This is a genomic window from Undibacterium sp. RuRC25W, from assembly GCF_049339825.1.
Classification (GTDB): Bacteria; Pseudomonadota; Gammaproteobacteria; order Burkholderiales; family Burkholderiaceae_D; genus Undibacterium.
Genome location: NZ_JBMPPD010000001.1, coordinates 173,015 through 230,685, shown reverse-complemented (window position 1 = coordinate 230,685; position 57,671 = coordinate 173,015). Strand labels below are relative to the sequence as shown.

Below are 57,671 nucleotides of genomic sequence, written 5' to 3'. Positions count from 1 at the left end.
CTATCCGATGTAGACGTATGGTATGGATACCTTTCATTGCCACACGCGATTGAGCATACTAGCTGGACTTTGGCATCTGCTGATGATTTGTGTGCGTTGATTGCGTCTTATCATGCCGACGTGCCGGGATCACCAATTCAATTTGCCATTATTGAAAAAGCTACGAAGGCGTTTGTTGGTACGATAGGGTTTCATACGATTTCTGATATTAATCGCACGGCGGAAATTGCCTACAATCTTCATCCCCGCTTCTGGGGCAGAGGTATTGCTACTTCTTGCTGCCAATCTTTGGTCCGTTGGGGCTTAACCGATGGTGGTTTTGTCCGCATTCAGGCAACAGCGCTTGATACGAATATAGCATCTGCACGCGTTTTGCAAAAATGTGATTTTGAACTTGAGGGTAAATTGCGTCGCTTCAGAATGGTTCGTGGACAACCCCGAGATTTTTGGGTATATGCAAAAACGAATTGAAATTAATCGCCATGCAATGTGCCCTATGGTCTCAAGACACTCAATTTTGCTTGCGATCTCTTTCAACGTGATTGGATTTGCTGAAAAATGCCATGAAATAAAAAAAGGCTTACGACATGTCGTAAGCCTTTTTTACTAAACTGGTTGCGGGGGCAGGATTTGAACCTACGACCTTCGGGTTATGAGCCCGACGAGCTGCCAGACTGCTCCACCCCGCGTCTGAAGGTCAGAACTATACATGGCATTAGTTGAATATACAAGTAAGTCAGGTAAATATTTTAAATTAAATTGTTGATCATCATTTCACGTAAATTTTATATGTAAAAAAAGGTGTGGTATCACTAAGTATTTTTCTGATTACGTGCATAATGATTCTAAAGCAACGTTATTGTTGGTGGTCGTATTGTGCATGTTAATTTTTTATCTGTGCTCACTGTTGGACGCGCGCAGATAGTTGAAGGTAAGCACTCTGCATAGCTAGGTGTGCGTTTGAAAAGGAGAAAGCAACCATGATTGAATATGAAGTCATTGATACCCAAATTTCTCCAGAAGGCCGGATGGAGGTGCTGTCTAAAGCTGAGGTTGGTAAATTACTCGACAACAGCCACGGCGGGTTGTATCAGGTTTTCCGTAACTGCGCGTTGGCGGTATTAAATTGTGGCAGTGGTCTGGATGATGGCAAGGAATTACTTGAGCGCTATAAGAGTTTTGACATCAGCATTATTCAACGTGAACGCGGTATTAAGCTTGATGTGAAAGGTGCACCGGCGACAGCATTTGTTAATGGTGTGATGATCAAAGGTATACAAGAACATCTGTTTGCGGTGTTGCGGGATATCTTGTTTATTAACGTCGAAATTGCGGATGGTAATAAATTTGATTTGAGCACGTCTGAAGGAATTACGGATACTGTATTCCATGTTTTGCGCAACGCTAATTTATTAAAGCCACAAGTGAATCCTAATCTGGTTGTTTGCTGGGGAGGTCATTCGATTTCTGGACCAGAATACGATTACACCAAGCACGTTGGTTATCAGTTGGGGTTGCGAGGTCTTGATATCTGCACGGGATGTGGTCCTGGTGCGATGAAAGGACCGATGAAGGGCGCCACTATCGGACATGCAAAGCAAAGGCTTTCGCATAGCCGCTATCTGGGATTAACGGAGCCAGGCATTATTGCTGCCGAAGCGCCGAATCCGATTGTCAATGATTTGGTGATCATGCCAGATATTGAAAAACGTCTGGAAGCCTTTGTACGGGTCGGCCATGCAGTGATCGTCTTTCCGGGTGGCGCAGGGACGGCGGAAGAGATTTTATACTTGCTGGGAATTTTATTGCACCCGGAAAATGCTGACCTTCCTTTTCCATTGATCTTTACTGGCCCGGCAAATGCAGCAGATTATTTTGCTCAGATTGATCGGTTTATTCTTGATACCCTGGGTTCCGAGGCGCAAAAGCGATATCAGATTATTGTTAATAATCCTTCCTTGGTCGCCCAAGAAGTTGAAAAAGGTATCAAGCAGGTGCGTGAATATCGTAAGCAAAAAGGGGATGCGTATTATTTCAACTGGCTCTTGAAGATTGATGCCGAATTCCAGAAACCGTTTGAGCCTACGCATGAGAATATGCGACATCTTGAGTTGCACAAAAACCAGGAGCCACATTTACTTGCCGCTAATTTGCGCCGAGCATTCTCGGGCGTTGTAGCTGGAAATGTTAAAAATCAGGGGATTCGTGCTATTGAACAACACGGAAACTTCGAAATTCATGGAGATGTTGCTATTATGGAATCGATGGATGCGTTGCTCAGTGCTTTTGTTGTGCAAAATCGCATGAAATTACCGGGTAAAGCGTACACACCCTGCTACCGCATCATAAAATAGTAAGGTAGTTTCAGTTTTGATACATTCTTGGCTACAGTGAATGTAAACTTATGTGGCTATGGTGATGACTATCGCGCGGCTTGCGTGTAGGATCGCAACATAAGCAAAAAGTTTCCTTTGGGATACAGATATTGATGTTGAAAAATGCTTGAACTTGGTAAGATGTTCACAATCAATTTAATTACTTTTTGAGGATGACAATTATGAGTACAGTACAGCAAGAAGTTGATGAGCGTACCAATCTCACTGGTTCAAACAAGTTTGAATTGCTACTTTTTCGGTTGGGCGGAGACGGTGGTGGTGATCGAACAGAGTTGTTTGGCATCAATGTATTCAAAGTACGTGAAATTGTCGCCATGCCAGTGATTACCGCAGTAGCTGGTGCGTTGCCGCACATGCTGGGTGTTGTTAACTTACGTGGTCAGATTATTCCGGTCATTGATTTGCCCTCGGTTGTTGGCTGTGTACCGAAAAGTGGTTTAAATATCATGCTAGTGACGGAATATGCGCGTACTACACAGGGTTTTGCTGTTGAATCTGTGGAAGAAATCGTGCGCCTGGACTGGAGTCAGGTGTTGTCCGCAGAAAATAGCGCTGTTGGCGGTATGGTCACCAGTATTGCGCGTCTCGATGGCGATACTGAAAATACCCGCCTTGCACAGGTGTTGGACGTGGAGCAAATTCTGCGTCAGATCGCGCCTTCCGACGCGAAAGACGTTGATCCTGAAACAATCGGCGATCGCTTGCTAATGAGAGAAGGGGCTGTGATTCTGGCGGCAGACGATTCTGGTGTCGCCCGTAGTCTTATCGAAAAGGCATTAGGCGCTATTGGTGCACCATTCATTATGACCAAAACCGGCAAAGAAGCGTGGGATAAGTTGCAAGTCCTTGCTGCTGCTGCACAGTCTGAAGGTAAGGGCTTGCGTGATAAAGTCGCGATGGTGCTGACTGATCTGGAAATGCCAGAAATGGATGGATTTACACTGACCCGCAAGATCAAGCAGGATGATCGTTATAAATCGCTCCCAGTGATCATTCATTCGTCATTATCTGGTCAGACTAATGAAGAGCACATCAAAACGGTTGGGGCTGATGCCTACGTTGCCAAGTTTGTCGCGGAAGAGTTGGCTGCAGCGATCCGTAAAGTCTTATCGACGAAATAATTTATCGCTGTTAGAGCGACGTTGAGCATAAAAAAAGGGACAATGTTTATTGTCCCTTTTTTATTTTTTGTTGCTGTAATTATTTAACGATCCTTCTCCATCCGCCCGGGCACTCTTTTACTGCAGGATAAAAGCCATCGGGTTGATTGCAGTACAGCCATTCTTTTCCATCGCTGGACGATTGGCTTGTTATCCCCGGTTGAACTTCATAGGTGTCGTAGCTCGGCGCTGGTGCCGTAGTGTAGATCGGTGTGCTGTAAGTAACAATTGGAGCACGGACGACAACCTCTTGCGGATAGGCATAGTAAGGATTGCCGTAGTAATAATTGGGGCTGTAGTAGGGCGCTCCAATCATGAGTGGCAAGGGGTTAAGGTACAAACCAAAACCAACACGTGGCCCACCATGATGTCGAGGCCAAGCATAACTACTACCCATCACGCAAAAGCCAAGGCAGAAAAGTGCAGCAAATTTTAAGGTTTTCATACAACGCTGACCTTTGTTCTAAAAAACGAAAAAATATTCGATAATATTTTAAGTTTACATCAAAAAAAAGAAACTAATTTCTCAAAATACACTCTGTTATCGGTAGCTAACTTAAATGGCATAGCAACGTCGCGCGCCTCACGTGTGGATAGAAATCCATGTGGTTATTTTGCACGGGCTTTATGGCTTCAGACCAGAATAACTATCAATACAATAAAATAAAATGGAATAAAGTGAAGCAGAGATAAGCATGCTTTAAATACTCTGACTATCGCTACTAAAACAAGTTCATTTATTTGCTTATTTGCCGCCATTTGTTTGTTAACTAAGAACTCCAATCAATTAGAAAAGGGATGACATGTCGTCTTGGCTGAAAAAAATAACAGTGATGTGTGGTTTCGTCATGTTGGCGGACTATTCTGCATACGCAGCTGATGCTACTTCTGAGAAGGCTGATTCTCCAGCCCCAACTGTCCGTGAAAATTACACGAAATATGAGTATCAAATACCTATGCGTGATGGTACACGGTTGTTTACGGTTGTTTATGTGCCAAAGGATGCTAGCCGCACTTATCCTTTTCTCATGACGCGAACGCCTTACGGAACAGGAACGCGTATCGGTGAAGAGGCGCACTATGGTGTCGATTTTTATCCAAAATCCGTAGGCCCTTCTAAAGAATTTGAAGCGAGTGGTTACATTTTTGTTGATCAGGATGTGCGCGGTCGGTTTATGTCTGAAGGTAAATGGCAAGAAATGACCCCTCATGTGAACTCACAGCGACAGCCAGGGGAGGGGAGTGAAAGTCAGGATATGCACGATACCGTCGAGTGGCTACTGAAACATATTCCGGGAAATAACGGAAAAGTAGGTATCTGGGGGATTTCGTATCCGGGTTTTTATACTTCAGCAAGTATCATTGATTCGCATCCCGCAATTAAGGCCGCGTCCCCACAAGCACCTGTCACTGATCTGTTTATGGGAGATGATTCCTACCATGGCGGTGCATTTATGCTGGCGGCAAACTTCGATTTTTAGGCTAGTTTTACGGAAGAAAAAAATCCCACGCCGTATCCGAAGAGCTGGGGTGCTTTTGATTATCGTACTAACGATGGTTACCAGTATTTTTTACAGTATCAGAGTTTAAAAAATATCGCGGCGCAGATGAGTGACAAGCAGCGCGGCTTTTTTGTGCCTAATGTTGAGCACAGCACTTACGACAGCTATTGGCAGTCGCGAAATATTGCTGCCCATCTAAAAAATATTAAAGCCGCTGTTCTCACTGTGGGGGGCTGGTTTGATGCCGAGGATGTGCACGGCCCTTTTGCTACCTATGACAGCATCAAATCAAATAACAAAGGAAATTATAATGGCTTGGTGATCGGTCCATGGCCACATGGTGGCTGGGCCCATGCCGATGGAAAAATGCTGGGTGATGTAGATTTTGGTAGCAAAACGGGTGAATATTATCGAAAGAATGTTCTGTTTCCGTTCTTTGAACATTACCTCAAAGGCACAGAAATCAAAACGTTGTCCGAAGCAACTGTCTTTGAAACGGGTACCAATGTTTGGCGTCAGTACGCGAGTTGGCCGCCGCAACAGGCAAAGCATAAGACCCTTTATTTTGGTGCCAATGGTGCGCTAGGTTGGACAGAGCCCGCTGCCAGTGCTTCATTATTTGATGAGTATGTCAGCGACCCAAAAAAACCAGTCCCCTATATCTCTTATGTCGCAACGGGTGTGCCTCGTGAATATATGATCTCGGATCAGCGTTTTGCATCAAGTCGACCTGATGTGCTGGTGTATCAGTCTGAGGTGTTACAAGAAGACCTGACGATTGTTGGTAAGGTTGAGCCTAGATTGTATGTCTCGAGTAGTGGCACAGACGCTGATTGGGTTGTGAAGCTGATTGATGTTTACCCGAGCGACTATCCGGATGAACATGTGGCAAAAGAGCGTGGCCATGATGTGCCACCACCGGTAGTGAATATGGCTGGTTATCAGCAACTGGTTCGTGGGGAGCCGATGCGGGCAAAGTTCCGTAATAGCTTCGAGCATCCGGAACCTTTGATCGCCAATCAGGTCACGCCCGTTAGCTATAAAATGCCAGATGTTAATCATACTTTCCGTCGTGGTCACAGAATTATGGTCCAGGTCCAAAGCTCATGGTTCCCGTTGGTTGATTTGAATCCGCAGCAGTTTATGGATATTCCAAAAGCCAATCCTGAAGATTTTCAAAAAGCAACGCAGCGCGTCTACCATGCGCCTGGGCAGTATTCTGGTTTGTCTGTGCAAGTACTAGAAAAATAATGCCATCACCATCAGGATTAATGTGTTGGCATACGATGTAATAACTCAAATAGCCGAATCAATTTAATTAATTTAACTCATTTAATAAAGAGGATCCATTTATGTTACCTGCTATGTTCAAGCGCAAAACAATGAGTGGCGTGGTCGGCTTGTTGTGTATGGGCGCGGCTTATGCACAAGTACCTGCGACAACAGCAAACTCAAATCAGCTAGTGTTGGAATCCGCAACCATGGATTTAAAAGCGGATCCTTGTACGGATTTCTTTGATTATGCGAATGGTACCTGGCTGAAAAACAATCCAATCCCAGCAGATCGTTCTCGTTACAGTGCCTATGATGAAGTGACAGAACGCAATTTGACGGCATTGAAGCAGATTGCCGAAGCGGCAGCGGCAGGTGAGATTAAAACGTATGGTGGTCAGTTAGTCGGTGCGTTTTATGCCAGCGGTATGAATGAAGCGAAAATTGAAAAAGAAGGCGCTACACCGTTAAATGCCGGATTAACTAAAATTAATAGTGTTAAAGATAAACAGCAATTGGTTGCCATGATTGCCGATCTGCATAAGCAAGGCGTGGGAGTAGTGTTTGGCTTCGATGTCGAACAAGACGCAAAAAATGCCACTCGCTACATTCCGCAGTTAATGCAAGGCGGTTTAGGCTTGCCTGACCGCGATTATTACCTGAAGACTGACGCGAAAACGATAGAGATTCGTCAAAAATACGTGGCTTATATTGCCCATATGTTTGAATTGATTGGTGATCAACCAGAAATCGCTAAACAGAACGCGCAGAGTGTACTCGCACTAGAAACCCGCATGGCGAAAGCCTCGCTGACGAAAGTTGAATTGCGCGACCCGCAAGCGAGCTACCATTTATCGACCATGGAGGGTTTGAAAAAGGTGGATCATTTCACGCCTTGGACGACCTACTTCAATGAGATTGGCTTGGCCCAACCAGGTCAGTTAAATATAGCCCATCCAAAATTCATTGCCGAAGCAGGGCGGATGATCGATACGTTATCGCTGGAGCAATGGAAGACGTACCTGCGCTGGCATTTTATGAATACTTATGCCAATGAGCTGAGTGCCGATTTTGTGAATGCGCATTTTGATTTTTACGGTAAAACGTTGGCGGGCACAAAAGAATTGCAGCCACGCTGGAAGCGTGTTTTAGCGAAAATTGATGCTGATGCTGGCGAAGCCTTAGGGGAGTTATATGTCGCTAAATTCTTCACGCCAGAAGCTAAGGCGGGTGTGCTTGAGATGGTCAATAACATCAAAGATGCGATGCGTGACAGCATCAGCAAGTTGGCATGGATGTCCGAGACAACCAAAAAACAAGCATACAAAAAGCTCGATACCGTGATGGTCAAGATTGGTTATCCAGATGTCTGGCGTGATTACAGTAGCCTGCATATTGATAAGGGATCTTATCTGGTCAATGTGGCGCGTGCGAATGAATTTGAATTTAAACGTGGTTTGGCAAAATTAGGAAAACCGATCGACCGCAACGAATGGGGTATGACACCGCAAACGGTGAATGCTTATTACAATCCGTCGATGAATGAAATCGTATTCCCAGCAGGGATCTTGCAACCACCTTTGTATCACGTGAATGCAGACCCCGCAGCCAATTACGGCAATACTGGGGCGACGATCGGACACGAGTTGACGCATGCCTTTGATGATCAAGGTAGTCAGTTTGATGCAGAAGGTAACTTGAAGAGCTGGTGGACGAAGCAAGATCAGAAACAGTTCCTGTCGCGGGTCAAAACGATTGAGCAACAATTTGATGAATTCAATCCTATCGATCAACTTCATATCAATGGCAAATTGACTGCGGGTGAAAACATTGCTGATCTGGCTGGGATGAAGATTGCTTTGCAAGCCTTACGCAAGTCATTAAAAACCCACCCGCAAGCGGCAGAGATCGATGGGTTGACGCCAGAACAACGCTTTTTTGTCGCTAACGGCCAAAGTTTTCGGAGCCTGATTCGTGACGAAAACTTGCGGTTGAAACTAGCAACTGATCCGCATTCTCCTGATAAATACCGTGTGATCGCACCATTGGCAAATATGCCAGAGTTCTCCGACGCATTCAGTTGTAAAGGTGAGCGCTCGCCATTACGTCATGGCGGTAAACAGGTAATTATCTGGTAACAGCGTATACTATCGCCTGAATTTACTTTTTTCATGATGGGTTGCTTTTCTTGAGCATGTCAGAATTGCTACCTTTTAATGAAGGTGAAAAGTAAAATTAGGGAGTATGTTTTAAAAACACTCTATTGTCCTTAGGGATACTAGGGTGTTTTCATATACACTCCCTGAGTATGAATATGTGATCAAATTTTCAGCCATTGTATGAAAATTAACACATCGTTTTTTACCTACTTAGCTTACGTTGATTTGTATGGAAACCACCAAAGTCGTCGAATTTGAACGTCCACAAATGGACGTCGGTCTCAGTTGCACAGCCAATGCCTGGGCGCGTGTTCCGGAATCCCCCAGTGCAGAAGAGAAAGTGGCGCTGAAGGCGCGCATTAAGCAGTTACTCATAGAGAAACAAGCCGTCTTGGTGGCTCATTATTATGTGGACGCCGAACTGCAAGATCTGGCCGAAGAAACAGGTGGTTGTGTGTCTGATTCACTGGAAATGGCCCGTTTTGGCCGCGATCATGCCGCGAAGACCTTGGTTGTGGCAGGCGTTAAGTTCATGGGGGAGACAGCTAAAATTCTCAGTCCCGAAAAAACGATTCTGATGCCCGATCTGGACGCGACATGCTCCCTCGATCTTGGTTGCCCTGCTGATGAATTTGCTGCATTTTGCGATGCCCATCCAGATCGTACCGTCGTGGTCTACGCCAATACCAGTGCTGCCGTTAAAGCACGTGCTGATTGGATGGTGACATCGAGCATCGGTCTCGACATTGTTGCGCATTTGCATGCGCAGGGTAAAAAAATCTTGTGGGCACCAGACAAACATCTTGGTAGCTATATTCAGAAGCAGACCGGCGCTGACATGCTGTTGTGGCAGGGCTCTTGCCTAGTGCATGATGAGTTCAAAGGCGTCGAACTCGATGTCCTCAAAGCAGAATATCCAAACGCTAAGGTGTTGGTGCATCCTGAATCGCCAGCGGCTGTTGTCGCTCTGGCGGACGTAGTTGGCTCGACGTCACAAATGATCCACGCAGCACAAACAATGGATGCACAAGAATTTATTGTGGCGACAGATAACGGTATTCTGCACAAAATGCAAATGGCGGCTCCGGGTAAGCGTTTCATTGTCGCTCCTACCGCAGGCAACAGTGCGACTTGTAAGAGCTGCGCGCATTGTCCATGGATGGCAATGAATGGCTTGCGTAACTTGTTGCAAGTACTGGAGCAGGGAAACAACGAAATTCATGTTGATTCCGACACCGCTGGAAAAGCGCAAGTGTGCATCAATCGCATGCTCGACTTTGCCGCCGCCAAAAAGGCGAACGTTCGTCCTTCTGGCGACTTAGCCAAAGAGGGTGCATTGTTCTCCGGTATTGGACCTGCCTGATACGCGTACCAGACTTAATTGGTGTTGCGATTGCAATTTATTTTTCCTGAAACAAGGACGGGTTTTTATGCCTAGTAATTTAAAAAATAAACATTTTCCATTCGACCACGATCTGCAACAAGCGTTTGAACGCAATGTGCGTGATGCTTTACAAGAAGATGTTGGTGCGGTTGATTTGACAGGGTTACTGGTTCCTGCGGAAGAACAAGTGCAGGCACAGGTGATCGTGCGTGAAGATGCGGTTTTATGCGGCGCACCTTGGTTTGATGCGGTGATGGCGCAATGTCACCCTGAGGCAACGATTGATTGGCAGTATGCTGAGGGTGATCAGATGACCGCCAATGCAGTCGTTTGCAAAATCACTGCTCCAGCGCGCGCCTTGCTGACTGCAGAACGTTCAGCGCTGAACTTCCTGCAATTGTTGTCTGCAGTTGCGACGGCGACTTCGCATTATGTCGCTATGATTGCTGGCACTTCTGCAGCGATTCTCGATACCCGTAAAACAATGCCTGGTCTTCGTTTGGCACAAAAATACGCGGTGCGCGTTGGTGGTGGAAAAAATCAACGTCTGGCCTTGTACGACGGTATCCTGATCAAAGAAAATCATATTGCCGCAGCGGGTGGTATTGCCGCAGCGATGCAGCAAGCCTTTGATTTGAAGTCACAAGCAACAATTCAGATTGAAGTCGAAAGTATTGATGAGCTGCAAGCTGCGTTGGCAGCGAGCGCCACTTCTATTTTGTTGGATAATTTCACGACAGACATGATGCGCGAGGCTGTCGCGATCAATCAAGGTCGCGCATTGCTGGAAGCGTCGGGCGGCGTTGATCAACGTACTGTTCGTGCGATTGCTGAAACAGGTGTGGATCGTATTTCTATTGGCAGTCTGACGAAAGACATCAAAGCAACAGATTATTCATTGCGCGTTCTCTGATAGCGCCTTCTCATTGCGGCGTCGTTGAACCGTCACGTCCAAAAATATCTGGTGTGGCGGTTTTTTGTTTTGTCGGCGATAAGTACCTCTCCACCAATATTTGCTGATTAATGGAGTTTCAATCGTGCCTTCTAGCGATTGCCAGGTGGCCGATGACGTCAGCTCGTTGAATGAGGGGGGGTAGTCTATTGAGCGCAGAAAGAAAAAACTGCAAACTTCATCGGCGACCTGAATATTGGGTGCTAAAATCGCTCCGACATAACATATTAATCTGTCATTATTTTTTGACTCTGTGTAACCATCAAATGAAAGTCTCTCCATTTATGCAATGGCAAGAATTTAAAGAAAATTATCTAGTCCGCTTCTGGTCGCCAGTTCCTTCGGTGATCGCTGCCGGCATTCTATCGGCCTATTACTTTGGTATTACCGGCACCTTTTGGGCGGTGACTGGTGAATTTACGCGCTGGGGCGGTCATCTCTTGCAGTTACTTGGTTACCATCCAGAAACTTGGGGTTACTTTAAGGTGATTCACCTTGAGGGGTCGCCACTTGATCGGATAGATGGCGTGATGATTATCGGCATGTTTGCCGGTTGTCTTTCTGCGGCGTTGTGGGCGAACAACGTCAAGTTGCGCCTGCCGCAACACCGCATTCGTGTTTTTCAGGCGATTGTTGGCGGCATTATTGCAGGGTTTGGCGCGCGGTTGGCCATGGGATGTAATTTGGCCGCTTTTTTTACTGGTATTCCTCAGTTTTCATTACATGCTTGGTTTTTTGCTTTAGCAACGGCCATGGGGTCGTGGTTTGGTGCACGTTTCAGTATGTTGCCAATCTTCCGCATTCCGGTCAAACTTGAAAAAGTCTCAGCTTCCCAGCCACTCACGCAACATGCCGACCAGGCTAAGCGACGTTTCCGCTTAGGGATGCTACTTTTTGTTGGCTTTGTTTTATGGGCGATTGCCAAGACCTTTGATGCACCAAAACTAGGCCTAGCCGGCTTGTTTGGACTGGCTTTTGGTTTGCTGATTGAGCGCGCGCAGATTTGCTTTACCTCGGCGTTCCGTGATTTATGGCTGACGGGGCGTACGCAAATGGCGAAGGCCATCATTATTGGTATGGCGGTCAGCACCATTGGTATTTATAGCTATGTTCAATTAGGCGTGGCTCCTAAAATATTCTGGGCAGGACCGAATGCCGTGATTGGTGGTTTGCTTTTTGGATTTGGTATTGTCATGGCGGGTGGTTGCGAAACGGGTTGGATGTACCGCGCAATGGAAGGGCAGGTGCATTACTGGTTAGTCGGTCTTGGTAATATCATCGGCGCGACAGCATTGGCTTTTTGGTGGGATAGTTTAGCGCCATCGTTGGCAACGAACTTCGATAAAGTTAATTTGCTGCAAGTCTTTGGCCCACAAGGCGGTCTGATCGTAACTTACTTGTTGCTAGGGGTATCACTGGCAGCTGTCCTTTGGTGGGAAAAACGTTTTTTTGCCGCCAAATCAAAAATGACAACGCCGTCTGCGAGGCGCGCATGAAAACAATGACTTATACGCCTGACTATCGCTTGGATATGAAGGGAGAGCCTTGCCCTTATCCGGCAATTGCGACGTTAGAAGCGATGCCGCAACTAAAACCAGGAGAGATTCTTGAGGTCATCTCCGATTGCCCGCAGTCCATCAACAACATCCCTGCGGATGCAAAAAATCATGGATATGAAGTCCTTGAAATCCAGCAGGATGGTCCGACGATCCGTTATTTGATTCGCCGCTAAAGTCCTATCCCCTAACGCTCTTTCTGCTCCGGTAAAGTCTGGGACAGAAGGAGCTATCATTCAACATCCTCAACATCCTCAACATCCTCAACATCGTCAGCATTGCTCTAATATTTCTTTCTCTTTGGAGCGCCATTGGCATACTATCTTTTAAAAAAATCCAGAACAGGTGCAAGTTACGTTTGATTTGAAATTACTAATGTGGCAATATTTATTTCATTTAAACTTTTCTACTCCTTACTCGGAACTTATCGATGATATCAGTCTGCCGACTTCTATATGTCATCGCAACAATTAGACGGTCATTTTTTCTCGTTATTGTGCTGTGTTGTTATCAAGAAGGGATGGCATCTCAGTTAAACTCAGCAATATAAGTTCTCGCGATTGGGCTCGTTAATGAGTCATCGATTTTTATTCTGAAGTTGAGCGTCGTCAAGCGATGGGGGAAATTTTTTCGTCATTCTCTCCTGAAATTGCAGTCCTCAGTTGATGTGAGTTTCCAGATTAAATAGCTGGACTACAAACAAATTAAATAGCATCGTTCCCTCAAAATTTGACGCTGGAGATGACTCATGCCTCATGAAACACCAATCGATCTAGTGCAACGCCAGCTTGACGCTTACAACGCAAGAGATATCCATGCCTGGCTTAACACTTATGCGAAAGATGCGACACAGTTCATACTGCATGGTCAAGTTCTAGCCAAAGGCCATCATGAAATCCGCGCCCGTATGCATTCACGGTTTTCCGAGCCCGACCTCCATGCCGCACTCCTCAGTCGTACATCTATGGCAAATATCGTTGTTGACAATGAAATCATCACGCGCAATTTTCCGGAGGGACGTGGAACCATCGAAATGCTATGCGTCTACGAAATCGTTGATGGTCTGATTCAAAAGGCCTCATTTGCTTCCGGCCCGATCATGCTGGATGCTGTTTGATTCTGGATTGACAGTGAATAAACTTGGTGAGTTTCTAGCGTTGACATCCACTACCTGACGGTGACTCGGTTGCCATGTATATTTAGTACTCGTTAAAAATGTAATTTCAACGGATATGCCATGATGACTATTGTTATAGATGATCTTACTTGTCCAGATATTCATGAATTACTCCATGAACATTTGCGGCATATGTATGAGCTATCTCCGCCAGAATGTGTGTACGCTCTCGACCTAGAAAAACTCCGAAAACCGGAGATTACGTTCTGGACTATCTGGGATGGTTCACTTTTGCTAGGCTGCGGCGCGATCAAGGAACTGAATAAACACCACGGTGAAGTCAAGTCTATGCGTACTCCAGCAGCACTGCGGGGTAAAGGTGCTGGACGAACAATCTTAAACCATCTGATTGATGTTGCGCGATCAAGGTCCTATCAACAATTAAGCCTTGAGACCGGAACACATACTGCATTCCGCCCAGCGCATAGGCTCTACGAAAGTGTCGGTTTCAATTATTGTGGACCGTTCGGAGATTACGTTGAAGATCCCCACAGTGTATTTATGACCATGCACCTTTAATGCCCTTGTAGAAAAGCGGTGTATGTTCATCCTGCGTTTAATTGCAGAAAAGTGACGATGTTGGAATTCTCAGTAACGTTAAATCCAGCCGCAGCGCAACGTGAATTGGTACGACTGATTTACGGCCAGAGAATGCATTCCAAAAACATCGCCAAATTTCAGAGTAAGACAGATATTAACTAACGAAGTCGTCTGGTTGTTTCTCTCACGACTAAATCTAATGGTGGCAGGGTGATATCTGTCGGTTTGCCGTTAATGATGTTAATGAGCGTCGTGGCGGCCGCTTGTCCCATCTCATAAAGAGGCTGGCGGACGGTTGTTAGTGGAGGGGTTGTATATAAAGAATTAGGTAGGTCATCGAAGCCAATGACTGAAATATCATCAGGCACGCGAACCCCCTTGCGATACAAGCTCAACCGGGCGCCGTAGGCGGTTTGGTCGTTGACCGCAAAGACGGCACTAAATTTCTGCTGACTTTCGAATAGCCTGTTGATGGCTAATAAGCCGCTTGCTTCGTGTAGGTCGCCTTCGATGATGAGTTTTTCTTCAAAGGGTAAATTTGCCTCCTCTAGAGCCCGACAATAGCCAGATAGGCGCTCATTGGCATCAGGATTATTTTTTGGCCCAGCAATAAAGGCAATATGCCGGTGGCCTAATTCAATCAAATGGCGCATCGCAAGGATGGCGCCAAATTCATTATCTATCTTGACGCTTTTGACGGTGTTACTCGATACATTTCGGCCAGTGGCGACAATCGGGCGTTGCTCAGAAAAACGCACTACGTCTTCATCGGCGATGTGTCCAGACAATAAAATTAACCCATCAATTTTACGGGCGATCAACAGCCTGATCCGATCAGCCTCTTCTTGCGCATTCCAGTGGCCACTGACGATCACGGACGCGTATTGTTGAGCGTTTAATACATCATCCACCCCACGCAATGCCTCCGAGAAGAAAGGGCTGGCGATATCCTGGACGACGATACCTATCGTCATCGATTTGCCACTTTTGAGACTTTGCGCAAGTTGGTTTGGCTCAAACTTTAATTCGGCTATAGCAGCCTCGACTGCCTGACGCTTGATGTCTGAGACTTTGGCCGTACTATTTAAAATTCGGGAAACGGTGCTCGGCGATACGCCAGATATACGTGCCACATCCAGTAACGTCACTGGTGAATTAATTTTTACTTTGTCGATCACTACGTACCTTTTTGAACGAATGAGAAGTGAATTTTGAAAAGCTTTTCAAATAAGGAGTGTCATACATTTTTTCTTATTTATTGCCTCATCTTATCTACAAGTTATACCTATTCGGGCCGAAAATATCAATCTAATCAATGCATATCTTTAGATAAAAGAGAAAAAATGCTGCATTTTCAGTTTTTGTATCGTTGACAGTAGCATTGCTGAGTGTTAAATTCTGGACTCTTGAAAACGTTTTCATAAACAACAATGAGACAAGAGAGAGCTAATTCTCAAGGGAGGAATTTTGATCTTGTTCATGAGGGTGCCGCTAGGTCTTACTGATGATAAATAACATGCCAACTACAAACTCTACGCTTGATTTTCCCCCATCTTTTCATTGGGGCGTTGCAACCAGCGCATTTCAGATAGAAGGCGCTGCGTCAGAAGATGGTCGAGGTCCATCGATCTGGGATACGTTCTGCCGTCAGTCCGGCACAATTAAGGATCAAAGTACGGGTGATGTTGCGTGCGACCACTATCATCGTTATGTCAGTGATGTGGACTTGATTGCATCGCTAAACGTTGATAGTTATCGTTTTTCGATTTCATGGTCACGCGTTCAACCGAAAGGGTATGGGGCGTGGAATGAAGCTGGATTTAATTTCTATTCCAATCTTATTGAACGTTTGGCAGAAAAAAATATTCTTGCTCACGTTACTTTATATCATTGGGACTTACCTCAAGGATTGCAGGATCTCGGCGGGTGGTTAAGTCGCGAAACACCACAACGATTTGCTGAATATGCAGCTGAGGTTGCGCGACGCTTTGGCTCGCGTGTGGCGTCTATTGCGACCCATAATGAACCATGGTGTACGGCGAATCTTGGTTATGGTAACGCGCAGTTTGCACCTGGGGTCGCCGATACTGCTTTATCGATACAAGTGTCACATCACTTACTGTTATCTCACGGCTTAGCAATCAAGGCCATGCGTCAAGTGACTGGTGATGCAGGCCCTCAATATGGCATCGTGCTCAATCAATGGCCTGCGGATGCTGCCACTGATACTCCACAGGATGAGGCAGAGGCGCAATGGGAGTATGCCCGTTCTGTTGAGTGGTTTATGGATCCAATTTTTAAGGGATATTATCCTCAGCGGGCCCTTGATCGAATGGACATGAGCCGTTTCCATGTGATGGATGGGGATATGGAGTTGATCCATCAACCCATCGATTTTCTTGGCGTAAATTACTATACCCGCGCCTTTGTTAGTGCTGAAAAGCCCCCTAAAGAACCTCCTGGTAAGCTTGGTTTTACTGACATGGGGTGGGAAATCTACCCTGAAGGATTAACGGCATTGTTGATCGGGCTTAAGCATGCCTACCCGAATCTGCCACCGATATACATCACAGAAAACGGCATGGCTGCTGCGGATAAAATAACGGACGGTGTTATCGAAGACCGTGCACGGATTGACTACGTGTATTTACATTTAAAAGCACTTCAGGCGGCCATGGAGCAGGGGGTCGATGTACGTGGCTATTTTTACTGGAGCTTGATGGATAATTTTGAATGGAACTCTGGTTATGATAAGCGATTCGGGTTGTTATATGTCGACTATGCTAGCCAGGAGAGGACACTCAAGGATAGTGCGCATTGGTATCGTGAAATGATTCAAACGCAGCGTCACGGGGAGTAGGTGGCTAGTAAGGCCAATGAGGTATGTAGTTCGCTATGACAGAACCACCTCGAATGACAAAGAGCCAGCTTTTGCTGGCTCTTTGCTTTGCTTGTTTAAGCTCATTGAGGTCATGGAGATGGCAGTCGACGGTTAAAGACATCTTGGCAGCTACGCTGAAAACTACATCGAATGCAGCTGCTTAAAATGCAGCGTGCTCGTGGGGAATTGATCGTATGTGCATAGCAGCGATGGAGGATAAATCGTGGCTATAAAATTTGAATACCATTGAGATCAAAAAAACACCGGAGATGCGTTTGATGGTCGCAGAGTTGTCGTTAGTTACGTCGTTAGTTACGTCGCTAATTACGTTGGCTAACCATCAATGTCCGAATAAAAAAAACCTCCCGTTGCATAAGCAAGGGAGGTAAAGACGGGTAAACTTTTCACCCTGGTATAGGGTGCAATGAACAATTGATGCAGATTGCGGCTTAGAAATCTATGCCAGCATTAAAGCCGAACGTGCGTTGTGGCAGATATTGTGCTTGCCATGTATTAAAACCATTGAGTGCGCTGGTTTTGATATTGTTGTTACTCACGTTGCGTACGAAGCCATCAATATAAAAATTATTGCGCGCGTAACGTAATCCAATATCAGTGCGTGCGTAGGCTGCTTGTTTATCCGGCGCGCCGAAATAGTCGCTGAATACACTCAGGCCACTCTCAGATTCATAATGAACACTAATGCGTGGGGTTAAGGTCGCATCTCTTGCCAGATGCAGCGTATGTTGGTATTGGACTTGCAGTTGTACTTTTGGTGTGTGTGGCATCGTATAACCAGTGACGTCGACACAAGTACTGATAGTCGGATCGGCAACGCACTTCGGCAAAGAATAGTCATTGGAGCCAGCAATCAATTTACCCAACGTTGCTTTTGGCGTGTAGGCAAGTGAAAGCTGTACTCTGTCATCTTTGCTCAACTTGGCAGCAATTTCCGTTTCAAAGCCAGCAATTTTGGCGCCTTCGGCATTGCTTGTGGCAAGCGTGTGAGAGCCATCAGGATTGGTTACTGGAGCACTGAATTGATATCCCTTGAAATTTTCGAAGAACAATGCATTGTTGATTTTAACGGTACCATTAAACAGCGTGTGTTTGCTGCCGATTTCATAGTTGTAAAGGGTCTCTGGATTGTAAGTCCGTCCACCGTCTTGCAATCCGCCTGATTTATACCCTGTCGAGTAGCTCGCATAGATCATGTTATTTTGATCGAGGTCGTAACTCACGCGAGCTAAACCGGTCATTTTGTTGCCACTGTATGAGCCGGTATTGGAAGGAACACTTGGGCTATAACCTTGACCAGGTACAGTAGGGTTAATATTGGCGCTCAGCGGAACTTGTGGAACAGTTGCGTCGTAATTCCAAGTATAGCCATTCCCACCCACGTTGGTGCGTTTGTCGCTCGTGTAGCGCAGTCCACCTGTGAGGTGAAGTTGATCATTCACATTCCAGGTGGATTGACCGAAAGCGGCTGTTGATTCGACTGTTTCTTTTGGTTGGATGAAAGAGCCTTGCCAGCCAACGCTTCCTTGCTGTGTTCCATTCATAATCGGAATATCAAAGCGGATATCGTTGGTTTCTGCGCCGTAATAAAGTCCTAGCAGCCAGTCTACATTGCGCTTACCAGTCGATTGTAATTCAACTTCATGACTGTAGTTGGTGTAATTAGATGAAACCGTATTGTTTTCTTGGTGTGTTGCGCCTGTAGTAAAGCTTGTTGGTACACTTGCGCCGCCATCTTGGTCGTAGGTCGACGAGCCGCTGAATTTTGAGTAGCCTGCGATATAGGCAAGTGACATGGAATCGTTAATCGTGAAGTCCACGCGGCTGCGTATGGAATCAGTATCACGCGTGACATAGGGCGCAGTGTCAATGAGCGCAGACCAAAGAGACTGACCGGGGCGCGGTGTCTGCATTAAATTGATATTAGGTGTGCCGCGATCCGCGTACTTTTCGTATGAAACATTCCATGTGATTGCTGATGTTGGCTTCCAGAGCATACTGATACGTGCAGCAGTTTGATCTTGCGCATCATATTTCGGGCCATTCGTGACGAATAGATTTGGATTGAGTGCTTGAAAGCCAGTCAGGCTTCCTTTGTTTGATGCAGCATACGCAGTCTGCTGACTTGCAAGAGAAATGGAGGGTAAGTTTTGATAGTCAACGTAGCCATCGTGTTGCTCATGAACAAACGCAAAACGTAATGCCATTGTGTCACTCACAGGGACATTGAATGCGCCTCGGGTTCCGATACGCTTGTAACTACCGAGTCCACCTTCAATACTGCCGGACTGTTCACCAATGACAGGCTTGGCAGTTTGCATATTCACAGCGCCAACAGTGGCATTACGCCCCCACAACGTTCCTTGAGGTCCGCGCAATACTTCAATGCCTTCCATGTCAAACAGCAGACTTGTAGCACCCTCTGGACGAGGCGAGTAAATACCATTAATAAAAGTGGCTACTTCAGGATCTGCGTATTCAGTCTTAGCGCTGTCGTTACCTACGCCGCGCATCGTCATCGTGATAACGCCGTGATCTCCCTCGGTCGTTGCAGAGAAGCCAGGCACTAAATTAACTACGTCTTGAATAGTCTGTACGTGCGCATCTTCAAGTGCCGCCGCATTAATGGCTGTGATAGCAACAGGCGTTTTTTGCAGCGATGTGGACCGCTTGGTGCCAGTCACGATAACTTCCGCCATGGTGCCATTATCGCTGGCAGCTTTTGCTTGAGATGAGGCAGTGCTTTGTTCTTGTGCATGAGCGGAATGGATACCAGCGATCAAAGTCAAAATGGCCAGCTGTATCGGTGAGCCCAGATTCTTACGGGCGTGTTGGGGGCAAACGTTCATATGTCTCCTAATTGCGTATAAGTTAGCGCCGGTATTCCGGTCATAATTTTAGTTTGAAAAGGTTTTCATTTGCGTGAAAACGTTTTCATATTACGTATCTTTTCATGAAAATGTCAAATTAAAACCATCTTGACGGGGATATTTTGCTTTATTATTGTGCCTTGTTGTGATTGCACAACCGGAAATTCAAAAAAATACGACTCAAAATAAAAATACGGAGATAAATTTGAAAACGATTTCAAATGTATTAATCGTCGGTGGAGGGACGGCCGGATGGCTAACCGCTGCCTTTCTTGCCAAGTCATTAGGTAGTTCAGCGCCGGGTTCTGTTGCTATTACGGTCGTTGAGTCACCCGAGATCGCAACAATTGGTGTTGGCGAGGGAAGTTTTCCTTCTATGCGAGGTACCTTGGCTGCCATTGGTATCGATGAGGCGACTTTCATCCGCGAATGCCAAGCTACCTTCAAGCAAGGGATTAAATTTGTTGATTGGGTTCGCCCTCCTGGTCAGTCTGGTTCGGATCACTATTTTCATCCCTTTAGTATGCCAAGTCAGCGCGTTGGTGGGGTAGAGCTTTTGCCATATTGGCTGCAAGGCGTTGCTCCGGAAGGGGTGCCATTCGCCTCGGCGGTGACGATGCAAAAGCTGATTGCAGATCAGTGTCGCGCGCCAAAGCGTGAAAATGATCAGGATTTTCTTGGGCCAATGAATTATGCCTACCATTTTGATGCCGGCTTGTTCGCGCAACTCCTTGAACGCCATGCTAAGACACTCGGTGTTGGGCATAAAAAAGCGACGATTACAGACGTGTTGTTGACAGAGGATGGTGCAATTTCTGCATTGCACACAAGTGAGGGAGTGTCGCTGTGTGCAGATTTATATATTGACTGCAGTGGGTTTCATGCCGCCCTGATTGGCCGCGCACTTGGTTCAAGCTTTAAATCTGTCGACGATGTGTTGTTTGTCGATCGCGCTGTGGCGATGCAGGTGCCTTACTCATCCTCTGATAGTGAGATTCCCTCCTATACCATTTCTACAGCACAGACTGCTGGTTGGATATGGGATATCGGTTTGCAGCAACGGCGTGGCATTGGTTATGTGTACTCAAGTCGCTATGAGGATGATGTGGCAGCAGAGAAGACGTTGCGTCAATACATCGGACCTGCTGCTGATGAGCAAGCTGCCCGCTTTATTAAGTTAAAGCTCGGATATCGTCCGCAGCAGTGGGTAAAAAATTGCGTCGCGGTAGGACTATCCGGCGGCTTTCTTGAGCCATTGGAAGCCTCGGGGATCGGTCTGGTGGAGACCGCTGCCTATCTGATTTCTTACCTTTTTCCGGCAGATGGTAATCAGGTACCAGTTGCTAAATTATTCAATGAATTGATGTGCCAGCGCTATGAAAGGATCGTTGATTTTATCAAAATGCACTATTGCCTGACGCAGCGTAGGGATAGTGCGTTTTGGTGTGACAACGTAGATCCTATCAGTGAAAAATTAAAAGAACAGCTTGCGATGTGGCGGTGCCGACCACCACATCGTCTGGACTTTGTCAGCGATGTTGAAATGTACCCGTGTTCAAGCTGGCAGTATGTGCTGTATGGGATGGAGTTTAAGACAAACATGCCATCTAATCCCATGGTCTGGCATCGTGGAGTAGATGCTGCAAAGGAGTTTGAGATGATTGCGATGTTGTCGCAGCGTGCTTTGCAAGATTTGCCAAAACACCGTTCGCTGATTACGCATTTATGCAAAAAGAAATGACGATGGACGCTGATATATCCATTTATTTAGCTATTCCCCTAGAATGTCATTCGATATTTTGGTCGGATGTTCAATATTATTTTTGATTTTTGAAAGCCATTTTGTCGGTTGATTGCGGTAAGTAAGTTCACGTAACGCTAAGGCTAAGGCTAAGGCAAAGCAAGCGGTCCGGAACTTCAAGGGAATACAGCCGATAAATATGAGAAATGATCGTCAATTCATGCTGGGACTTTAAAGTGCCTCAGACTGAGTTTGCAACAATAAAAAAACGAAAGCCGAGATATGCAACAGATTAAACCAACATCATCATCGCCGCTGTTATGGGTGCCAACTACCTATTTCACCATGGCATTAACTTATATGACACTCACTAGTGTCACTGCCATTATGTTTAAAAATATGGGCATGGATAATGCGCAGGCAGCACAGTATGCCAGCTATCTGATTCTTGCCTATACCATCAAGCCACTTTTTGCCCCATTTGTAGAGATGTATCGCACCAAAAAATTCTTCGTGATATGCAGTCAGATCTGCATTGGTCTAGCATTTGTTGGCGTCGCATTGGTGATGTCTTTACCTGATTATATGGGTATTTTGATGTTTCTTTTTTGGGGTATTTCGTTTCTAGGGGCGACACAAGATATCGCATCCGATGGCGTTTATGTAACGTCACTTGATGGTAAGACGCAGGCGTTGTATTGCGGGATTCAGGGGTTGAGCTGGAATATTGGCCCTATCATCGCATCGGGTGGTTTGGTGTATCTCAGTGGTAAACTTCATAGTGATTTTTTTCATCATGATCCTGCCGTATTCGGAGCGCAATGGCGTGACGCTTGGCAGGTTGTTTTTGCTATAGTTGCGGTGATCAATATTGTGATGGCTTACTGGCATCGACGTGTTATGCCTGAAGGTGCAAAGGCAAAAAATACGCCGACAGACGCTGCTGCTGCAATGCACATTATGCGGGATTCATTTGCCAGTTTCTTTCAGAAGCGTGGAATCTGGTTGATGATCGCTTTTGCTTTTTTATTCCGTTTAAGTATCGGGTTTCTGGAAAAGATTGGTCCTTTTTTTATGGTTGACCCCGTGATAAAGGGCGGACTGGGTCTAAGCAATGAATTACTTGGAATTATTTACGGTACTTACGGGCTGATCGCTGTATTGCTTGGCTCATTATTAGGCGGATGGTTTTTGGCGCGCCGCGGTTTGCAAGCAAGTTTGTTTTTATTGTGTTGTGCTGTGAATATTCCGAACGTCACGTTCTTGATAATGAGTTTGTATCAGCCAAGTAATTTGTTGGTGATTACCGCTGGCGTTGCGATCGAAAAATTTTTCTTTGGTTTTGGTTCGGTCGGATTCATGATTTATATGATGCAGCAACTCGCACCAGGCAAATATACGACAACACATTATGCGTTCGGCACTGGTTTAATGGGGCTGTGTATGTTGGTGACAGGTGTGATTAGTGGGCATCTTCAGCAATTGCTGGGGTATACCCATTATTTTATTTTTGTCATGATCTCTACTATTCCTTCATTTTTAGTCTGTTGGTACGCACCTTTTTATCAAAAAGAAGATGCCAGCGAAGAAGTAGGTGTTGCCAGTGCTTGAAATTCATAGGTCTAGACTCATTAACTCTTAATGCCATCAGACATAACCAGAACATTTTTTAAAAATCCTGAATCCTTTCAGGATTTTTTCTTTTGTAGATCAGTGTTATTGCACTTCATATTAGGTTACTGACTTAGTACCTAAGAAATCGATAAACATGGCGGTGTTGTTTCCTCCGCTCATCCACTCATCTCACCATTTACCCCTGTCAAACGACATTTAGTCGCATTCCACTCGTTTCGATCGTTTCTGAAGATTATTCTTTGTTCATGGAACTGATTTGCAAGTCGAACCCGCTGTGGTTCTCGGATGTTAACTTCAAGGAGATCGATCATGAAACAACGTAAATTGAGCGTTTTATCAGGTTATTGGACAGCATTTACTCGTCGCCTTCATGTTGCTACATGGGGAGAGGTTTGTTTAGGCTGTGTAGGCGTATTGTTTGCTGGTATGGTGTTGCATTTAGCCGCGCTTTCTAAGCTGATAGTTGCAGTATCTGTTCTGAATAAACTATTCTCCCAGCATGCCACGCAGAAAAAAGTCGTGCCAATGCTGGAATCGAATGCAGAGAATGCCACAGAGAGCGAAGTAAAATGAAAACGCAAAATGAAAACCCTGTCTTGCACTTCGTTCTGAACGTCACAGAAGCGTTGAGTGTTCTGTGGTGGAAGTTCTTTGACTGGGCAGCCGTCACTTCCTGGAAGGCGTTGGCGGCGGTCTCATTTATCCTCTTGATTATCGGTGGATTTCTTGGGCTTGGACCGATTATCGTCATTTTGGTCATGTCAGCAATCTTGATCAAAAGTGTCGCTGGTGGCAAGCGGCGGGCGGAAATGGCAGCGACTGCGGCAGTGACACGGGCTGAAGTTGAGTCGCTAGAACGTCGTTTGCTAGAGGCACAGATGGCGGCCTTGCAGGCGCAGATTGAGCCGCATTTTTTGTTCAATACACTGGCGTTGATCGGTCAGTTAATGGCAACAGATGCAAAGCGTGCCGCCGCAGTGCATGCGGATCTGATTAAATATTTACGCGCTGCTTTGCCGCAAATTCGTCAACAAGGGACCGGGCAGCTTGGTCAGCAAGTTGCATTGTCACGCGCTTATCTGAACATTATGCAGGCACGTATGCAGGAGCGTTTGCGCTACGAGCTAGATATTGAGGAAGGGCTTAATGATGCCCAGTTTCCGTCAATGATGATGCAGACTCTAGTAGAGAACGCGATTAAGCATGGCTTAGAACCAAAAATTGAGGGTGGTACGATCAAAATTGCTGCGCGACGTTGTACAGATGAGTTGTGGGTAGAAGTCATTGATAATGGCATGGGCCTAGATTTGCACGTGGCCGAGGGATTGGGATTGACGAATATTCGTGAACGTCTGCATATTTTGTACGGTAACAAAGCCAGTCTCGTCATTGAAACACCATTGGAGGGTGGGGCACAATTCCGGATTCAAATTCCTTATCTTCATTCGTAAAGAGATTAATCATGACAGATCAGATGACGGCGACAGCACTGCTTGTGGATGATGAAGCGCCAATGCGCGATTATCTTCGCTCGACCCTCGCTACCGTTTGGCCCGGTTTGCAGATTGTCGGTGAGGCGGCAAATGGCATTGCGGCGATAGAACAGGCGGATCAGTTGAAGCCAGACCTGATCTTTCTCGATATCCGTATGCCTGGCAAAAATGGGCTCGAAGCTGCATTGCAATTAACGCAGTATGCGCAGGTAGTGTTTGTGACAGCGTACAATGAATATGCCATTGAGGCGTTTGAGCGCGGTGCAGTCGACTATCTGTTAAAACCTGTTGAGCCAGAACGCCTGCAGAAGACGATGGGGCGATTGCAGCAGCGTTTGCAAGAAAGACGTGCCCGCGAAGCGCAATCAATGTCGGTTGCTTCAGCTGCTAATTTAGCGAACAACTCAGCGAACAACTCCGGGCAGCACGCTTTGCAATCGCAACAAATGAAAGAAATGCTGCAACAACTGGTGCAGCAACAAATGAAGCAAGCGCAACCTCAGCGTCAGTATTTGCGCTGGATACAAGCCAGTGTCGGAAACGCGTTACGTATGATCAGTACAAAAGAAATTCTGTTTTTTCGCTCGGACGATAAATACACGCTAGTGCAGACTGAGCAGGCAGAATACCTGATCCGTAAGTCCTTAAAAGAGTTAGAAGATGAATTGGATCCGGATGAATTCTGGCGTATTCATCGCTCGACGCTGGTACGTGTTACGGCCATCTCAGAAGTGATCCGTGATTTTAAAGGTAAGCAGATGCTTGGCTTAAAAGGGCGGAGTGATAAGCTGGAGATTAGTCGTAATCACGCGTATTTATTTCAGCAGATGTAAAAAAGGGCTGCATTGCTGTCAGCCCTTGTTGTTGGATGTTTTAGTTCTTTTTGCGCTTTGGCGATAACACCGTCGGCAATGCCTTAGGGAGGGTATCTGGGTAGTCGCGGCTATAATGCAATCCGCGACTTTCCCTGCGTCCTAGCGCGCTGTTGACAATAAGTGAAGCCACCTCAACCAGATTGCGTAATTCCAGCAAGTGATTAGTAATACGGAAGTTGGCGTAATACTCGTCGATCTCTTCTTTCAGTAAGCGTATCCGGTGTTTGGCGCGTTCCAGACGTTTAGTCGTTCGCACGATCCCGACATAATTCCACATAAAGCGGCGCAGCTCATCCCAGTTGTGGGCAATGACGACTTCTTCATCGGCATCAGACACGCGACTCTCATCCCAGTCAGGTAGCGCGAGGGGTGTTGTACGTTCCTGTTGTTCGATATGCTTTGCTGTTGCACGGCCGACGACCAAGCATTCCAATAGCGAATTGCTTGCCAATCGGTTGGCGCCGTGTAAGCCCGTATACGCCGTTTCACCAACGGCATAAAGACCTGGTAAATCTGTGCGCCCGTCGGTATCTGTTACGATGCCACCGCACGTAAAGTGGACTGCAGGAACGATAGGAATGGCTTGTTTGGTGATGTCGATACCAAATTCCAAACAACGTGCATAGATGGTCGGGAAATGCTCTTTTAAGAATTCCGGTGACTTGTGTGTGATATCAAGTTCGACGTAATCCAGACCCCGTTTTTTCATTTCAAAGTCAATGGCACGTGCTACGACGTCGCGTGGTGCAAGTTCAGCGCGTTCATCATGTGCGAGCATAAAGCGTGTTCCTGCTGCTGCACCAGCCTCTGGAGGTAAGCGTAAGATGCCGCCTTCGCCGCGCACTGCCTCGGTGATCAGGAAGGATTTTGCGTATGGGTGATAGAGGCAGGTCGGATGGAATTGAATAAACTCCATGTTGCTGACGCGGCATCCAGCGCGCCATGCCATCGCAATACCGTCGCCCGTCGCGGTGTCTGGATTGGTCGTGTATAAATAAACTTTACCGGCGCCACCAGTTGCCATCACCGTATGCTGAGCGGAAAAGGTGTCGACTTTTCCGGTTTTGACGTCTTGGACATATAAGCCAAGGCAACGCGGTGTAGGGGAGTGATCGCCTATTTTTGTTGACGTAATTACGTCAATCGCATAGTGATGCTCAAACAGCGAAATATTTGGATGATTTCGGACTTTTTGCTCTAGGGTCACTTGTACTGCGTGTCCAGTGGCATCTGCTGCGTGGATGATCCGTCGCTGGCTATGACCACCTTCGCGGGTTAAATGAAAACCGAGTTCAGCTTCGTCGTCACGTGTAAATGGTACTCCTTGCTCAATGAGCCAGTCAATTGCTTCGCGACCGTGTTCAATGATGTAACGCGTTGCCCCCTCATCGCAAAGTCCACCACCAGCAATTAAGGTGTCAGAGATATGTTGCTCATGACTGTCATGCGAGTCCAGAACCGCGGCAATACCGCCTTGAGCCCAGTTGCTTGCGCCATCGAGAAGTTCTCGTTTGGAAATGATCGCTACTTTGCGGGTTTGTGCCAGATGCAGCGCGACGGATAGTCCAGCCAGACCGCTGCCAACGATGGCGACATCAAAATTCTTCATTGTTATCTGCTTTAATTTGCTACGCGATAATGAAAACTACAGCGAAGTCAGCGCGGGAGCACTCTCTCCCCTTATTCGCTACATATTATTTTAGACCAGAAATTTTACTTGGGTGCGCTGATGATCGGTTTCACTTTTGCAGCGGCTTCTTTTGCTAAAACTCTTGCCGTATCAGTATCAGCAGCTTTTGCCAATGCAACCCCCATCCGCCGACGAGCAAATGACTCAGGTTTGCCGAATAAGCGAATGTCCGTACCCGGGGTTTGTAGGGCTTGCGCAACACCTTCGAGGGCAATGCCTTTTGCTTCGTGTTGACCATAGATAACTGCGGAGGCGGCCGGTGACAACAGGCTAACATCGACGGGTAAGCCAAGAATTGCTTTGGCATGCAGTTCAAATTCATTTTGCACTTGGCTGGACATTGTCACCATCCCTGTGTCGTGCGGTCTTGGACTGACTTCAGAGAACCAGACCATATCATTCTTAACAAACAGCTCAACACCAAAGAGACCTAGGCCACCCAGATCATCTGTAATTTTTTTGGCGATATCGCGGGCAAGGGTCAGTGCAACTGGATGCATTGCTTGTGGTTGCCACGACTCAACATAATCGCCGTGTACCTGAACGTGACCAATTGGTTCGCAAAAATGCGTTTCGATGACACCATTTTTACCAATTGCACGAACGGTCAGTTGCGTGATCTCATAATCGAAATCAATAAAACCCTCGACGATCACTCGGCCTGAATTAACGCGCCCTCCTGCGGCGGCATAGTTCCATGCTGTTTCAACGTCGGCAGCACTATCGAGTTTGGATTGGCCTTTTCCGGACGAAGACATGACAGGTTTGACGATGCATGGAAAACCGATGTGATCGCAGGCTGTACGCAGTTCTTCAAGACTGTCAGCGAAGCGGTAAGGTGATGTTGCTAATCCCAGTGTTTCTGCGGCGAGTCGGCGTATGCCTTCGCGATTCATTGTCAGCCATGCTGCGCGTGCCGTTGGAATAACACGGACTTTGCCGGCGTTTTCTAATTCGATCAGCATTGGTGTAGCGATGGCTTCAATTTCTGGCACGACTAAGTCAGGCTGCTCTTTCTCGATTAATGCAGCTAGTGCAGCGCCATCTGTCATGTCGATGACATAAGCACGATGCGCTACCTGATGACCGGGCGCATTCTCGTAGCGATCAACGGCAATGACTTCGATGCCTAGACGTTGCAAGGAAATAATTACTTCTTTTCCTAGCTCACCAGACCCAAGTAGCATCACTTTAGTCGCGGAAGGTGAGAGTGGGGTGCCTAGCTGAGTCATCGTTTTCATAGGTATCATCTGATTGTTGATTGATGGAAGTTGCATCGCAAAAAAAAACAGTGGGAATAAAATGCCAGACTTTGTTTTTGCTAGTAACGTGTGTGCCAGCAGTGGCTTTCCATCTTCGTGGTTGCGAATAAAAGATGAAATTATACTGAGTAAATCAAAAATTATTCTGGAGTTTGCATTGAATCGATGCAAACAGCTTGACACAAGGGTTTGCGGCTTGTTTTAATACGAGACGCAGACTTACTGCTTGCCGTGATTGGCGGCAGGTCATTAAACAATCGAACACATCGTCGCGAATTCAAATTTTTGTGAGGGAGCTTTAAGTGAATAAAACTGAGTTGATCGATCATATAGCGAAAACAGCGGATATTTCTAAAGCGGCCTCGTCCCGCGCCCTGGACGCTTTGATCGGTGCTGTAAAAACAACCCTGAAGAAAAACGGTACGGTAACTTTGGTCGGTTTTGGCACCTTTTCTGTTGGCAAACGTGCTGCAAGAACTGGCCGTAATCCACGTACCGGTGAAGCAATTAAAATTAAATCTGCTAAGGTTCCTAAATTTAAACCTGGCAAAGCGTTGAAAGATGCTGTAAACTAATGCTCTTTCGCGCTGCGGTGACTAGCGGCGCGGGTTTGATATAGGTGCGGGCGCTTAGCTCAGTTGGTAGAGCGGAGCCCTTACAAGGCTTAGGTCGGGAGTTCGAGCCTCTCAGCGCCCACCAGATATTAAACAAAGTTGTAAATAGGAGTGGTAGTTCAGTTGGTTAGAATACCGGCCTGTCACGCCGGGGGTCGCGGGTTCGAGCCCCGTCCGCTCCGCCAGATCAATAAAAAACGAGTTGCGTAAGCGATTCGTTTTTTTTCGTCTGTCGAATATGCTTGCTGCTGCATTATTTAGATCCATGTTTTCTCTTTGTTAATAAAATACTTGAATCTGAATGTTGTTAGGTGGAAAATCCTCTTTGGGGCGTCATTTTGTGAGAATGGCAATTTAGTCAATAATTAGTGGTACTTGTACTTTATTTTAGTTTGCGTTTTGCTTGGTTTGATGGAGAGCGATCTTACTGTCGCGATGCTTTGACGCTAGGTCTGATGAAATTTGGCAATTCCTTTTTAATATTGTTGACTACGAGTAGAACTATGATTAAAAGACTGTTAAAATCTTTGTTCGTTTAGTATTGGTAGCAGATCGAATAATTTTTTTATTAATATCTGTTTGCTTTTTTTAAGTGGTGTTGCTAAGTCCTTGATTATATTGGGGGAGAGCTGACTTTTTACGATCCCGTCGGCTCCACCAGAAAATCGAGAAGGCGAACGAAAGTTCGCCTTTTTTTGTATTCGCAATTTTGAGATTGTTACTCTTAGTCCTACGATCGGTTGAACATGTTTGAATATATTCGTACCCATCAGCGTTTAATGCAATTTTTATTGTTGCTGATTATTTTTCCTTCGTTCGCTTTCTTTGGTATTGAAAGCTACACCAGATCGCAAGCTGCGGCTGGTGCTGCGGTCGCGACGGTGGCTGGTCAGCAGGTCATGCAAGCTGAGCTGGATGCGGCATTGCGCGATCAGTTGGATAAATTCCGCCAGTCATACGGCGCACAATTTGATCCAAAGTTGATGAACACCCCTGAAGTAAAGCAAAACGTTCTTGATGAATTGATTGCGAGAAAAGCTGTTGCAGCCGAAGTGAAGAGCGGCAAATTGCTGATCACAGATCAGATTTTGCAGCAAGCAATTTTGGCAACGCCAGGCTTGGTGAGAGCGGATGGTACTTTTGATTCTGATAAGTACAAATCGATTCTGGCATCGCGTGGTATGTCACCAGCAATGTATGAGCAAAGTTTGCGTCAGGATATGGCGTTGGAACAGTTGATTAATGCGGTGCAAAATACCAGCATTGTTCCTAAGACCGTGACTGCACGTGTTGCGTTGATTGGTGAGCAAGAGCGTGAAGTGCAGGCGTTGACATTTAAGTCCGCTGACTATACTTCTCAGGTTAAAGTAACTGACGACATGGTTAAAGCGTACTATGACAAAAACGCAGCGCAGTTCGAAATTCCTGAAATGATCAAGGCAGAGTATGTCGTATTGAGTAACGATGTGTTGGCCGATCAGGTAACCGCAACAGACGCAGAAATTCAGGAATTTTACAAATCGAATACAAAAGCCTACAGCGTTGATGAACAACGCCGTGCGAGCCATATTCTGATTGCTGTATCTAAAGATGCGAGTGCTGCAGACAAGGCCAAAGCAAAGGCCAAAGCAGATAGCCTGTTAGCTGAAGTGCGTAAAAACCCGTCAGTATTTGCAAAATTAGCAAAAGAAAATTCACAAGATCCTGTTTCTGCTGAACGCGGTGGTGATCTCGATTTCTTTGGTAAGGGTGCAATGGTAAAACCATTTGAAGACGCTGCATTTAAACTCGCTAAAGGTCAAATTAGTGATGTCGTGCAGTCTGATTTTGGTTTTCATATCATTGAAGTGACGGATATTAAGGCAGCGGTTGTCAAGCCATTGGATGAAGTTAAAGCGCAAATCGCAGCAGACATCAAAAAGCAAAAAGCCTCCAAAGCCTATGGCGAAGCAGCAGAAACGTTCGGTAACTTGGTCTACGAACAGTCTGATAGTCTGAAATCTGTAGCAGATAAACTGAAATTAAAAATTGACACTGCGGATCAATTGACTCGCCAAGGCAATCCAGCTGCACCAGCAACGAACCTGACGAACAATCCGAAGTTTCTCAAAGCGATCTTCTCGGATGATGTTGTGAAGAAAAAACACAACACGGAAGCAATCGAAGTGGCACCAAACACCATGATCGCTGGTCGCATTGCGCAATACAAGCCAGCAAGTAAGCGCCCACTGGAAGAGGTTAAAGCCACAATAGTTGCTCGTCTGACGCAGACTGAGGCTGAAAATTTGGCAGAAAAAGAAGGTAAAGCGAAGCTTGCAGCTTTGAAACTGGCTGATACGACAGCAGGTTTCTCAGATGTGAAGGTGGTATCACGCGCTAAACAGCAAGACGTACCTTCCCAAGCTGTGGGTCAGATTATGAAAGCAGATGCACAGAAATTGCCAGCTTTTGTTGGCGTCTCTTTGGGTAATGCAGGTTACGCGATTTATCGTATCTCTAAAGTAAATGCCGGTACACCAGATCCTGCAAAACGTGCTTCTGAAGGTGCGCAAGTGGCCAATTTGCAATCTCAGCAAGAGTTGCTTACTTATATCGAATTGCTGAAGAAAAAGGCAAAAGTAAGCATCAATAAAGCTGCTTTGGAAGCACCAACGCAGCCAGTGCAATAAGCGAAAAAAAAACATCTTAAAAAGCGGTGCCGATATGGCACCGCTTTTTTTTTACCTAATGTGTTGTCATCACACCTTGCTTTGGCCGAAGGTTACTTAGATTTTTGCAATATTTGATGTGTATCAATGTAGCAGAGGAGGTCGGTTGTTATTCTGGCAGTGTATTTTTACAACAGAGTGAGATCATGACGATAACTAAAGAAAACACATACAACTATCGGGTTGTACGCCAATTTTCAGTCATGGCTGTGGTTTGGGGAATAGTCGGCATGCTGGTAGGCGTGGTGATTGCGACTCAACTGGCCTGGCCTGAATTTTTAACGGGAATTCCCTGGCTCAGCTATGGGCGCTTGCGACCGCTTCACACCAATGCGGTGATTTTTGCGTTTGGCGGTTGTGCATTGATGGCAACGTCCTATTACGTAGTTCAACGGACGTCCAATGTACGTTTGTTTTCTGACGGACTTGCAGAATTTACTTTCTGGGGCTGGCAACTGGTGATTGTTGCTGCTGCTATTACTTTGCCATTGGGTTATACCCAAGGTAAAGAATATGCCGAATTGGAATGGCCGATTGATATCTTAATCGCCGTAGTTTGGGTAGCGTATGCCATTGTGTTTTTTGGAACCTTGGTCAAGCGTAAGGTGGAGCATATCTACGTTGCGAACTGGTTCTATGGCGCTTTCATTATTGCGGTTGCGATTCTCCATATCGTCAACAGTGCAGCGATTCCTGTATCGCTGTTGAAATCTTATTCAGCCTATTCGGGTGTACAAGATGCGATGGTGCAATGGTGGTACGGGCACAATGCGGTCGGCTTTTTCCTGACTGCGGGTTTCCTTGGCATGATGTATTACTTCATTCCTAAGCAAATCGAACGTCCGGTTTATTCTTATCGTTTATCTATCGTCCACTTCTGGGCATTGATTTTCACATACATGTGGGCGGGTCCGCATCACTTGCACTACACAGCGTTGCCTGATTGGGCGCAGTCTATCGGTATGGTGTTCTCGCTGATCCTGTTGGCGCCGTCTTGGGGTGGTATGGTCAACGGCATTATGACTTTGTCTGGTGCGTGGAGTAAGTTGCGTTCTGATCCAATTCTGCGTTTCCTTATCGTGTCTTTATCGTTTTACGGTATGTCGACATTTGAAGGACCTATGATGGCGATCAAAACAGTGAACGCTTTGTCTCACTATACTGACTGGACTATTGGTCACGTGCATTCAGGCGCGTTGGGATGGGTTGGCTTTATTTCCATCGGTAGTTTGTATTACTTGATTCCACGTTTGTTTGGTCAAACACAAATGTACAGTAAGCGTTTAATTGAAGTGCATTTTTGGGTTGCAACGATCGGTGTTGTGTTGTACATCGCTTCTATGTGGATTGCCGGCGTTATGCAAGGTTTGATGTGGCGTGCAGTGAATGAAGACGGTACCTTAACTTATACCTTCGTTGAAACTGTCAAAGCGACTTTCCCTTACTACGTGATTCGTTTGACTGGTGGTGCAATGTACCTGAGTGGCATGGTGGTGATGGCCTATAACGTAGCAAAAACGTTGATGGGTGCCAAGCCAGTCAATAACGCGATTCCTGCTTTGCCTGCTGCACATGCGCACGCATAGTTAGCAGAAATAAGTCAGAGAAATCAAAAGGAGAAGTTTGATGCGCAATTTTACTCATGATCTGATCGAGCGTAATGTCGGCTTGATGCTGATACTGGTTATTTTGACGATCAGTGTCGGCGGTCTGGTGGAAATCGTTCCGCTGTTTTTTCAGAAAACAACCACGCAGCCAGTGCAAGGTCTGAAGCCTTACACACCATTGCAATTAGCTGGTCGCGACATCTATTTGCGCGAAGGTTGCTACGGCTGCCATTCGCAAATGATTCGCCCGTTTCGCGCTGAAACGGAACGTTATGGCCACTATTCGGTCGCTGGAGAATCTGTTTATGACCATCCATTCCAATGGGGTAGTAAACGTACTGGCCCTGACCTAGCACGTGTTGGGGGACGTTACAGCGACAACTGGCATCGTGATCACTTGACGGATCCTCGTTCAGTGGTGACCGAATCAAATATGCCTGCCTATCCGTGGTTAGGTAAAACGCAGTTGGTTCCGGCTGACATCGTACCGAAGTTGAAAGCAATGAAAACCTTGGGTGTTCCATACACCGACGAAGAAATTGCTGGTGGTCCGACTGAGCTGGAGAATAAGACTGAGCTGGATGCGTTGATCGCTTACCTGCAAGTTTTAGGAACTGCAATTAAAAACAAAAATTAAGAAAAGTGCTTCCTTGGGTTATCACTTTTTGAGAAAGGGAAAATTATGAATTTCACGATCCTGAGCAGTGTGGTGACGGTGATCAGCCTGTTTGTATTCTTAGGCATTGTCTACTGGGCGTTTAGCTCCGGTAACAAGGAGCGTTTCGAGAAAATGGCTCGGTTGCCAATTGAAAATGAGGATGGGAAATAGTCATGGCTGATTTCTTTAATGAATGGTGGGGAATAGGGATTTCCATCGTTGTCGCCATAAGTATGGCTGCCTGCGTAGTGCTGTTGTGGTCGCAATCGAAAGTTAAGGTTAAGGTTGGAACGGACGGAAAACCTTTACCTGCGGAAACCACAGGGCATGTTTGGGATGGCGATTTGATGGAGCAGAATAATCCATTGCCACAATGGTGGAAATGGATGTTCTATCTCACTGTAATCTTTGGTGTTGGGTATCTGATTGCATATCCTGGTTTTGGAGCTCGTCAGGGTTCATTGGGTTGGAGCCAGGTAGGTGAGTATGAGAAGGAAATGAAGGATGGTGAGGCGCAATACGGTCCTATCTTTAATAAATATCTCGCGATGGATATCAAAGATGTTGCCCGTGATCCACAGGCCCATGAGATCGGTCAGCGCTTGTTTCTCAATACTTGCTCTCAATGTCATGGTTCAGATGCGCAAGGCGGAAAAGGCTATCCAAATCTGACGGACAGTGACTGGTTGTATGGTGGGGATCCTAAGACTATTGAATTGACCATTACTGAAGGTCGCCATGGTCAGATGCCACCAATGGGTGCTGTTATCGGAACGGATGATGATGTACGCAATGTCGCGAACTATGTCTTAAGCCTTTCTGATTCCGCTCATGATCCGATTAAAGCGGCAATTGGTAAGCCTAAGTTCGCAGCTTGTGCCGCATGTCACGGCATGGACGGCAAAGGAAGTCAAGTGATTGGCGCGCCAAACCTGACTGATAAGATCTGGCTCTATGGTGGTGATATCAACACTATTATGGAAACGATTAATAAAGGTCGTAACAATCAAATGCCGGCGCATAAAACTATCCTGACACCAGGCAAGATTCATTTGCTGGCAGCGTATGTCTGGAGTTTGTCTAATACCGGTGCAGCAAAAGTGTCCGATGCAGATACCGCAGCATTGAAACAAATTTCTGCAGCTACGCCAGCGACTGATGTAAATGCTGTTGTGAAGTAAGTGTTTTTTTAAAAAGAAGTAAAAAATGAAACAAATCCCCATTATTCAAGTGCCGATCGAGGAAGCTGAACTCGCCCTGTTTGAAGAGCGTAAAAAGATTTACCCACGTTCACAGAAAGGCTGGTTTGCATCCCGGCGCTGGATAATGGTGGCATTAACGCAGTTGCTGTTTTATGGCACGGTCTGGTTGAATTGGAATGACAGGCAAGCGGTATTGTTTGATTTGGTTTCACGGAAATTTTATATATTTGGCCTGGTTTTCTGGCCTCAGGATTTTATTTATCTGGCGGTATTACTCGTCATCTCTGCACTCTCCCTGTTTCTGTTTACAGCAATCGCAGGCCGCTTATTTTGCGGCTACGCTTGTCCGCAGACCGTTTATACGGAAATATTTTTGTGGGTTGAGAGTAAGGTGGAAGGTGACAGGAACGCACGGATCAAACTCGATGCGGGTCCTTTAACTGGGCGCAAATTCTCGCTGAAATTTGTCAAGCATTTCATCTGGCTGACAATCGGTTTGTGGACTGGTTTCACTTTTGTCGGCTATTTCACGCCGATTAAACAATTAGCGTTAGAGATTGGACATTTCGCGCTTGGCCCGTGGGAAACCTTCTGGCTGTTGTTTTATGGTTTTGCTACTTACGGCAACGCAGGCTGGTTACGTGAACAAGTATGTAAATACATGTGCCCTTATGCCCGCTTTCAAAGTGCGATGTTTGATAAGGACACGTTGATCGTTACTTACGATACCGAGCGCGGCGAACCACGTGGCTCGCGTAACAAGAAGGTTGATTTCAAGGCAAAAGGCTTGGGCTCTTGTGTTGATTGCAGTATCTGCGTTCAGGTATGCCCGACGGGTATTGATATCCGCAATGGTTTGCAATATGAATGTATTGCCTGTGGCTTGTGTATTGACGGTTGTGACCAGGTCATGGATAAAATGGGTTATGAGCGTGGTTTGATTCGCTATACCACTGAACATGCGCTTACCCGTAAGCTGGATCAGAAAGCCATGTGGGCGCGGGTTTTCCGTATGCGTACGCTGATCTATTCTGGCTTGCTAAGTCTGATTATCTTAGTGACTGCTATTTCTTTGTTTTACCACGTCCCGCTCAAAGTAGACGTGATTCGTGATCGGACGATGCCTAAGATCACCGAGATGGGGGCGATTGAAAACGTATATCGCTTGCAAGTGATGAATACGCAAGAATCTGCTCGTCGCTATAGTGTGGAGATCGTTGGGGTTCCTGGTGCAATCGTCCTTAACAATGAGGTGGTTGATGTGAAATCTGCCAACGCGACAGCGGTACCGATCCGTGTCCGCGTACCAGCAAACGTGTTGCAACCTGGCTCAAATCGAATTCGCTTTGAAATTAAAGATTTGGATGCGCCGGATGTTAAAGTCATTGAAAAAGCTGTATTTTTAGTTCCACGATAAGGAGATGTAATGAGCACCGTTCTGACTCTGAAGAAAAAAGATCACTGGTATAAAGAACCGTGGTTGCTCCTGGTGGTTGGTGGCCCGTTAGTAGTTGTTTGTGCGAGTATTTTTACCGGAGCGCTGGCGTTTCTTGGCTCGGATAAAGTGGTCGCAGAAGATTATTATAAGCAAGGCTTGATGATCGATAAGGATATTCAGCGTGATGCGAAGGCGAGAGAGTTGCAAATGAGCGCAACGCTCAATTTTGATGCGACCAGCAATAAAATCCGTATGAAGCTCGAAGGTAAGGGGGCATTTCCAAATTCACTGCAACTCAGTATTGCAAGTGCCGCATCGGATGGTATGTCGGTCGCTGAAATTATTCGTCGCCTGCCGATGACACAAGTCAGCCCTGGCGTTTATGAAGGTGATTCAAAACTCATCTCGAATATTTCTTCTAACTCTGTTAAATTGTTTCATCTCAAGTTGGAAGCATCTGACTGGAGACTAACAGGCGATTGGTTTGAGCCAGAGCAAAAGGTTGCGCAATTAAGAGCGTCATAATTGAAGCGCTTCCCTAAGATTTGTTAACTGGCAAGTTAAAGGGCTGATAGAAGATTTTCTCGGTGAGGCTTCATGTCGCTGCAGCAGTTTTGTATTGGTCCTTATTAAATCACTAGAAGGGGACGAGAATGGAACATACGATGTTGGTTCATCGCAAAGCATCTTTGCGACCCATGTTGATGATAGTGTTGTGGCCGGCTTTTTTGATGGCCTGTGCTGCCACAGGATTATTTTTTAGTCTCGTTGATCCGATGGAGTTGATCGTGTTAGATGAACGCTTGCAAATGCATAGTTCGGGCGTCTACACGGTGGGCTTTTTTGCATTTTGGTTGCTCGGAATTCTTTCTAGTGGTTTGACTGCCTTACTTGTGCAAAAAGCTCATTAGAATCGAACTCACTTTATGAATACCACTGAATCAGCTGTTTTCCCTGCCATTGAAATACCTGAAGAGTTAATTCGACGTTTTGACTCTTTCGGTCCACGGTACACCTCGTATCCGACTGCAGATCGTTTTCACGCAGATTTTACGGCTGATTCTTACATATCCTATTTAAAACAGCGCAGTGGTTTAGCCAATAAGCCGCCACTGTCGCTGTATATTCATATTCCTTTTTGTGCGTCACTTTGTTATTACTGTGCCTGTAATAAAGTAATTACCAAAGACCGTAGTCGCTCAGCGATTTATCTGACCTATCTGGAAAAAGAGTTAAAGATGGTCACTGCGCATTTGGCAGAGCGCGAAACACTCAGCCAACTTCATCTGGGTGGTGGTACGCCGACTTTCCTCAGTCACGACGAAATGCGTCAGTTAATGGCGATGCTGCGCCAGCATTTTGACTTTACGGATGATGCTGAGATTTCGATTGAAATCGATCCACGGACGGTCACCTCTGAATCACTCGAAATTCTGCAAGAAATCGGTTTTAATCGCACCAGTCTCGGCGTGCAGGACTTTGACCCTGATGTGCAAAAAGCAGTCCATCGGATTCAGGAGTTTGATATGGTGGCACGCACCATACAAGAGAGTCGTCGCTTTGGCTTTGAATCGATTAATTTTGATTTGATATATGGACTACCAAAACAATCATTAGAAAGTTTTTCCAGAACGCTGGATCAGGTTATCAGTCTGTCGCCGGACCGCATTGCGTTATACAACTACGCACATTTGCCGACACGCTTTAAGCCACAACGTCGTATCGCAGAAGCGGATTTGCCTTCTGCCGAACAACGTCTTGAAATTTTTCTGATGTCCCTGCGTCGGTTGCTTGCGGAAGGCTATGTCTATATTGGTCTTGATCATTTTGCAAAACCGGATGATAGCCTCGCTAAAGCCACGCTCGATGGAAGTTTGCACAGAAACTTTCAGGGCTACACCACCCGCTCTGACTGCGATCTGATAGCGCTTGGATTGTCGGCGATTGGCAAGGTGGGCAATTCTTACGTACAAAACTTACGGACGCTCGATGAATATTATGCGTGCCTAGATCACGGTAAGTTGCCAGTGGAGAAGGGATTCGACCTGAATCAGGATGATCTGATGCGTCGCCAAATTATTATGGATATGATGTGTAGTACGGGCGTCAATTTCAGTGATGTTGAAAGTCAGTTTGGCATTTCCTTTAATGACTATTTTGATACTGAATTACGTCAGATGCAGGCATACGCATCGGAGGGATTAGTTGGTATCAGTGATGCTGGTATTCGTGTATTGCCGAAGGGGCGTTTATTTGTTAGAGCATTTGGTATGGCATTTGATGGCTATCTGGCGAAACAAACTGCGGCCAAATACTCACGTTTAATTTAACTCTATGTTGACTCTGCCTTTGGCACTTGCTGCAATCACTGCTGGTGTCGCTGGTGGCGTGCACTGCATTGGTATGTGTGGAGGGATCTCGACGCTGTTGAACCAGGCAGGAATCCGCCGTGAAAAGATCATCCCTATCCATGCCGATAACGCAGTTCGAGATGCCTCCCGCGTCAGTTCACTTGCGGTGAATCGCTCGTCGTTGTCCTTTCAGTTGTTATTGCAATCTGGGCGGATTTCAACCTACATGTTAGTGGGCGCTTTATTTGGTGGTTTAGGTAACGCTGGTCTGATCTTGCGACCTTATCTGCCCGCCCAGCAGTTCTTGTTTGTGTTTGGAAATCTGGCTTTGGTTGCTTTAGGGATAAGGGTATTGGGTGTGACTGTACCATTTCAATGGTTAAGTCATTTCTTTTCGACTTGGCAACAGCGATTTTTTAGTAAGCTGCCGTCGCTGAAAAATGGCATCCGTTATCCATTTTTAACAGGGTTGGCATGGGGATGTTTGCCGTGTGGTTTGCTCTATAGCGTTATCCCATTTGCTTTGCTTTCTGGTGACTGGTTTGCTGGTGCCATGTTGATGCTGCTTTTTGGACTCAGCGCGTTGCCGCATTTATTGTTTAGTCAAGGTCTGTTTGCTATTGCAAACAGAGGACACGTTCCAGCCTGGTTAAGGAATATGGGTGGGGTCACTCTCATATCGATTGGCGCACTCGGCCTATGGTATTTCGATATGCACCAGATGCCGTCATTTCTATGCGTTATCCCAGCGACGTAAATATTGTTGCTTCGTGCTGATCACGCTAAGGCGTGTTGTGTTGGGGGGGGGGCGCGTTGTTTATGCTTTGGTATTGATTAAGGTTCCCATTACCTGATCCGCTGTTTTCACAACGTGCGCATTGAGCTTAAAGCTGGCCGCATACTGAATTGAATTCACCGTTTCTTTTGCTAAATCGGTGCCACTCTGGCTATCAGTCGATGCGGCCGCCGCACCGGCTTTGCTGATATGAACAGTCACGCCATTATTTGACCCCTGTTCAAAATTAGCGACCTCAGGTTGATATCCATTTGTATTGACGTTCGCAATGTTGTTAGCCGTGCTATCAAGCGCTTTAGTGTTGGCAATCAAGCCAGACAAGCCACTGCTAAGTGAAGAAATGGACATCATTAACTCCGGTTAAATGCTAGGAAGGACGATACGAACGTGTTCCCAGGATAGTTCTTTTTTTGTGCAGATGCCAAAATTTTTTCATATTTAACCTAGTTGTCTTCATTGTCAGAATCGGCTAAGGGTAACTCTATAAATAAAGTTGTCCCTTCATTCACATCACTCACAACGTTAAACTCTCCATGCATTGCTTTGACGCGTTCACGCATACCGACCAAACCGAAAGATTGTGTTTTTTGCATGTCTGATTCATCGATACCTTTACCGTTGTCAGAAATGGTAAAGCGCAGTTGTTCGCTACTTCGATGGAATTCTATCTGGACTTCGTTTGCCTGTGCATGACGAGCGACGTTCGTCAGCGATTCCTGAACGATTCTAAAAATAGCCGTGCTACGTGCATCGTCAAGGGTCAGTAGCTCTTCATTAGCGATGAGATCACAGTCAATGTTATGCCTATGTGAAAAATCTTTTTGTAATGTTTGTAGGGCAAAAAATAAGCCACCTTCATCCAGCGCGCGCGGTCTTAAATCAGTCGCGATCCGGCGCAGGGTGGTAATCGCTGTCAGGATTAGATGATCCATGCTGTTGATCGTTAGCTGATTAGTTTCGACTAGTTGCTGGTCTCTCTGTAGTAACGATAAGTCCATCCTGAGCGCAGCCAGCAGTTGTCCTAGGTCGTCATGTAATTCGCGGGCGATATGTTTGCGTTCCTCTTCGCGGATGCTTTGCAGGGTGTTTGATAACTGGCTGAGTTGTGAGTGATAGGCTGCCATTTTTTCTTTAGCAATTTTTCTGTCTGTAATATCCCTGAAAATAACAGTGTAGAAGCGCTCGCCTTTTTCCATTTGGTGCGCAATTGAGGCCTCAATCGGAAATTCTTCGCCATCGGCTTTGCTGCCTGTTACGTAGAAATCTTCGTAATGGTTTCCCATTTTTCGGCGGGTGGTTCCTGCCTCACCAAATGCTTTCATGTGATTGCCATGGTTATGCCTGTGGCGCATAGGGATGAGTTGACTCAGTGGTGCGCCGATAAGACTGTTCGCCGGATATCCAAAAATGACGGCAGCGGCAGGGTTGGCGATAACGATAATTTGTTTTTCGTTGACGGTAATAATTCCATCAATGGCTGTATCAATCATGCGACTCAGTCGTTCACGTTGCAGTGTCAATTCTTCGGTTGACGTGACCAGATGTGCTGCTGTTTTTATCAAGGCGGAATAAGGCGTATGAATATTTACTGCGACCATACTACGATAGATAGCGATCGCCGCTAATAGCTGAAAAGAGTGGCCAATTACAATGTTGATGTCGCCGGTCGACGAATAAAGTGAAAAATATACTTCCGACATGGCCATTAACGCACTGGCAAAAAATAATGGTATGCGGTCGATATGGATATGTTCAGCTCTTTTGTCTGTCTCAAAACGTAGTGCATGTTTGTAAAACAAGAGGGCTGTCACGCAGTTAAGCAGCACTAGCCCCATTTCGTATCCGATTTTGAAAACGGTTTGCCCTGCACCTTCATTAAAAGTTAGGGGTAAAGTAGTGGGATGGATAAAAATGATGGTGGCGATGAACAGCGTAGAAAACAATCCAATCGACAAGGTAAGGTACGATTGTTTTTGGCTGAAATCAGTATCTTTAGGATCTAAGGCTAAGCCAAGTAGTGTTGCTGAGATGATAGTGCGTGATGCTAGCCAAAAACTCAGCGACTTATGCATATCGATAGCGGTCTCAAATCCAGGCATGCCTTGGAAGGTTATTGAGTGCAAAAAACCCAAGATTGCAGTGCATAAAAAGGCCACGGCTAAAATTGCGCTACTTTTTTTTCGTGTATCGCCAAACGCGTTCCAGCACACAATAAAAACCGAGGCAAAGATGACGATAGTGACCGTTTCTAAAAAAGTATGCATCGACAGTGGGTGTGTGACGCCGATAAAGGAGAGTCGTCCCTGACTACCCCATAAAATAACGGAGATGACGAGTAAAATGCTGATTAACCAGCTAGCCCGTGTGAGTCTGAAGCTGATGTTGGAGATTGAATGGGGCATGGAATGCGTCAAGTAGATTGGATAAAAGTGACAACGCCTGGTTCTGTCGATTGCATATTGACGGTAGCTGCTGTTTTTTGTTCTTTAACGTTGTCAGCAGCACTGAACTCGTGAAAATTGATTTCCGGCGATCTATTTTAAAGGCAATTTCCCAAAAAATAGCGGCTGATGAATTAAAAAAGGCGTCCGAATCATCGAGCGCCTTTGTTGTCGTTATTCGTTTCGCCAGTCCTGCATGAGGCAAAACCTAAACTCAGTGAGACATAAATACCGGAACTGTCATGCTCTCAAGAATAGTTCTTGTTACGCCGCCCATAATCATCTCTCTGAAGCGTGAATGACCATAGCCGCCCATCACTATCATGTCGCTATTAAGATCGTTCGCCAGCGACAGCAAGGCATTACCAATATCTGTTGAAGTTTTATGTACTGATACTTCGACTTTGATGCCATGTCTTGCAAGATAGAGAGCAATATCCGCCCCAGGTTGCTCGCCATGTGCATCTGGTGTTGCTTTGGTGTTGAAAATTGCTACCTGCACCAAATCGGCTTTTTTTAGGAGGGGAATCGCATCGGTTACCGCTCTGGTCGCTTCTCTGCTGGCATCCCATGAGATAAGGGGACGTTTACCAACCGAATGAAAGTCACCAGCATAAGGAATAATTAATGCTGGACGCCCAGAGTTAAGCACAATGTACTCTGGAAAGTCGGGAAGTACGGAAGGGGAGGGTTCATCGCGATTGGTTTGACCAAGTACAACCAAGTCGCTATAACGCGCTTGCAAACCAATGCCACCACCTGCTTCATCATTGGCAATAGAAGATTCAAAAGACGGCACACCGATATGATCGACGATTTTGTTAAATTCTTCGACAGCTCTCTCAGCACGTTCTTTTAAAAAATTCAGATGAATTGTTAAATTTGGATCACTGGCACTGATATTCCCATCTTGGTAAATAAATCGGGAGACGCCCGTAACTGCCGTACCAACCAGATGCGCGTCTTCGCTACGTGCAATATCTGCGGCAAACTTGACTCTTATTTGTGAACGATCAGATTCATCGACATGGACGAGGATGGTTTTATATGACATGACATTGCTCCTTAACGTAGCGCAGGTGGAGCCATTTTTTGGCTGGCCCGCTTTTTATCAATAGAAGGACGACACTTCGTGCTTTTTTGATTCTGTGGTTTAGCTTACTTCATTTATACTGCAACTGCGGCTTCAGAACTCCATTGTTGCAATAATTTTTTGCCAACCAGAGACGAGACTTTCTCGCTGACTTTACTGCGTGCTTTTGCCGGTGGCAAGCGGCGCAAGGTTTTAAGGGTTGTTGGGTCGAGCAGGCAGATTTCGCGTTGGTCAACACTGATCAAACCCATTTCATTGAAAGCGGACAATGTACGGCTGACTGTTTCCAAAGTCAGACCTAGGTAGCTGCCGATTTCGTGACGTGTCATGCGCAGGTTAAATGAACGACCAGAGTAGCCTAATTGACTGAAACGGTCGCCAAGATTGGTCAGGAAACGGGCCACTTTTGCTTCAGCACTCAACGCGCTTAACATGCCGATCATTAACTGTTCACGAACCAACTCGCGGCTCATTACATTGAACATGGCATGCTCCAATTCAGCGTAAGTATGACCTAAAGCAGTGAATGCTTTGTATGGCAGTAGAATGACGTCGCAATCAGATAAAGCAACTGCCTCAGAAGCATGGTGCTGCGAATGAATACCATCGATACCCAGTAAGTCGCCTTTCATTGGAAAGCTCAATACTTGCTCATTACCATATTCATCAATCAGCACAGTTTTCAGGAAGCCAGAATTCACAATATAAAGCGTATCAAAACTTTGACCAATCGTGTGAATGCGTTGACCTGCTTTGAAGCGTACATGTTGAAACAGAATTTCTTCATTGGATGAACTGGCTGGCGCTGCGATGTGCAATAAATCGCATACCTCACGCAAATTGGACCATAAGTTACCATGACAACGCCAGCCAGCCTCGTTGATGTTGGTGGACAAGAGAGCCTTGTTAACTGGTGTTCTCAGGCTTGATTGGCGGGATGAAAGCGCTGCTGTAGTCATGTGAGTCTCCAGAGAGTAAGATGCAAAGTATTAATTAATGTGATTTGAGAAATTCGGTATTTGCCAACGGTGCAGAAAATCTGGTATCCGTTCAAAGTCAGTTGATTTATCCAAAAAACCATCAGCACCGGCACGCATCGCATGTTGGCGATTGTCATCAGTTGAGTGGTTAGTCAGAACAACGATTTTTACTAAGGGTTTTCTTTGCTTAATGCTTTTTAATAGTTGCAAACCATTGCCAGTACCCAATTGGAGATCGAGGATGATTGCATCGGTTTCGCTATTAAGGACTCTCTCAAAAGCAGATTCAATATCGCCTGATACGCCAATAACATGGATGCCTGGAACTTCTTCAACGAACCGGATTAACCGATTCTGAATCAGGACAGAGTCTTCGACGATAAATAAATTCATGATGCTTTGGAGGATGAACACCGCTTTGTTTGCTTGTGTTCATTATCGCGAATCTACGTGTTGATTTAAATCAGGAGATGCTGATTTGATCTATCGGATTATTTGCTGATGTTGTAGGAGTTTTCCTACAAAAAGGTGGGGGGATGGGAGAAACGGCTGACGCGTTAGGCGTTCGGCGTCAGTAAATGGTGCGCCACGGCGTACTGAACAAGGTCTGATATATTATTCATGTTCATTTTTTGCATGATCCGCATTTTATGCGTACTGACCGTTTTTACACTGAGATGCAAAAGATCGCCGATTTCGGTAATGGTCTTACCTTTGACCAAATGCGTGAATACTTCAAATTCGCGATCCGATAAGCTGACGTGAGGCAAGTTGTCATCGGCCGGCATTGCATTCATTGCAAGTTGTTCTGCTACCTCAATGCTGATATACGGGCGTCCTGAGGCAACCTTGCGTAATGCTGTCACCAATTGGGTGCCTGCACTTTCTTTGGTTAGGTAACCGCGCGCACCTGCACGAATAGCACGCACTGCATACTGTTCTTCTTCGTGCATGGTCAAGATCAGAATCGGTAGTTTTGGAAACTCATCTTTAATCTGACGAATCAAATCCACGCCACTGCGGCCTGGCATCGATAAATCCATCAGCAATACGTCAAACGTAACACTTCTGACTTTATCTAAGGTATCAAAACCATCTATCGCTTCTGCAACGACGAGAATGTCATCGTTGCCATCAAGGATGCGTTTTAAACCTTCACGCATGATGGTATGGTCATCGGCAATCAGAATACGAATCATTGAATGAGTACATAGTAAAGGTTCATTGCAAGGAAAGTTGCAAGGCATACACTATTGTACTGTACAACCACGTTCAAGGATGTTGTATCCCAGAAAAAAGCCGTTTTCAGTGGTTTTTGGTGCGGTGAACCAGTACTGGTATATTGCATAAAGACAACACCTTGGCTGTCGTGCTTCCTAGTAATAAACTGCCGACGCCACTACGGCCGTGGGAGCCCATAAAGATTAAATCGCAATTGTGCTCTTGAGCGGTATGAACGATTTCTTTGGCAGCAGAATCATTAAATTGGACCAGACCCTCAAATGGTACGCTAGCCTGTTCGGCGACGAACTTAGCAGCGTCGAGGTACGCTCCCCCGTAACTTCTCATTGCCGCCTGATATTCTTCTTCGGTCGGAGTGTTTGGTGGAATGATGTCGATATAAATCGGATATTGATAATTACTAGCGACGAATAGGGCAACGACTTTCGCATTGATTTGTTTTGCGAATTCAATGCCCTCGCGAATAGTCGCGGTGGCCAATTCAGAACCGTCAGTTGGCAGTAGGATTTTGGTGTACATAAAATGTCCTTTGTAAATGCACCATTAATGCATCATTGAGTTGATTCATCATGCGCTATTTTCGCGTTTGTTCTTTTGATAAAGAACAAGTTTTAAGTTAGCGAATCGATCGAGTATTGTCAATGAAGGGTGTGCAGTCCTTTATCGAATCCAAAATAAAAATGCCTCAGATGACGCCACGTGAGGGCCATCTGAGGCAGGTGCCTATCTGGATCGCAAGTCGACAGAGACTGTGCAGAAACGTCTTGTTGCTTTAGAAATGTTTTAAGCCAATAGCAGCTTTTACTTCGTCAGTGGTCTGCGCGGCAATTTCGCGTGCCTTGCGAGTGCCTTCTTTGAGCATTTGCAATACTTGGCCGCGGTCTTTGGCGAACTCTTCGCGTCGCTCACGGATGGGGGCGATCAGATCTTGTAAGATGCCTTCCAGTCTAGATTTGACGACGCTATCACCGAGGCCGCCACGGACATAATGATCCTTCATGGTTTGCAGGCCTTCTTTATCTTCATCGAATGCATCGAGGTAGATAAACGCAACGTTCCCTTCAAGATGTCCAGGGTCAGCAACGCGTAGATGCAGTGGGTCTGTATACACATTGCGGACGGCCGCTTTAATTTCTGCTGCACTGGCACCAAGGTTAATCGTATTGCCCAAGGATTTACTCATTTTTGCCTTACCATCAATACCCGGCAGGCGGCCGATCTCTGGTACCAGAGCCTGACATTCAACGAGAATATCTTTATTGACCAGACGGTTGAAGCGGCGAACAATTTCATTGGTCTGTTCAATCATCGGAATCTGATCTTCCCCGACAGGAACGAGGCTCGCTTTAAATGCTGTGATGTCCGCCGCTTGGCTGACAGGGTAGGTCAGGAAGCCTGCAGGGATATCACGTTCAAAGTTTCTCAGGATGATTTCTTGTTTGATCGTTGGATTGCGTTCAAGACGGGCTACTGAAACCAAATTAAGGTAGTAAAACGTCAGTTCGGTTAATTCCGGAATCTGTGACTGAATGAAAATCGTTGATTTTGTCGGATCGATACCTACTGCGAGATAGTCCAAGGCAACTTCCAGTACATTGTTATGTACTTTTGCTGGATCATCCATGTTATCGGTTAACGCCTGTGCATCGGCGAGCATGATGTACTGCTGATACTGATGCTGATATTTGACGCGGTTGCGTAGGCTGCCTACAAAGTGGCCAAGGTGCAGAGGGCCGGTCGGACGATCACCTGTCAGAATAAGGTGGTTTTTATTTTCTGGGGTACTTGCTTGCATAGATATTCCATCACTTTCGTGCTTAAAGCGGTCTTGAGTCGTGTTTGTGTCGTATTTGCTGCTAACGTATTCTGTTGATTTCGGCGTTTACGTAAAAAAATGCCGCTCAATCATGGCGGCATCTTTAAAATCTGCGTCTAATTAGGACACTATGATGCCGTTACTAAAGAATATGTGTCAAGTTTGGGTATATTTGTCAAAAACTCTGTCGATTTTACCGTGTCTTGTCGCCAGAATCATGAGTCTGAAATGGTAAAATTGCCGATAACGGCGTTGTATGGCCTATTGCCGTACGATTTATTGCCATTTACGTAAATAGAAAGATATCTACCTTGACCGTTGTTTCTCCTAAAAAATTAGTTATTGCTTCACGTGAGAGTCGTCTTGCTATGTGGCAGGCAGAGAATGTCCGTGATCGCCTTATGGGTTTGTATCCAGATTGTGTGGTTGAAATTTTAGGAATGACCACTCGTGGTGATCAAATTCTGGATCGAGCACTCTCGAAAGTGGGTGGAAAGGGCTTGTTTGTCAAAGAGCTAGAAGTCGCCATGGCTGACGGCGCTGCGGATTTGGCGGTGCATTCGCTCAAAGATGTGCCGATGGATTTGCCAGATGGATTTGCACTGGCTGCGGTCCTCGAGCGTGAAGATCCGCGCGATGCATTTGTCTCAAATCTCTATTCATCGTTAGATAATCTACCTGAAGGGTCGATTGTCGGTACCAGCAGCCTGCGTCGCCAAGCGTTAATATCGGCCCGTTTTCCACATTTGATCATCAAGCCTTTACGTGGCAATCTCGATACTCGCTTGCGCAAATTAGATGACGGTGATTACGCTGCCATAATTCTTGCTGCAGCTGGCTTGAAGCGTCTTGGATTGTCGCAGCGTATTGCTGCTTATCTGGAGCCAGAAGAAAGTTTGCCAGCAGCTGGACAGGGTGCGATGGCAATTGAAATTCCAGATAATCGCCCCGAACTTGCGGCATGGCTTGCGCCATTGAACCACGTGCCGACCGCGCAGGCAGTGCATGCAGAACGGGCGATTTCAAAAGCGTTTGGTGGAAGTTGCCAGATTCCTTTGGCGGCCTACGCCATCATTAACGGTGTAGATATGCATTTGCGTGCTATGGTTGCGACACCTGATGGGCTGCGTGTCGCAAAAGCAGAGGTGTATGGTGCTGCGATGGATGGCGCTGGATTAGCGCAAAAAATAACTGCAGCGCTTGAGGCACAAAATGCGGAAGATATCTTGGCAGTATGCAAAATCCAGGCGCAAGACTAATTGGATAGTTAATGTACCCACACAAGGTCATCATTACCCGTCCCATCGCACAAGCTCGTGATTTTGCTGAAAAAGTCAGGCGCATCGGCGCCGAGGCAATTTTGTTTCCGTTGATCGACATTCGCGCGTTGGAAGATCAGCGTGAGATTGCTAAAGAAGCTGATGCCTTAGATCAATTTTCGCTTGTGGTTTTTGTCAGTCCAAATGCAATCGATGCATTTATGCCGCATGTGACTAACTGGCCGCCATCATTAACAATCGCAGTCATGGGGAGCGGAAGTCGACATGCGCTCGTCCGCTATGGCTTAACGGAGCAAAATACACGTATTGTCAGCCCTGCCAATACGTTAAAGACCGATTCTGAAACCTTGCTTGAGGTGCTTGATACTGATGCCCTCGCAGGGAAGAAGGTGTTAATCGTGCGCGGAAACGGAGGGCGTGAGTTTTTGTCAGATGCCCTGCGTTCGGCGGGGGCTGAAGTTCAGCTGCTATCTTCCTATGAGCGCATGACTCCTGATTTTGATGGGCGCAAACAGGCAGAGTTGATGCAGTTGTTAAGTGTGGACAATCGATGGGTTATTACGAGTTCTGAGGCTTTGCGAACATTGGTGGATTGGGTTAAACAATTACAATCTGGTGAGTTCGTGGCAAAACTGCAACATCAAGAAATTATCGTTCCTCATGTGCGTATTGCGGAGACCGCGCAACGTCTGGGGTTTCATTTCATCACTTTAACCGCATCTGGCGACGAATCCGTGCTTGTCGCGTTACAATCTCTCGTATGAACGAACAGCAAATAAATTCCGGCGCATCTGCGCCAACTCAGAATCCTGAGCAGCCTCCCATCCAGACTGCAGGGGCCCCTGTACAAGTGGTCGTGAAAGACGCTAATTGGACTCAGCCAGCTTATTTGCTGTCCGGTGTGTTAGCGGTACTTTTGGCCGCCAATTGGTGGTCATCCCAGAACCAGATAAGTTCCCTGCGTGAAGAGGTTGCTCGGCGTCTGCTGAGTGCCGATACAACCAGCAGTGAGACAAAAATCCTTGCAAAAAACGTCCAGGAATCAACCAAAGAGATTCAGGCAAAGGTGATTTTGCTTGAAGGTAAACAGTCTGAAGCACAAAGTCAGCAACTCGCTCTCGAGCAGCTCTATCAGGATTTATCTAAAAATCGTGATGAGTGGGCGTTAGCCGAGATTGAGCAAGTGTTGTCGACTGCGAGTCAGCAATTGCAGCTCGCAGGCAATGTTCCAGGGGCATTGATCGCTTTGCAAAATGCGGACAGTCGTTTGGCTAAATCGGATAAACCGCAATTTATCGTGATCCGACGTGCGATTGCCAAAGACATCGAAAAACTTAAGGCATTACCTTCACTGGACTTGCCTGGCATTGCTCTGCGTCTTGATAGTGTCATTGCTCAGGTTGATCGGATGCCACTGTGGGTCGACGAAAAGTCTGTTGTGACTGCGACGCCATTGAAAACACCGCTGCGCGTATTGCCTAAATCTCAGAGCAAACAGTCGCCAGAAAAGTCAGGTAAATCGGACTCGAAAGCGATTGAAGACGTCAGTGATGTTACCTGGAGTGTGCGTTTGCAAGATGCGTGGCAAAGTTTTTCCAGTGAGATGTGGGGTGAGGTTAAGCAACTCGTGCGCATCCGTAGTGTTGAAACTCCTGACGCCTTATTACTAGCGCCGACACAGTCTTATTTTGCACGTGAAAACCTGAAATTACGCCTCTTAAATGCGCGTTTAGCTTTATTGTCACGTAACGAAGCCGTTTTCCGTAGTGACATCAATGCGTCGCAGGACGCAGTAGCAAAGTATTTTGATACCCGTGCGAAGCAGACACAGACGGTCCAGGCTCTGTTGGTGCAAGTGCAGAGCAGCAATTTATCAATTGAAATGCCGACCCTGTCAGAGAGCTTGAATGCTGTTCGTAACTACAAAGTGAAGCCTTAACGTATGCGAATTTTTATCCGGCTTCTGATCCTGTTTGCGCTTGCCGTTGGTCTGGCAATTGGCGCACGTTTTAATCCTGGTAATGTGGTCGTTTTTTTTCCGCCGTACCGGATAGACTTGTCTTTAAATTTATTTTTATTTTCGCTGGTGGCCTTGTTTGTTGTTATCTATGTGATCATGGGTGCGATTGTTACTGCCAGAAAAATGCCGAAAAAGGTCGCTGCATATCGTCAGGGTAAACGCGAACGTGATGGTAACAAAGCGTTGCGAGAAGCGGTTCGGACTCTGTTTGAAGGACGCTTCGGCTATGCCGAAAAAGCGGCTATTCGTGCTTCTGAGTTGTCGGATAACGTCGGCGTAGCAGCACTTATCGGTGCGCGTGCTGCGCATCACATGAGTCAGTTTGATCGACGTGATGCATGGTTGACCGGTATCGAGTCGGATCAAGCTTATAAAGTTGCCAGGCTGGTGACGTCCACAGAACTGCTAGTCGATCAACATCAGTCTGAAAAAGCCTTGGAGGCTGTGCGTCAGTTACATCTCAATGGCAGTCGTCATATTCAGGTGTTGCGCTGGGCGTTGAAGGCAAATCAGCAAGCACGGAAGTGGCCCGAGGTACTAAAACTGGTTCGCACTCTGGATAAGCATCATGCACTTCATCCGACACTCTCAACTCGGTTAAAAGAACTCGCTTACGAAGATCTGCTCAAAGATCACGGTCATGATGCGGAGTCGATTCGTCGTGTGTGGTATGAAATTCCTTCCAGTGACAGAACCTCCGCTTTTGTTGCCTACCAGGCAGCGGTTGCATTTAATGCAAGAGGGTTGTTTGATGATGCGCGAGCTATTGTTGAAAAAGCATTGCTTGAGGAGTGGGATGATCGACTCTTAAGAGCCTACCGTGAAGCTGGCGCGGCAGAAGGATCAGCAGCCTTGTTATCGCAAATTGATCATTGTGAGAAATGGTCATTGAAGCATCCAACGGATCCTGAACTGGCTTTAACCTTAGGTGTATTGTGTTTGCGTCAGAAATTATGGGGAAAGGCGCAGCGACACATGGAGCAAGCATTGTCAGATGCTGTTTCAGCAATTACGGTCCGTGAAGCAAATCTGAAGTTGGCACAGTTACATGAAGCACTTGGCCAAGAAACTGAGGCGGCTTATCACTATCGTCAATGCGCAGTTGCAACGACCCTGTAAATAGCTGGAAGACGGGTTCAAGGCGCGACTGACCTGAATTCTTCCAGTGTAAATTTATGATGGCAAGGTTTGCGTAAGTTCTATTCGGTAAAGTTCCTGTTTTGCGATGCACAATTCGGCACAGAAAGTCGATATAATCTCGCAAAAGAAAAATTCGTACTACTTCATACTAATGAGAAAGAGTGACATGAGCTTGAATAACGTTCCTGCAGGTCGTGATGTACCAAATGATTTCAATGTCATCATTGAAATCCCAATGAACGCAGATCCGATTAAATACGAAGTTGACAAAGAAACTGGCGCGATTTTCGTTGACCGTTTTATGGGTACTGCTATGCACTATCCTTGCAACTACGGTTATGTGCCACAAACCATCGCAGGCGATGGCGACCCAGTTGATGTATTGGTTATCACACCATTCCCACTGATTCCAGGTGTTGTTGTTCGTTGCCGCGCAATCGGCGTGCTGAACATGACGGATGAAGGTGGTGAAGATGCAAAAGTACTGGCTGTTCCAGTGGATAAAATTTTGCCAATTTATACACACTGGCAAAAGCCAGAAGATATGAATGAACTGCGCCTGCGCCAGATTCAACATTTCTTCGAACACTACAAAGATCTTGAAAAAGGTAAATGGGTTAAAGTCGAAGGTTGGGGCGGCCCTGAAGAAGCGAAAAAAGAAATTCTCGCCGGTATCGAGAACTTCAAAAAAGCTTAACGTTATTTGTTTAAAAAAAAGCGATCCACGGATCGCTTTTTTTTTGTGTTATCGAGCACTAGTGCGTCAGCTTTGAGAACGCAATGGCAGCAATGGCGACGATGACAGCAATCGCACTCAATAACAGTAAAGAATTGATACCGTTAGGTTGTTTATTGTCAGAACCTGATGCTTCTTGTGCTGCGTTTCTACCTTTTTTCTTCAATTTTTCACTTCTCGCGAGAAAGCGGTACAACGCTTGCGACATCTCCTCCGTACTTTGATAGCGTAATGATAGGTCTTTCTGCATTGCTTTCATCACAATTTTAGATAGCGAAGCGGGTACAACGGAATTGACTTCACTTGGCCATTTTGGTGACTTGTTGGCAATCTGATGTAATAGTTTATCAATATCATTGCCGTAAAACGGCTTCTGCAGGGTCAGCATTTCATACATCACCGCACCGAGTGAGTAGACGTCGGTCAGCGCGTTGACAGGCTTACCCGTTGCTTGCTCGGGTGACATGTAGTTGGGTGTGCCGAGAATGTTGTTTTTGAATAAAGTCACATCTGCTGGTTGGTTTTCATCAATTAAACGGTTGGGTGCGCGGGCAATGCCAAAATCGACTACTTTTGGATGATTGTTTGGCAATATAAAGATATTACCAGGTTTGATATCACGATGAATGACCCCATTCGTGTGTGCAATCGTCAATGCGTCAGCGATCTTTTTTATGATTGTTGCAATTTCAATAATATCAAATGTTTTCCCGTTGGCAAGTAGCTGGCGCAGGTCGTGACCTGGTAAAAATTCCATCGCAATGAATGTTGTGCCACCCTCGCTCGACGCGTCAAAGATAGTGACGATACTTGGGTGTGAGAGTCTTCCGGCTGCGCGTGCTTCATTGATGAATTGCTGTTCTCTTTGTTTTTTATCACTGGCGTTTGGAACCGTATTGAGAATCTTAATCGCTACGTCACGATCAATGACTGGATCGTGACCCCGAAATACGGTGCCAGTGGAACCGACGCCTAATTTTTCAATTAAATAAAAACGCCCCACTCGTTTATTGAGTGGGGTAACAGTAGCTTGTGCGGGAGCTTGTTGAGAATTATTTTGCATTACAGAAGGATGCCTTGAACATTGCGAAATTTCAAGTCATTGTACGTATTGGAGCTACTGATAGTCGTTACGTAAATAGTCCAAACGTTGATGGAGTAGTGTACATGCTTCTTAGACAGTCGGAGGGGTATCCTTGTCTGTAGGATTTCTATATGGCGTATGCTGATTGAGTTCATCTATATATAACTCTACGCCATTGGTCTCCCTGTTAAGAAATTGCGCAACAGCATCACTGAATTCAGGACGGGCCAGTAGATGTGCTGACCAGGTTTTTTCTGGCAAGAACCCACGTGCTATCTTGTGTTCCCCCTGCGCGCCGCCTTCAAATATGTTGATTTTTTTGCGGATACAAAGTTCGATTGCTTGATAATAAGCAGTTTCGAAGTGTAGGCAAGGGTAGGATTGCAGGCACCCCCAGTATCGGCCATAGAGCCTTTCTTCATCGTAAATAAGGAGCGACGCTGCGATTTTTTCGCCGTCTTTAACAGCAACGATCAGGAAAATATTGTCAGGCATTTCTTTTCCTATACGTAGAAAGAAAGCCAGATTTAAATAGGGTGTCGAACGATGATTGGCATACGTCAGGTCATAGCATTTTTTGAAAAAATGCCAGTCGTCATCGCTCGCGTCGCTGCCGGAGATGTGTGAAAATGAAATTCCTTGCTCGCGTACTTTGCGCCGTTCGGCTCGGATGTTTTTACTTTTTTTCGCCGACAGCGTTGTTAAGAATTCGTCGAAGTCGTGATAATTTTGGTTTTTCCAATGGAATTGCACGCCTGTCCGGATCAGAAATCCAGCATCTCGGTATAGATCGACATCTGCTTGAGGTAAAAACAACGTATGACAAGACGAGAACTGGTCTGATAATGTCATTTCTTTCTGTATGGCGATTAATATTTCTTGGACTTCAGTGTTTCTGGCGATGGCACGGCACCCAGTGACCGGGGTAAATGGAATGGCGGATAGTAATTTAGGATAATAAGAAAATCCGTAGCGTTGGTAAGCATCGGCCCACGCCCAGTCAAAGACATATTCGCCGTAAGAATGCATTTTTTGATAGAGGGGATAGGCACCAACCAGATTGTCATCATCCCAGAGAGTAATAAAGCAGGGCTGCCAGCCAGTCGCTTTACACGCGCAGTGCGTTTCGTGCAGCGCATCTAGAAAGGTATATGACAGAAACGGATTGCGCTGTAATTGCGATTGAAGTAGCGTATCCCATTGATCTCGACCAATCTCCGAAAGTGAAGTTGCAATACCCATGCGATAATGCTGGTTGATAGATGTTAATTCCATTTTTGATTCAATTCAGATTGCACGATTATGACCATTAAAGTTGCCATCGCCCAGATGAATAGCTCGGTTGGAGACCTGACCGGAAACGCAGCACAAATTTTTGACTACGTCAGCAAAGCCGCTGGGCAAGGTGCTGATATTGTTGTTACACCAGAGTTGTCGTTGGTTGGATATTCCCCCGAAGACCTGTTGTTACGCCAAGCCTTCTATAGCAAGGCACAGTATGCCTTAAATCAATTAGCTGTGCAGTTGGCGGTTTTTCCTGATGTCCACGTTTTGGTTGGATACCCTGCAGAGGTTGACGGCAAGCGTTATAACGCCGTAGCGGTGTTAGTGAATGGCGAGATTGTTGGTAGTTATTTTAAGCACAATTTGCCAAATGACATGGTTTTCGATGAAGTAAGATATTTTTCGTCGTCGTCTGAACCCTTCGTCATCAATGTCAAAGGAATCCATTTTGGTATCAATCTGTGTGAAGACACTTGGTTTAAAGAAGCGCCCCAGGCCGCTAAAAACGCCGGTGCGCAGGTGTTGCTTGTGCCGAATGGTTCACCTTTCCACATGCGCAAACAACATCAACGCATTGAAGTGATGCGTGAAAACGTTACTGCTTGCGGAATGTCCTTGGTCTATGCCAATCTGGTAGGTGGTCAGGATGAGCTTATTTTTGACGGCAATTCCTTTGTACTCAATACCAAGGGAGAGTTGGTTGCGCAGCTTGGACATTGCGAAGCTGCGTTGCAAATCGTTGAGTTTGAAGGTGCAGACCCTCAGCCAACGACGATCCAAGAATCTGGTTCGATCGAGGCGCAGATTTATCAAGCGCTGGTGCTTGGCGTCCGTGATTATGTGACAAAAAACGGTTTTCCTGGTGTTCTGTTAGGGTTGTCGGGTGGCGTCGATTCAGCCTTGACCCTTGCTATCGCGGTTGATGCGCTAGGTGCGAACAAGGTGAGGGCCGTGATGATGCCTTCTCCTTATACCGCAGATATTTCACTTTTTGACTCTCGTGATATGGTGCAGCGCATTGGTGTGCGCTATGATGAATTATCCATTGCTGCATGTTTTGATGCTTTCCGCGGGACGCTAAGTACTGAATTTTCTGGTTTGAAAGAAGATACGACTGAGGAAAATATTCAGGCGCGAATTCGTGGCACACTGTTGATGGCGATGTCCAATAAATACGGATCGATCGTGCTTACTACTGGTAATAAGAGTGAAATGGCAGTTGGTTACTGCACGTTATATGGCGATATGGCTGGCGGTTTTGCGGTCATTAAAGATATTGCCAAGACGCTTGTATACCGTTTATGTGCTTATCGAAATAGTATTTCCGACATTATTCCTGAACGCATTCTGACCCGTGCGCCGTCAGCGGAACTTCGACCAGACCAGAAGGATCAGGATTCATTGCCGCCTTATGAAGTACTGGATGCCATCATGCAGTTGTATATGGAAGAGAACAAATCGCGTGCTGAAATTGTCGCTGCTGGTTACAGCGAAGAGGATGTTGAAAGAATTACGCGTTTGATTAAAATTAACGAATATAAACGCCGTCAGGCGCCAATTGGTATTCGTATTACACATCGTGCTTTTGGGCGTGACTGGCGTTATCCAGTGACATCGAAATTCAGAGATTAAAAGAGGGAGCAAAAAAAATGAAACAAATTACTGCCGTTATTAAACCGTTTAAATTAGATGAGGTGCGTGAAGCCCTCGCTGAAGTAAACGTCACTGGTCTGACTGTGACAGAGGTAAAGGGATTTGGTCGTCAGAAAGGGCACACCGAGTTATACCGAGGTGCCGAATATGTCGTTGATTTTTTGCCTAAAATTAAAGTTGAGGTTGTTGTCGATGACAAAATTTGCGATCATGTTGTAGATGCCATTATTAAAGCGGCTCACACTGGAAAAATCGGCGATGGTAAAATTTTTGTCCAGAATGTTGAGCAGGTGATACGTATTCGTACTGGTGAAACTGGTCCGGATGCGGTCTAGTCATAGCATTGATTCGTTTTTAATTTAAGGGAAAAATGCTCATCTTGCGTACCATCATCGTCATATTATTTTTGCTCATTACGTCGACTGTCCATGCGGACAATGGCGTCACTGATCGCAAAATCGTTATCGGGCAGTCGGCCGCTTTTACCGGACCTGCTGCGCAGTTAGGAATTCAACTCAATGCAGGGGCAAAAGCATATTTTGATCATGTGAATGCTGTTGGCGGCGTATTTGGAAGAAAAATAGAAATCGTCTCTCTTGACGATAAATATGAAGCGGACATTGCAGCAGGGAATACCAAGCAATTGATTGACTCCGATGAAGTTTTTGCCTTGTTTGCATACGTCGGCACGCCGACAAGTAATGCCGCCTTGCCGATTTTTACTAAAGCTAAGGTGCCGTTTTTTGCCCCGTTCAGTGGTGCGCCATCGTTGCGTGAGCCATTTAATAAGCTGATTTTCAATGTGCGGGCAGGGTATAACGACGAGACGGAGCATCTGGTCGATCGTCTTGTGAATACTGGGCTTAAAAATATTGCTGTTTTTTATCAAAACGATGCTTACGGCAAGGCAGGTCTTGCGGGTGTGGAGCGTGCTTTAAAGAAGTTGAGTCTGCCGATTATTGAAA

50 protein-coding genes, 3 tRNA genes and 1 pseudogene (2 of these 54 running past the window's edge) are annotated in these 57,671 nt (G+C 46.0%); 38 read left to right on the top strand and 16 right to left on the bottom strand.

Features of this window, described 5'->3' with window-relative positions:
• Nucleotides 1-471, top strand: partial view of a GNAT family N-acetyltransferase gene (locus ACO0KV_RS01030; protein WP_423039009.1) — the 3' portion only. The gene continues 60 nt to the left of window position 1, outside the view; 471 of the gene's 531 nt are visible here — the last part of the coding sequence; its start codon lies off the left edge, out of view; the stop codon is at nucleotides 469-471.
• Between the two features lie 141 nt (nucleotides 472-612).
• Here ACO0KV_RS01030 and ACO0KV_RS01025 read toward each other — a convergent pair.
• A tRNA-Met gene (locus ACO0KV_RS01025) sits at nucleotides 613-689 on the bottom strand.
• Nucleotides 690-980: 291 nt separating this feature from the next.
• Between ACO0KV_RS01025 and ppnN the strand changes: the two genes are divergently transcribed.
• Both ppnN and ACO0KV_RS01015 read left to right on the top strand, forming a co-directional pair.
• Entirely contained in the window at nucleotides 981-2,354 is a 1,374-nt protein-coding gene (ppnN, locus tag ACO0KV_RS01020; protein WP_423039007.1) for a nucleotide 5'-monophosphate nucleosidase PpnN, read from the top strand.
• Between the two features lie 203 nt (nucleotides 2,355-2,557).
• Complete coding sequence (locus ACO0KV_RS01015; RefSeq protein WP_423039005.1) at nucleotides 2,558-3,517, top strand: chemotaxis protein; 960 nt, start codon at nucleotides 2,558-2,560, stop codon at nucleotides 3,515-3,517.
• A 79-nt stretch (nucleotides 3,518-3,596) separates the two neighbouring features.
• Here the strand turns inward: ACO0KV_RS01015 and ACO0KV_RS01010 are convergent, their stop codons facing one another.
• On the bottom strand, nucleotides 3,597-4,001 hold the full coding sequence (locus ACO0KV_RS01010) for a hypothetical protein (RefSeq protein ID WP_423039003.1): 405 nt from the start codon (nucleotides 3,999-4,001) through the stop codon (nucleotides 3,597-3,599).
• A gap of 358 nt (nucleotides 4,002-4,359) precedes the next feature.
• Between ACO0KV_RS01010 and ACO0KV_RS01005 the strand changes: the two are divergent.
• The 8 genes and pseudogenes from ACO0KV_RS01005 (at nucleotide 4,360) to ACO0KV_RS00970 (ending at nucleotide 14,077) form a co-directional block, all read left to right on the top strand.
• A pseudogene (locus ACO0KV_RS01005) lies at nucleotides 4,360-6,309 on the top strand (CocE/NonD family hydrolase).
• 101 nt (nucleotides 6,310-6,410) lie between these two features.
• Entirely contained in the window at nucleotides 6,411-8,468 is a 2,058-nt protein-coding gene (locus ACO0KV_RS01000; protein ID WP_423039001.1) for a M13 family metallopeptidase, read from the top strand.
• Nucleotides 8,469-8,718: 250 nt separating this feature from the next.
• Nucleotides 8,719-9,852 (top strand): quinolinate synthase NadA, encoded by a 1,134-nt coding sequence (gene nadA / locus ACO0KV_RS00995; protein ID WP_423038999.1) that lies wholly within the window; start codon nucleotides 8,719-8,721, stop codon nucleotides 9,850-9,852.
• A 67-nt stretch (nucleotides 9,853-9,919) separates the two neighbouring features.
• Complete coding sequence (gene nadC, locus ACO0KV_RS00990; RefSeq protein ID WP_423038997.1) at nucleotides 9,920-10,786, top strand: carboxylating nicotinate-nucleotide diphosphorylase; 867 nt, start codon at nucleotides 9,920-9,922, stop codon at nucleotides 10,784-10,786.
• Nucleotides 10,787-11,091: 305 nt separating this feature from the next.
• On the top strand, nucleotides 11,092-12,321 hold the full coding sequence (yedE, locus tag ACO0KV_RS00985; protein WP_423038995.1) for a selenium metabolism membrane protein YedE/FdhT: 1,230 nt from the start codon (nucleotides 11,092-11,094) through the stop codon (nucleotides 12,319-12,321).
• Nucleotides 12,318-12,557 carry a sulfurtransferase-like selenium metabolism protein YedF gene (yedF, locus tag ACO0KV_RS00980; RefSeq protein WP_423038993.1) on the top strand — a complete coding sequence of 80 codons (240 nt, stop codon included), beginning with the start codon at nucleotides 12,318-12,320 and terminating at the stop codon, nucleotides 12,555-12,557. Before yedE ends, yedF begins: the two co-directional genes overlap by 4 nt.
• A gap of 572 nt (nucleotides 12,558-13,129) precedes the next feature.
• A complete protein-coding gene (locus tag ACO0KV_RS00975) occupies nucleotides 13,130-13,498 on the top strand; it encodes a nuclear transport factor 2 family protein (RefSeq protein ID WP_423038991.1) in 369 nt (122 codons plus the stop codon).
• Between the two features lie 120 nt (nucleotides 13,499-13,618).
• Nucleotides 13,619-14,077, top strand: a complete 459-nt coding sequence (locus ACO0KV_RS00970) for a GNAT family N-acetyltransferase (RefSeq protein ID WP_423038989.1) — start codon at nucleotides 13,619-13,621, stop codon at nucleotides 14,075-14,077.
• Between the two features lie 179 nt (nucleotides 14,078-14,256).
• Here the strand turns inward: ACO0KV_RS00970 and ACO0KV_RS00965 are convergent, their stop codons facing one another.
• Nucleotides 14,257-15,276, bottom strand: a complete 1,020-nt coding sequence (locus ACO0KV_RS00965) for a LacI family DNA-binding transcriptional regulator (protein ID WP_423038987.1) — start codon at nucleotides 15,274-15,276, stop codon at nucleotides 14,257-14,259.
• Nucleotides 15,277-15,614: 338 nt separating this feature from the next.
• On the opposite strand from ACO0KV_RS00965, the gene ACO0KV_RS00960 reads away from it, so the two are divergent.
• Nucleotides 15,615-16,958, top strand: a complete 1,344-nt coding sequence (locus ACO0KV_RS00960) for a GH1 family beta-glucosidase (protein WP_423038985.1) — start codon at nucleotides 15,615-15,617, stop codon at nucleotides 16,956-16,958.
• A 470-nt stretch (nucleotides 16,959-17,428) separates the two neighbouring features.
• On the opposite strand, the gene ACO0KV_RS00955 is transcribed toward ACO0KV_RS00960, so the two are convergent.
• Nucleotides 17,429-19,846, bottom strand: a complete 2,418-nt coding sequence (locus ACO0KV_RS00955; RefSeq protein WP_423038983.1) for a TonB-dependent receptor — start codon at nucleotides 19,844-19,846, stop codon at nucleotides 17,429-17,431.
• Nucleotides 19,847-20,072: 226 nt separating this feature from the next.
• Here ACO0KV_RS00955 and ACO0KV_RS00950 point away from each other — a divergent pair, with 226 nt between their 5' ends.
• The 5 genes from ACO0KV_RS00950 (at nucleotide 20,073) to ACO0KV_RS00930 (ending at nucleotide 25,569) form a co-directional block, all read left to right on the top strand.
• A complete protein-coding gene (locus ACO0KV_RS00950; protein ID WP_423038981.1) occupies nucleotides 20,073-21,608 on the top strand; it encodes a tryptophan halogenase family protein in 1,536 nt (511 codons plus the stop codon).
• A gap of 282 nt (nucleotides 21,609-21,890) precedes the next feature.
• A complete protein-coding gene (locus tag ACO0KV_RS00945; RefSeq protein ID WP_423038979.1) occupies nucleotides 21,891-23,219 on the top strand; it encodes an MFS transporter in 1,329 nt (442 codons plus the stop codon).
• Nucleotides 23,220-23,552: 333 nt separating this feature from the next.
• The gene (locus ACO0KV_RS00940) at nucleotides 23,553-23,816 is read left to right on the top strand and encodes a hypothetical protein (protein WP_423038978.1); all 264 of its coding nucleotides are present in this window, start codon (nucleotides 23,553-23,555) and stop codon (nucleotides 23,814-23,816) included.
• Nucleotides 23,813-24,694 (top strand): sensor histidine kinase, encoded by an 882-nt coding sequence (locus ACO0KV_RS00935; RefSeq protein ID WP_423038976.1) that lies wholly within the window; start codon nucleotides 23,813-23,815, stop codon nucleotides 24,692-24,694. The genes ACO0KV_RS00940 and ACO0KV_RS00935 overlap by 4 nt, the downstream gene beginning before the upstream one ends.
• Nucleotides 24,695-24,705: 11 nt before the next feature.
• Nucleotides 24,706-25,569: a LytR/AlgR family response regulator transcription factor gene (locus ACO0KV_RS00930; protein ID WP_423038974.1), complete on the top strand. Its 864-nt coding sequence runs from the start codon at nucleotides 24,706-24,708 to the stop codon at nucleotides 25,567-25,569.
• 40 nt (nucleotides 25,570-25,609) lie between these two features.
• On the opposite strand, the gene nadB is transcribed toward ACO0KV_RS00930, so the two are convergent.
• Nucleotides 25,610-27,220, bottom strand: coding sequence for an L-aspartate oxidase (gene nadB, locus ACO0KV_RS00925; RefSeq protein WP_423038972.1), 1,611 nt, complete (start codon nucleotides 27,218-27,220; stop codon nucleotides 25,610-25,612).
• Nucleotides 27,221-27,324: 104 nt separating this feature from the next.
• The gene (gene purT / locus ACO0KV_RS00920) at nucleotides 27,325-28,542 is read right to left on the bottom strand and encodes a formate-dependent phosphoribosylglycinamide formyltransferase (protein ID WP_423038970.1); all 1,218 of its coding nucleotides are present in this window, start codon (nucleotides 28,540-28,542) and stop codon (nucleotides 27,325-27,327) included.
• Nucleotides 28,543-28,865: 323 nt separating this feature from the next.
• Between purT and ACO0KV_RS00915 the strand changes: the two genes are divergently transcribed.
• The 13 genes from ACO0KV_RS00915 (at nucleotide 28,866) to ACO0KV_RS00855 (ending at nucleotide 39,898) form a co-directional block, all read left to right on the top strand.
• Nucleotides 28,866-29,138 (top strand): HU family DNA-binding protein, encoded by a 273-nt coding sequence (locus tag ACO0KV_RS00915; RefSeq protein ID WP_162018311.1) that lies wholly within the window; start codon nucleotides 28,866-28,868, stop codon nucleotides 29,136-29,138.
• Nucleotides 29,139-29,186: 48 nt separating this feature from the next.
• Nucleotides 29,187-29,262, top strand: a tRNA-Val gene (locus tag ACO0KV_RS00910).
• Between the two features lie 23 nt (nucleotides 29,263-29,285).
• Nucleotides 29,286-29,362, top strand: a tRNA-Asp gene (locus tag ACO0KV_RS00905).
• A gap of 561 nt (nucleotides 29,363-29,923) precedes the next feature.
• Entirely contained in the window at nucleotides 29,924-31,846 is a 1,923-nt protein-coding gene (locus ACO0KV_RS00900) for a SurA N-terminal domain-containing protein (RefSeq protein WP_423038968.1), read from the top strand.
• Nucleotides 31,847-32,031: 185 nt separating this feature from the next.
• Complete coding sequence (ccoN, locus tag ACO0KV_RS00895) at nucleotides 32,032-33,471, top strand: cytochrome-c oxidase, cbb3-type subunit I (RefSeq protein WP_423038966.1); 1,440 nt, start codon at nucleotides 32,032-32,034, stop codon at nucleotides 33,469-33,471.
• A gap of 40 nt (nucleotides 33,472-33,511) precedes the next feature.
• A complete protein-coding gene (gene ccoO / locus ACO0KV_RS00890; RefSeq protein ID WP_423038964.1) occupies nucleotides 33,512-34,129 on the top strand; it encodes a cytochrome-c oxidase, cbb3-type subunit II in 618 nt (205 codons plus the stop codon).
• Between the two features lie 45 nt (nucleotides 34,130-34,174).
• A complete protein-coding gene (locus ACO0KV_RS00885) occupies nucleotides 34,175-34,321 on the top strand; it encodes a cbb3-type cytochrome oxidase subunit 3 (RefSeq protein ID WP_186914101.1) in 147 nt (48 codons plus the stop codon).
• 2 nt (nucleotides 34,322-34,323) lie between these two features.
• Nucleotides 34,324-35,331, top strand: coding sequence for a cytochrome-c oxidase, cbb3-type subunit III (gene ccoP / locus ACO0KV_RS00880; protein WP_423038963.1), 1,008 nt, complete (start codon nucleotides 34,324-34,326; stop codon nucleotides 35,329-35,331).
• Nucleotides 35,332-35,356: 25 nt separating this feature from the next.
• Nucleotides 35,357-36,769, top strand: a complete 1,413-nt coding sequence (gene ccoG, locus ACO0KV_RS00875) for a cytochrome c oxidase accessory protein CcoG (protein ID WP_423038961.1) — start codon at nucleotides 35,357-35,359, stop codon at nucleotides 36,767-36,769.
• Nucleotides 36,770-36,778: 9 nt separating this feature from the next.
• Nucleotides 36,779-37,315 carry a FixH family protein gene (locus ACO0KV_RS00870; protein ID WP_423038959.1) on the top strand — a complete coding sequence of 179 codons (537 nt, stop codon included), beginning with the start codon at nucleotides 36,779-36,781 and terminating at the stop codon, nucleotides 37,313-37,315.
• Nucleotides 37,316-37,443: 128 nt separating this feature from the next.
• The gene (locus ACO0KV_RS00865) at nucleotides 37,444-37,701 is read left to right on the top strand and encodes a hypothetical protein (RefSeq protein WP_423038957.1); all 258 of its coding nucleotides are present in this window, start codon (nucleotides 37,444-37,446) and stop codon (nucleotides 37,699-37,701) included.
• Between the two features lie 15 nt (nucleotides 37,702-37,716).
• Nucleotides 37,717-39,120, top strand: a complete 1,404-nt coding sequence (hemN, locus tag ACO0KV_RS00860) for an oxygen-independent coproporphyrinogen III oxidase (RefSeq protein WP_423038955.1) — start codon at nucleotides 37,717-37,719, stop codon at nucleotides 39,118-39,120.
• Between the two features lie 4 nt (nucleotides 39,121-39,124).
• Nucleotides 39,125-39,898 carry a sulfite exporter TauE/SafE family protein gene (locus tag ACO0KV_RS00855; protein WP_423038953.1) on the top strand — a complete coding sequence of 258 codons (774 nt, stop codon included), beginning with the start codon at nucleotides 39,125-39,127 and terminating at the stop codon, nucleotides 39,896-39,898.
• A gap of 60 nt (nucleotides 39,899-39,958) precedes the next feature.
• Here ACO0KV_RS00855 and ACO0KV_RS00850 read toward each other — a convergent pair whose 3' ends face one another.
• The 8 genes from ACO0KV_RS00850 to trpS form a co-directional block, all read right to left on the bottom strand.
• The gene (locus ACO0KV_RS00850) at nucleotides 39,959-40,288 is read right to left on the bottom strand and encodes a flagellar basal body protein (RefSeq protein ID WP_423038951.1); all 330 of its coding nucleotides are present in this window, start codon (nucleotides 40,286-40,288) and stop codon (nucleotides 39,959-39,961) included.
• 92 nt (nucleotides 40,289-40,380) lie between these two features.
• Complete coding sequence (locus tag ACO0KV_RS00845) at nucleotides 40,381-42,339, bottom strand: MASE3 domain-containing protein (protein WP_423038949.1); 1,959 nt, start codon at nucleotides 42,337-42,339, stop codon at nucleotides 40,381-40,383.
• Nucleotides 42,340-42,592: 253 nt separating this feature from the next.
• Complete coding sequence (locus tag ACO0KV_RS00840; protein WP_423038947.1) at nucleotides 42,593-43,432, bottom strand: universal stress protein; 840 nt, start codon at nucleotides 43,430-43,432, stop codon at nucleotides 42,593-42,595.
• Nucleotides 43,433-43,545: 113 nt separating this feature from the next.
• Entirely contained in the window at nucleotides 43,546-44,430 is an 885-nt protein-coding gene (locus ACO0KV_RS00835; RefSeq protein WP_423038945.1) for a helix-turn-helix domain-containing protein, read from the bottom strand.
• 30 nt (nucleotides 44,431-44,460) lie between these two features.
• Nucleotides 44,461-44,844, bottom strand: coding sequence for a response regulator (locus tag ACO0KV_RS00830; RefSeq protein WP_423038943.1), 384 nt, complete (start codon nucleotides 44,842-44,844; stop codon nucleotides 44,461-44,463).
• Nucleotides 44,845-45,008: 164 nt separating this feature from the next.
• The gene (locus ACO0KV_RS00825) at nucleotides 45,009-45,650 is read right to left on the bottom strand and encodes a response regulator (protein ID WP_423038941.1); all 642 of its coding nucleotides are present in this window, start codon (nucleotides 45,648-45,650) and stop codon (nucleotides 45,009-45,011) included.
• Between the two features lie 106 nt (nucleotides 45,651-45,756).
• Entirely contained in the window at nucleotides 45,757-46,212 is a 456-nt protein-coding gene (locus tag ACO0KV_RS00820) for a universal stress protein (protein ID WP_423038939.1), read from the bottom strand.
• 253 nt (nucleotides 46,213-46,465) lie between these two features.
• The gene (gene trpS, locus ACO0KV_RS00815; RefSeq protein WP_423038937.1) at nucleotides 46,466-47,488 is read right to left on the bottom strand and encodes a tryptophan--tRNA ligase; all 1,023 of its coding nucleotides are present in this window, start codon (nucleotides 47,486-47,488) and stop codon (nucleotides 46,466-46,468) included.
• 332 nt (nucleotides 47,489-47,820) lie between these two features.
• Here trpS and hemC point away from each other — a divergent pair, with 332 nt between their 5' ends.
• The 5 genes from hemC (at nucleotide 47,821) to ppa (ending at nucleotide 52,646) form a co-directional block, all read left to right on the top strand.
• The gene (gene hemC, locus ACO0KV_RS00810; protein ID WP_423038935.1) at nucleotides 47,821-48,768 is read left to right on the top strand and encodes a hydroxymethylbilane synthase; all 948 of its coding nucleotides are present in this window, start codon (nucleotides 47,821-47,823) and stop codon (nucleotides 48,766-48,768) included.
• An 11-nt stretch (nucleotides 48,769-48,779) separates the two neighbouring features.
• A complete protein-coding gene (locus ACO0KV_RS00805) occupies nucleotides 48,780-49,553 on the top strand; it encodes a uroporphyrinogen-III synthase (protein ID WP_423038933.1) in 774 nt (257 codons plus the stop codon).
• On the top strand, nucleotides 49,550-50,728 hold the full coding sequence (locus tag ACO0KV_RS00800) for a uroporphyrinogen-III C-methyltransferase (protein WP_423038931.1): 1,179 nt from the start codon (nucleotides 49,550-49,552) through the stop codon (nucleotides 50,726-50,728). Before ACO0KV_RS00805 ends, ACO0KV_RS00800 begins: the two co-directional genes overlap by 4 nt.
• 3 nt (nucleotides 50,729-50,731) lie before the next feature.
• Nucleotides 50,732-51,928 carry a heme biosynthesis protein HemY gene (locus ACO0KV_RS00795; protein WP_423038929.1) on the top strand — a complete coding sequence of 399 codons (1,197 nt, stop codon included), beginning with the start codon at nucleotides 50,732-50,734 and terminating at the stop codon, nucleotides 51,926-51,928.
• A gap of 187 nt (nucleotides 51,929-52,115) precedes the next feature.
• On the top strand, nucleotides 52,116-52,646 hold the full coding sequence (gene ppa, locus ACO0KV_RS00790; protein WP_423038927.1) for an inorganic diphosphatase: 531 nt from the start codon (nucleotides 52,116-52,118) through the stop codon (nucleotides 52,644-52,646).
• Nucleotides 52,647-52,704: 58 nt separating this feature from the next.
• Here the strand turns inward: ppa and ACO0KV_RS00785 are convergent, their stop codons facing one another.
• Together ACO0KV_RS00785 and ACO0KV_RS00780 are read right to left on the bottom strand one after the other, a co-directional pair.
• Nucleotides 52,705-53,748 (bottom strand): serine/threonine protein kinase, encoded by a 1,044-nt coding sequence (locus tag ACO0KV_RS00785; RefSeq protein ID WP_423038925.1) that lies wholly within the window; start codon nucleotides 53,746-53,748, stop codon nucleotides 52,705-52,707.
• 111 nt (nucleotides 53,749-53,859) lie between these two features.
• Nucleotides 53,860-55,044, bottom strand: a complete 1,185-nt coding sequence (locus ACO0KV_RS00780) for a GNAT family N-acetyltransferase (RefSeq protein WP_423038923.1) — start codon at nucleotides 55,042-55,044, stop codon at nucleotides 53,860-53,862.
• A 27-nt stretch (nucleotides 55,045-55,071) separates the two neighbouring features.
• Between ACO0KV_RS00780 and ACO0KV_RS00775 the strand changes: the two genes are divergently transcribed.
• The 3 genes in view from ACO0KV_RS00775 to ACO0KV_RS00765 are tightly spaced (at most 35 nt apart) and all read left to right on the top strand, a layout consistent with a single transcriptional unit that may run on beyond the window.
• Entirely contained in the window at nucleotides 55,072-56,685 is a 1,614-nt protein-coding gene (locus ACO0KV_RS00775) for an NAD+ synthase (protein ID WP_423038921.1), read from the top strand.
• A gap of 17 nt (nucleotides 56,686-56,702) precedes the next feature.
• Entirely contained in the window at nucleotides 56,703-57,041 is a 339-nt protein-coding gene (locus ACO0KV_RS00770) for a P-II family nitrogen regulator (RefSeq protein ID WP_423038919.1), read from the top strand.
• A gap of 35 nt (nucleotides 57,042-57,076) precedes the next feature.
• Nucleotides 57,077-57,671 carry the 5' portion of an ABC transporter substrate-binding protein gene (locus tag ACO0KV_RS00765; RefSeq protein ID WP_423038917.1) on the top strand. Its footprint extends 542 nt past the window's final position, so only the first 595 of its 1,137 coding nucleotides appear in the window; the start codon lies at nucleotides 57,077-57,079; the stop codon falls past the right edge of the window.

Coding starts and splice junctions, on each gene's coding strand:
- ppa (WP_423038927.1), top strand. CDS start 52,116: ATGAGCTTGAATAACGTTCCTGCAGGTCGTGATGTACCAAATGATTTC.
- ACO0KV_RS00825 (WP_423038941.1), bottom strand. CDS start 45,650: ATGATTCGTATTCTGATTGCCGATGACCATACCATCATGCGTGAAGGT.
- ACO0KV_RS01000 (WP_423039001.1), top strand. CDS start 6,411: ATGTTACCTGCTATGTTCAAGCGCAAAACAATGAGTGGCGTGGTCGGC.
- ACO0KV_RS00795 (WP_423038929.1), top strand. CDS start 50,732: ATGCGAATTTTTATCCGGCTTCTGATCCTGTTTGCGCTTGCCGTTGGT.
- ACO0KV_RS00830 (WP_423038943.1), bottom strand. CDS start 44,844: ATGAATTTATTTATCGTCGAAGACTCTGTCCTGATTCAGAATCGGTTA.
- ACO0KV_RS00780 (WP_423038923.1), bottom strand. CDS start 55,044: ATGGAATTAACATCTATCAACCAGCATTATCGCATGGGTATTGCAACT.
- ACO0KV_RS00850 (WP_423038951.1), bottom strand. CDS start 40,288: ATGATGTCCATTTCTTCACTTAGCAGTGGCTTGTCTGGCTTGATTGCC.
- ACO0KV_RS00870 (WP_423038959.1), top strand. CDS start 36,779: ATGAGCACCGTTCTGACTCTGAAGAAAAAAGATCACTGGTATAAAGAA.
- ACO0KV_RS00930 (WP_423038974.1), top strand. CDS start 24,706: ATGACAGATCAGATGACGGCGACAGCACTGCTTGTGGATGATGAAGCG.
- ACO0KV_RS00855 (WP_423038953.1), top strand. CDS start 39,125: ATGTTGACTCTGCCTTTGGCACTTGCTGCAATCACTGCTGGTGTCGCT.
- trpS (WP_423038937.1), bottom strand. CDS start 47,488: ATGCAAGCAAGTACCCCAGAAAATAAAAACCACCTTATTCTGACAGGT.
- ACO0KV_RS00975 (WP_423038991.1), top strand. CDS start 13,130: ATGCCTCATGAAACACCAATCGATCTAGTGCAACGCCAGCTTGACGCT.
- ACO0KV_RS00885 (WP_186914101.1), top strand. CDS start 34,175: ATGAATTTCACGATCCTGAGCAGTGTGGTGACGGTGATCAGCCTGTTT.
- ccoN (WP_423038966.1), top strand. CDS start 32,032: ATGACGATAACTAAAGAAAACACATACAACTATCGGGTTGTACGCCAA.
- ccoP (WP_423038963.1), top strand. CDS start 34,324: ATGGCTGATTTCTTTAATGAATGGTGGGGAATAGGGATTTCCATCGTT.
- ACO0KV_RS00845 (WP_423038949.1), bottom strand. CDS start 42,339: ATGCCCCATTCAATCTCCAACATCAGCTTCAGACTCACACGGGCTAGC.
- ACO0KV_RS00955 (WP_423038983.1), bottom strand. CDS start 19,846: ATGAACGTTTGCCCCCAACACGCCCGTAAGAATCTGGGCTCACCGATA.
- nadA (WP_423038999.1), top strand. CDS start 8,719: ATGGAAACCACCAAAGTCGTCGAATTTGAACGTCCACAAATGGACGTC.
- ccoO (WP_423038964.1), top strand. CDS start 33,512: ATGCGCAATTTTACTCATGATCTGATCGAGCGTAATGTCGGCTTGATG.
- ACO0KV_RS00960 (WP_423038985.1), top strand. CDS start 15,615: ATGCCAACTACAAACTCTACGCTTGATTTTCCCCCATCTTTTCATTGG.
- ACO0KV_RS00800 (WP_423038931.1), top strand. CDS start 49,550: ATGAACGAACAGCAAATAAATTCCGGCGCATCTGCGCCAACTCAGAAT.
- ACO0KV_RS00805 (WP_423038933.1), top strand. CDS start 48,780: ATGTACCCACACAAGGTCATCATTACCCGTCCCATCGCACAAGCTCGT.
- ACO0KV_RS00820 (WP_423038939.1), bottom strand. CDS start 46,212: ATGTACACCAAAATCCTACTGCCAACTGACGGTTCTGAATTGGCCACC.
- ACO0KV_RS00970 (WP_423038989.1), top strand. CDS start 13,619: ATGATGACTATTGTTATAGATGATCTTACTTGTCCAGATATTCATGAA.
- yedF (WP_423038993.1), top strand. CDS start 12,318: ATGAAAACAATGACTTATACGCCTGACTATCGCTTGGATATGAAGGGA.
- ACO0KV_RS00775 (WP_423038921.1), top strand. CDS start 55,072: ATGACCATTAAAGTTGCCATCGCCCAGATGAATAGCTCGGTTGGAGAC.
- nadC (WP_423038997.1), top strand. CDS start 9,920: ATGCCTAGTAATTTAAAAAATAAACATTTTCCATTCGACCACGATCTG.
- yedE (WP_423038995.1), top strand. CDS start 11,092: ATGAAAGTCTCTCCATTTATGCAATGGCAAGAATTTAAAGAAAATTAT.
- ccoG (WP_423038961.1), top strand. CDS start 35,357: ATGAAACAAATCCCCATTATTCAAGTGCCGATCGAGGAAGCTGAACTC.
- ACO0KV_RS00935 (WP_423038976.1), top strand. CDS start 23,813: ATGAAAACGCAAAATGAAAACCCTGTCTTGCACTTCGTTCTGAACGTC.
- ACO0KV_RS00900 (WP_423038968.1), top strand. CDS start 29,924: ATGTTTGAATATATTCGTACCCATCAGCGTTTAATGCAATTTTTATTG.
- hemN (WP_423038955.1), top strand. CDS start 37,717: ATGAATACCACTGAATCAGCTGTTTTCCCTGCCATTGAAATACCTGAA.
- ACO0KV_RS01015 (WP_423039005.1), top strand. CDS start 2,558: ATGAGTACAGTACAGCAAGAAGTTGATGAGCGTACCAATCTCACTGGT.
- ACO0KV_RS00785 (WP_423038925.1), bottom strand. CDS start 53,748: ATGCAAAATAATTCTCAACAAGCTCCCGCACAAGCTACTGTTACCCCA.
- ACO0KV_RS00840 (WP_423038947.1), bottom strand. CDS start 43,432: ATGTCATATAAAACCATCCTCGTCCATGTCGATGAATCTGATCGTTCA.
- ppnN (WP_423039007.1), top strand. CDS start 981: ATGATTGAATATGAAGTCATTGATACCCAAATTTCTCCAGAAGGCCGG.
- purT (WP_423038970.1), bottom strand. CDS start 28,542: ATGAAAACGATGACTCAGCTAGGCACCCCACTCTCACCTTCCGCGACT.
- ACO0KV_RS01010 (WP_423039003.1), bottom strand. CDS start 4,001: ATGAAAACCTTAAAATTTGCTGCACTTTTCTGCCTTGGCTTTTGCGTG.
- ACO0KV_RS00770 (WP_423038919.1), top strand. CDS start 56,703: ATGAAACAAATTACTGCCGTTATTAAACCGTTTAAATTAGATGAGGTG.
- ACO0KV_RS00865 (WP_423038957.1), top strand. CDS start 37,444: ATGGAACATACGATGTTGGTTCATCGCAAAGCATCTTTGCGACCCATG.
- nadB (WP_423038972.1), bottom strand. CDS start 27,220: ATGAAGAATTTTGATGTCGCCATCGTTGGCAGCGGTCTGGCTGGACTA.
- ACO0KV_RS00940 (WP_423038978.1), top strand. CDS start 23,553: ATGAAACAACGTAAATTGAGCGTTTTATCAGGTTATTGGACAGCATTT.
- ACO0KV_RS00945 (WP_423038979.1), top strand. CDS start 21,891: ATGCAACAGATTAAACCAACATCATCATCGCCGCTGTTATGGGTGCCA.
- ACO0KV_RS00835 (WP_423038945.1), bottom strand. CDS start 44,430: ATGACTACAGCAGCGCTTTCATCCCGCCAATCAAGCCTGAGAACACCA.